Annotated in this window: 49 protein-coding genes and 1 other RNA gene (2 of these 50 running past the window's edge); 30 read left to right on the forward strand and 20 right to left on the reverse strand. The window is 55.5% G+C overall.

Translation table 11 applies throughout. The features are described 5' to 3' along the window. A protein-coding gene (locus tag E4O97_RS15140) for a hypothetical protein (RefSeq protein WP_248161606.1) crosses the window boundary here: on the reverse strand, positions 1–114 show its beginning. It extends 771 nt beyond the left edge of the window; only the first 114 of its 885 coding nucleotides appear in the window; it begins with the start codon at positions 112–114; its stop codon lies off the left edge, out of view. A gap of 742 nt (positions 115–856) precedes the next feature. On the opposite strand from E4O97_RS15140, the gene E4O97_RS15145 reads away from it, so the two are divergent. The 4 genes from E4O97_RS15145 to E4O97_RS15160 all read left to right on the forward strand — a co-directional run bounded on the left by E4O97_RS15145 (position 857) and on the right by E4O97_RS15160 (position 4,798). After that, positions 857–1,054 (forward strand): AlpA family transcriptional regulator, encoded by a 198-nt coding sequence (locus tag E4O97_RS15145; protein ID WP_102368055.1) that lies wholly within the window; start codon positions 857–859, stop codon positions 1,052–1,054. A gap of 392 nt (positions 1,055–1,446) precedes the next feature. Then, positions 1,447–2,451 (forward strand): inovirus-type Gp2 protein, encoded by a 1,005-nt coding sequence (locus E4O97_RS15150; RefSeq protein WP_248161607.1) that lies wholly within the window; start codon positions 1,447–1,449, stop codon positions 2,449–2,451. A gap of 540 nt (positions 2,452–2,991) precedes the next feature. Further along, positions 2,992–3,294, forward strand: coding sequence for a hypothetical protein (locus E4O97_RS15155; RefSeq protein ID WP_248161608.1), 303 nt, complete (start codon positions 2,992–2,994; stop codon positions 3,292–3,294). A gap of 1 nt (position 3,295) precedes the next feature. Then, on the forward strand, positions 3,296–4,798 hold the full coding sequence (locus E4O97_RS15160; protein ID WP_248161609.1) for a hypothetical protein: 1,503 nt from the start codon (positions 3,296–3,298) through the stop codon (positions 4,796–4,798). 404 nt (positions 4,799–5,202) lie between these two features. Here E4O97_RS15160 and E4O97_RS15165 read toward each other — a convergent pair whose 3' ends face one another. Beyond that, complete coding sequence (locus tag E4O97_RS15165) at positions 5,203–5,346, reverse strand: transposase (protein ID WP_248161611.1); 144 nt, start codon at positions 5,344–5,346, stop codon at positions 5,203–5,205. Positions 5,347–6,154: 808 nt separating this feature from the next. Between E4O97_RS15165 and E4O97_RS15170 the strand changes: the two genes are divergently transcribed. From E4O97_RS15170 to E4O97_RS15195, 6 genes are all read left to right on the forward strand, one after another. Continuing rightward, entirely contained in the window at positions 6,155–10,081 is a 3,927-nt protein-coding gene (locus tag E4O97_RS15170) for an N-6 DNA methylase (RefSeq protein ID WP_248161613.1), read from the forward strand. After that, positions 10,074–11,642 carry a hypothetical protein gene (locus tag E4O97_RS15175; protein WP_248161615.1) on the forward strand — a complete coding sequence of 523 codons (1,569 nt, stop codon included), beginning with the start codon at positions 10,074–10,076 and terminating at the stop codon, positions 11,640–11,642. Before E4O97_RS15170 ends, E4O97_RS15175 begins: the two co-directional genes overlap by 8 nt. Positions 11,643–11,857: 215 nt before the next feature. Further along, complete coding sequence (locus E4O97_RS15180) at positions 11,858–13,354, forward strand: class I SAM-dependent DNA methyltransferase (protein WP_248161616.1); 1,497 nt, start codon at positions 11,858–11,860, stop codon at positions 13,352–13,354. Next, positions 13,351–14,877, forward strand: coding sequence for a class I SAM-dependent DNA methyltransferase (locus E4O97_RS15185; protein ID WP_248161617.1), 1,527 nt, complete (start codon positions 13,351–13,353; stop codon positions 14,875–14,877). Before E4O97_RS15180 ends, E4O97_RS15185 begins: the two co-directional genes overlap by 4 nt. Further along, positions 14,870–16,030, forward strand: coding sequence for a restriction endonuclease subunit S (locus E4O97_RS15190; protein WP_248161618.1), 1,161 nt, complete (start codon positions 14,870–14,872; stop codon positions 16,028–16,030). Before E4O97_RS15185 ends, E4O97_RS15190 begins: the two co-directional genes overlap by 8 nt. After that, the gene (locus tag E4O97_RS15195) at positions 15,996–19,016 is read left to right on the forward strand and encodes an HsdR family type I site-specific deoxyribonuclease (RefSeq protein WP_248161619.1); all 3,021 of its coding nucleotides are present in this window, start codon (positions 15,996–15,998) and stop codon (positions 19,014–19,016) included. Before E4O97_RS15190 ends, E4O97_RS15195 begins: the two co-directional genes overlap by 35 nt. Before the next feature lie 116 nt (positions 19,017–19,132). Here E4O97_RS15195 and E4O97_RS15200 read toward each other — a convergent pair whose 3' ends face one another. The 3 genes from E4O97_RS15200 to E4O97_RS15210 all read right to left on the reverse strand — a co-directional run bounded on the left by E4O97_RS15200 (position 19,133) and on the right by E4O97_RS15210 (position 21,102). Then, complete coding sequence (locus tag E4O97_RS15200; RefSeq protein WP_248161620.1) at positions 19,133–19,828, reverse strand: hypothetical protein; 696 nt, start codon at positions 19,826–19,828, stop codon at positions 19,133–19,135. A 196-nt stretch (positions 19,829–20,024) separates the two neighbouring features. Further along, positions 20,025–20,654 (reverse strand): histidine phosphatase family protein, encoded by a 630-nt coding sequence (locus E4O97_RS15205; RefSeq protein WP_248161621.1) that lies wholly within the window; start codon positions 20,652–20,654, stop codon positions 20,025–20,027. Positions 20,655–20,748: 94 nt separating this feature from the next. Further along, entirely contained in the window at positions 20,749–21,102 is a 354-nt protein-coding gene (locus tag E4O97_RS15210; protein WP_248161622.1) for a hypothetical protein, read from the reverse strand. A gap of 138 nt (positions 21,103–21,240) precedes the next feature. On the opposite strand from E4O97_RS15210, the gene E4O97_RS15215 reads away from it, so the two are divergent. Then, the gene (locus E4O97_RS15215) at positions 21,241–21,588 is read left to right on the forward strand and encodes a helix-turn-helix transcriptional regulator (protein ID WP_032803722.1); all 348 of its coding nucleotides are present in this window, start codon (positions 21,241–21,243) and stop codon (positions 21,586–21,588) included. 9 nt (positions 21,589–21,597) lie between these two features. On the opposite strand, the gene E4O97_RS15220 is transcribed toward E4O97_RS15215, so the two are convergent. The 6 genes from E4O97_RS15220 to E4O97_RS15245 form a co-directional block, all read right to left on the reverse strand. Continuing rightward, positions 21,598–21,921: a hypothetical protein gene (locus E4O97_RS15220; protein WP_248161623.1), complete on the reverse strand. Its 324-nt coding sequence runs from the start codon at positions 21,919–21,921 to the stop codon at positions 21,598–21,600. 59 nt (positions 21,922–21,980) lie between these two features. Then, positions 21,981–22,169 carry a hypothetical protein gene (locus E4O97_RS15225; RefSeq protein WP_248161624.1) on the reverse strand — a complete coding sequence of 63 codons (189 nt, stop codon included), beginning with the start codon at positions 22,167–22,169 and terminating at the stop codon, positions 21,981–21,983. 56 nt (positions 22,170–22,225) lie between these two features. Further along, positions 22,226–23,119 carry a hydrolase or metal-binding protein gene (locus tag E4O97_RS15230; RefSeq protein WP_248161625.1) on the reverse strand — a complete coding sequence of 298 codons (894 nt, stop codon included), beginning with the start codon at positions 23,117–23,119 and terminating at the stop codon, positions 22,226–22,228. Between the two features lie 72 nt (positions 23,120–23,191). Beyond that, positions 23,192–24,196, reverse strand: a complete 1,005-nt coding sequence (locus tag E4O97_RS15235; protein ID WP_248161627.1) for a lambda-exonuclease family protein — start codon at positions 24,194–24,196, stop codon at positions 23,192–23,194. Between the two features lie 79 nt (positions 24,197–24,275). Continuing rightward, positions 24,276–25,244 carry a DUF932 domain-containing protein gene (locus E4O97_RS15240; RefSeq protein ID WP_248161629.1) on the reverse strand — a complete coding sequence of 323 codons (969 nt, stop codon included), beginning with the start codon at positions 25,242–25,244 and terminating at the stop codon, positions 24,276–24,278. Between the two features lie 92 nt (positions 25,245–25,336). Continuing rightward, positions 25,337–25,666 (reverse strand): hypothetical protein, encoded by a 330-nt coding sequence (locus E4O97_RS15245; RefSeq protein ID WP_248161630.1) that lies wholly within the window; start codon positions 25,664–25,666, stop codon positions 25,337–25,339. Between the two features lie 246 nt (positions 25,667–25,912). On the opposite strand from E4O97_RS15245, the gene E4O97_RS15250 reads away from it, so the two are divergent. The 4 genes from E4O97_RS15250 to E4O97_RS15265 are packed head-to-tail and all read left to right on the forward strand — an operon-like array spanning position 25,913 to position 31,286. Continuing rightward, entirely contained in the window at positions 25,913–26,941 is a 1,029-nt protein-coding gene (locus tag E4O97_RS15250) for a hypothetical protein (RefSeq protein ID WP_248161631.1), read from the forward strand. A gap of 10 nt (positions 26,942–26,951) precedes the next feature. After that, on the forward strand, positions 26,952–27,497 hold the full coding sequence (locus E4O97_RS15255; protein WP_102368074.1) for a hypothetical protein: 546 nt from the start codon (positions 26,952–26,954) through the stop codon (positions 27,495–27,497). Beyond that, on the forward strand, positions 27,481–29,982 hold the full coding sequence (locus E4O97_RS15260) for an AAA family ATPase (RefSeq protein ID WP_248161632.1): 2,502 nt from the start codon (positions 27,481–27,483) through the stop codon (positions 29,980–29,982). The genes E4O97_RS15255 and E4O97_RS15260 overlap by 17 nt, the downstream gene beginning before the upstream one ends. Beyond that, on the forward strand, positions 29,979–31,286 hold the full coding sequence (locus E4O97_RS15265; RefSeq protein WP_248161633.1) for an McrC family protein: 1,308 nt from the start codon (positions 29,979–29,981) through the stop codon (positions 31,284–31,286). The genes E4O97_RS15260 and E4O97_RS15265 overlap by 4 nt, the downstream gene beginning before the upstream one ends. A 156-nt stretch (positions 31,287–31,442) precedes the next feature. Here E4O97_RS15265 and E4O97_RS15270 read toward each other — a convergent pair whose 3' ends face one another. The 5 genes from E4O97_RS15270 to E4O97_RS15290 form a co-directional block, all read right to left on the reverse strand. Further along, positions 31,443–32,699, reverse strand: a complete 1,257-nt coding sequence (locus E4O97_RS15270; protein ID WP_248161634.1) for an integrase domain-containing protein — start codon at positions 32,697–32,699, stop codon at positions 31,443–31,445. Between the two features lie 185 nt (positions 32,700–32,884). Further along, positions 32,885–33,281: a transfer-messenger RNA gene (gene ssrA / locus E4O97_RS15275) on the reverse strand. A 94-nt stretch (positions 33,282–33,375) separates the two neighbouring features. Continuing rightward, positions 33,376–33,654 (reverse strand): hypothetical protein, encoded by a 279-nt coding sequence (locus E4O97_RS15280; protein ID WP_020301768.1) that lies wholly within the window; start codon positions 33,652–33,654, stop codon positions 33,376–33,378. 136 nt (positions 33,655–33,790) lie between these two features. Beyond that, positions 33,791–36,601, reverse strand: a complete 2,811-nt coding sequence (locus E4O97_RS15285; protein ID WP_248161635.1) for an FAD-binding and (Fe-S)-binding domain-containing protein — start codon at positions 36,599–36,601, stop codon at positions 33,791–33,793. A gap of 70 nt (positions 36,602–36,671) precedes the next feature. Next, the gene (locus tag E4O97_RS15290) at positions 36,672–38,366 is read right to left on the reverse strand and encodes a lactate permease LctP family transporter (RefSeq protein WP_032879436.1); all 1,695 of its coding nucleotides are present in this window, start codon (positions 38,364–38,366) and stop codon (positions 36,672–36,674) included. A 250-nt stretch (positions 38,367–38,616) separates the two neighbouring features. Here E4O97_RS15290 and E4O97_RS15295 point away from each other — a divergent pair, with 250 nt between their 5' ends. Further along, positions 38,617–39,384: a GntR family transcriptional regulator gene (locus tag E4O97_RS15295; protein ID WP_005791515.1), complete on the forward strand. Its 768-nt coding sequence runs from the start codon at positions 38,617–38,619 to the stop codon at positions 39,382–39,384. A gap of 37 nt (positions 39,385–39,421) precedes the next feature. Here the strand turns inward: E4O97_RS15295 and smpB are convergent, their stop codons facing one another. Then, positions 39,422–39,904, reverse strand: a complete 483-nt coding sequence (gene smpB, locus E4O97_RS15300; RefSeq protein WP_005791513.1) for an SsrA-binding protein SmpB — start codon at positions 39,902–39,904, stop codon at positions 39,422–39,424. Between the two features lie 167 nt (positions 39,905–40,071). On the opposite strand from smpB, the gene E4O97_RS15305 reads away from it, so the two are divergent. Together E4O97_RS15305 and E4O97_RS15310 are read left to right on the forward strand one after the other, a co-directional pair. Continuing rightward, the gene (locus E4O97_RS15305; protein WP_005791512.1) at positions 40,072–40,506 is read left to right on the forward strand and encodes a type II toxin-antitoxin system RatA family toxin; all 435 of its coding nucleotides are present in this window, start codon (positions 40,072–40,074) and stop codon (positions 40,504–40,506) included. After that, positions 40,499–40,801: an RnfH family protein gene (locus E4O97_RS15310; RefSeq protein ID WP_248161637.1), complete on the forward strand. Its 303-nt coding sequence runs from the start codon at positions 40,499–40,501 to the stop codon at positions 40,799–40,801. The genes E4O97_RS15305 and E4O97_RS15310 overlap by 8 nt, the downstream gene beginning before the upstream one ends. 63 nt (positions 40,802–40,864) lie before the next feature. Here E4O97_RS15310 and E4O97_RS15315 read toward each other — a convergent pair whose 3' ends face one another. Next, complete coding sequence (locus E4O97_RS15315) at positions 40,865–41,392, reverse strand: outer membrane protein assembly factor BamE (RefSeq protein WP_005791510.1); 528 nt, start codon at positions 41,390–41,392, stop codon at positions 40,865–40,867. A gap of 98 nt (positions 41,393–41,490) precedes the next feature. On the opposite strand from E4O97_RS15315, the gene fur reads away from it, so the two are divergent. After that, positions 41,491–41,895 carry a ferric iron uptake transcriptional regulator gene (gene fur / locus E4O97_RS15320; protein ID WP_003194220.1) on the forward strand — a complete coding sequence of 135 codons (405 nt, stop codon included), beginning with the start codon at positions 41,491–41,493 and terminating at the stop codon, positions 41,893–41,895. Between the two features lie 86 nt (positions 41,896–41,981). On the opposite strand, the gene recN is transcribed toward fur, so the two are convergent. Continuing rightward, positions 41,982–43,655, reverse strand: coding sequence for a DNA repair protein RecN (gene recN, locus E4O97_RS15325; RefSeq protein ID WP_032879439.1), 1,674 nt, complete (start codon positions 43,653–43,655; stop codon positions 41,982–41,984). Positions 43,656–43,909: 254 nt separating this feature from the next. Between recN and grpE the strand changes: the two genes are divergently transcribed. From grpE to E4O97_RS15365, 8 genes are all read left to right on the forward strand, one after another. Further along, entirely contained in the window at positions 43,910–44,470 is a 561-nt protein-coding gene (grpE, locus tag E4O97_RS15330; RefSeq protein ID WP_005791505.1) for a nucleotide exchange factor GrpE, read from the forward strand. 102 nt (positions 44,471–44,572) lie between these two features. Continuing rightward, on the forward strand, positions 44,573–46,495 hold the full coding sequence (dnaK, locus tag E4O97_RS15335; protein WP_005791503.1) for a molecular chaperone DnaK: 1,923 nt from the start codon (positions 44,573–44,575) through the stop codon (positions 46,493–46,495). 317 nt (positions 46,496–46,812) lie between these two features. Then, the gene (gene dnaJ, locus E4O97_RS15340; protein WP_005791501.1) at positions 46,813–47,937 is read left to right on the forward strand and encodes a molecular chaperone DnaJ; all 1,125 of its coding nucleotides are present in this window, start codon (positions 46,813–46,815) and stop codon (positions 47,935–47,937) included. Positions 47,938–47,947: 10 nt separating this feature from the next. Next, positions 47,948–48,754 carry a 4-hydroxy-tetrahydrodipicolinate reductase gene (gene dapB, locus E4O97_RS15345; protein WP_005791500.1) on the forward strand — a complete coding sequence of 269 codons (807 nt, stop codon included), beginning with the start codon at positions 47,948–47,950 and terminating at the stop codon, positions 48,752–48,754. A 259-nt stretch (positions 48,755–49,013) separates the two neighbouring features. Further along, on the forward strand, positions 49,014–50,150 hold the full coding sequence (carA, locus tag E4O97_RS15350; protein ID WP_005791498.1) for a glutamine-hydrolyzing carbamoyl-phosphate synthase small subunit: 1,137 nt from the start codon (positions 49,014–49,016) through the stop codon (positions 50,148–50,150). Between the two features lie 105 nt (positions 50,151–50,255). Further along, entirely contained in the window at positions 50,256–53,477 is a 3,222-nt protein-coding gene (carB, locus tag E4O97_RS15355; RefSeq protein ID WP_005791497.1) for a carbamoyl-phosphate synthase large subunit, read from the forward strand. Next, a complete protein-coding gene (gene greA, locus E4O97_RS15360) occupies positions 53,474–53,950 on the forward strand; it encodes a transcription elongation factor GreA (protein ID WP_005791494.1) in 477 nt (158 codons plus the stop codon). The genes carB and greA overlap by 4 nt, the downstream gene beginning before the upstream one ends. Before the next feature lie 28 nt (positions 53,951–53,978). Then, positions 53,979–54,383 (forward strand): hypothetical protein, encoded by a 405-nt coding sequence (locus E4O97_RS15365; protein WP_032879441.1) that lies wholly within the window; start codon positions 53,979–53,981, stop codon positions 54,381–54,383. A gap of 9 nt (positions 54,384–54,392) precedes the next feature. On the opposite strand, the gene E4O97_RS15370 is transcribed toward E4O97_RS15365, so the two are convergent. Beyond that, on the reverse strand, positions 54,393–54,701 hold the full coding sequence (locus tag E4O97_RS15370) for a YhbY family RNA-binding protein (protein WP_003176146.1): 309 nt from the start codon (positions 54,699–54,701) through the stop codon (positions 54,393–54,395). Positions 54,702–54,807: 106 nt separating this feature from the next. Between E4O97_RS15370 and rlmE the strand changes: the two genes are divergently transcribed. The 3 genes from rlmE to folP form a co-directional block, all read left to right on the forward strand. After that, entirely contained in the window at positions 54,808–55,458 is a 651-nt protein-coding gene (gene rlmE / locus E4O97_RS15375; protein ID WP_003194199.1) for a 23S rRNA (uridine(2552)-2'-O)-methyltransferase RlmE, read from the forward strand. 200 nt (positions 55,459–55,658) lie between these two features. Continuing rightward, on the forward strand, positions 55,659–57,569 hold the full coding sequence (gene ftsH / locus E4O97_RS15380; protein ID WP_032803717.1) for an ATP-dependent zinc metalloprotease FtsH: 1,911 nt from the start codon (positions 55,659–55,661) through the stop codon (positions 57,567–57,569). A gap of 8 nt (positions 57,570–57,577) precedes the next feature. After that, positions 57,578–57,671: the 5' end (the start) of a dihydropteroate synthase gene (gene folP / locus E4O97_RS15385; protein ID WP_032879443.1), read on the forward strand. Its footprint extends 758 nt past the window's final position; only the first 94 of its 852 coding nucleotides appear in the window; it begins with the start codon at positions 57,578–57,580; its stop codon lies beyond the right edge, outside the window.

Consider the following 57,671-nt stretch of genomic DNA (forward strand, 5'->3'; position numbering starts at 1 on the left):
AAGGTACAGCCATAACCAGATGTCGCGACGGGGGCTCTGTTTCGACTCGTTGAGTAGCTGAGCCAGCTCATCTCGCCCAGCATCCTTTACAGCAACGCCATCTCTTACGGCCATAGTTACATCCTATCAAGTACAACAAATATTAAGTTTATAGCTATGTTTATAGATCTCTATTCTAGGTAATTCTATGTCAGCTCTATGATTGCTCTATGAATATTCAATGAGAATTGTATATCTATTCTAGGTTAATTCTATGTTTTAAATAATCGTAAAAGGCTTCGTATTTATTGGAGTCTAGAAGGGTTTTAAAGGATTATTCGGTAAGCGGATGATGCATTTACCGTATGATTTTATCAATTTTAATAAGGATCTTTTTTTGGTGCTGCCACAAGGGCGCTGGCGGATGGTTGAAACAGAGGTTGTATCGAGTACCGATGAGGTCAGTCGGAGCCTGCGGAGGCGTTGATGGTGGTGCTCTCATTGCCAATGAGTTAGTGACGTCGACAGCACCTATGAGCGGTCACGGGAGAGGAGATAGGGTTTGCCTCTATTAGCCCGTCGCGGATTATCCAGGCAAAGGACATGGTCGAGGGAAGGGCTGATCGCGGCGGGGGCCATTCGTCGTCATGGCGATTGAGCGGCTAAGGTCTTTGCGGAGCGACTGACATCGGAATGGATAGATAGCCAATGAAATCCTCACGCCAATCGACTCGCCCTTGCAGGTAGGTTTTGCCTTGGCGGATTCAAGCCAGTTGAAGCATCAGGAAATGCTAGGGCGATTTACGCTGCGAGGGAAGTAACCAGTTTTTTCATACCGGCCCCGCCAATTCTCTGAACCAATCAGAGGGCTGCGACCATGAAGAAATTGCTCCGTAAGAAAGACGTGCTGGCGGCTACAGGCTTTAAGAACTCGACGCTGTACAAATACATCTCCGAGGGCAGATTCCCGAAACCTGTGTCATTAGGGGAGCGTGCGGTCGCGTGGGTAGAAAGTGAGGTCGAGGCTTGGATCGAAGCGCGGATCAGTGCGCGTGATTTGGCTGAAGAGATGTAGGCCGGCGACCACGGTGACGGGTCTGAGTCACGATTCCTCATGATACGCCATGACCGGCTCGCTGCCGGTCATGGCGTTTATGCGGCCTGGGGTGGATGTACTCTCGGCTAACTCCCTCAGAAGGCGGTTGGGTAAATTTCTCGGCAGGCTTGGGAACTTTGATCCTTATTGCCCTGCCTGGTCGGGAGCGTTCACTTGAGTCGGAGCTGCATCTATTTATATAGCTCCTAGTTAGACATTCACTACCAATCTACTAGCCATGAAACACTCATCAACGACCTATGAATAATTTCCCTATGGTCAGTCATCGCTGGCCATCAAGGGGGTAGGTCACCGGTTATAAATTGCACAGTCGGTATCTGGTATGTGAACAACGAACCAGGTACTCAACCATGAGCCATAGCACCCCCTACACCAGTCTCCCCCAGTCCGATATCGCCATCCAGATTGAGAGACTCGTCAAGTCCATCGAGCGGCACGACACTCCAGCGTTCCGGCTGCCAGGCGCACGCTCAAGGAGCCAGCAGATTCAATCGACCTGGCTTTCCAGGTACCTCAAGCACATCCGGCAAATGATGGACTTGTTCGATGATCGCTGCGCATACCAATACAGTGAGCACCTGCAAGCGTTCTGGGACGCCTGTCAGGACATTGGGCTGGAGCGGAGTCCTGCCGGGCCTGTGTGCTTGAACGAGAGCGCTACAGCTTACCTGGATCATCACCGCAGCATGAACGTACTCGTCGAGCGCATCCGTCAGCTAACAGGTGAGCTATGGTATCGCCGAGAGAAGGGCTATCGTCGCGATTTGGCTAGGCAGCAGGCGGGCCGTGTCTGTGATTACTCCGACGCGATGCTGGATCGTTACTCGCGAACCCTGATCATTCGGGTCAATCTGTATTACCACCAACAGGTCCAGGTTAGGCAGCGGGTCGAGCACGTATTCGACGATCTCGACCGGTTGATTGCTGAGCGTGAGCGTAACCCGATATTTGACCACCTCATTGGCTATATCAGCGCAGTGGAGCAGGGGGAGGATTGTGGCTACCACCTCCATGCCGCTTTCTTCTTCAATGGCAATCAGGTACGCAGGGATGTCTACAAGGCCCAGCAGATTGGTGAGTTGTGGGAGCGCATTACTCGAGGGCAGGGCTACTACCACAGCTGCAACCACGACAAGGAAAAGTACAAGGACGAAGACAACGGAAAGGACAAAGACAAGGATAAGGATAAGGATAAGGACGAGAAAAAGCGTGGTCTGGGTATTGGCATGATCTTTAAGAACGACCAGGCGATTCGTTCCCATGCCCACTATGCGATGGTTTACTTAGTCAAGGATGCTCAGCATCTGCGGCTGAAGCCATTTGGTGCTCGATGCCTGCGGATGGGTTGCAAATAGGCTTTCGGTTCGTGGGCGGTAACGGCGTTTGGTGAGCCGTCTTGCGTTCATCGCGTTGGGCAGTCGGTGAATGATGCTGCGCGGCCTGCTTTATGTATCCGTCCGGCCAACACACCTTCCTGACATAACCGCCGAAGGCCATGGTAAGGCTGCGAGACGACGACACATGCGAAATCCCCGCGCCGCTGGGGCTTGAAGATATTTTGACTTGATTATCCGGCCAGCCGGGAGATTTGCCTCGGAGGAAACTACTATCTATCAAGACCGCTTCAAACCCAAAGGCTCACTGAAGATTTCCCCAATGCTCAAGTTTGCAATCTCGTAGCTACATCCCAGCTCTATCGTCAAGGCGACTTAACCGGACACTTACGGCGCAGCGCCTTGGAAGGCCCCTTCACAGGGGCGACTGTCTGGAAGCATCTCGGGCCACCTGGTCACCTCATCTACGCATCTGACCGGCTTCGTAAGATTAGATCCTGTGTCCTGGATGTTGTTGCCGGTACTGTTCTCCTCACGACAAAACCAATCGGAGTTTTTCTCATGAGTCAGAACGTAGTGCTAACCCCCGGCCGCCAGATGTACCACTTCGCGCAGTTGCGCGAGGAGGTCGGAGATCTAGGCTTGATCGGCTTGATGGCGGAGAGGCTGATGAACACGGCGCAACTCTCGGCACCTATGGCTGTGCGGGCTGCAGCAGATCAATTTGAAATTCTGGGGCAGATACAAAATGGTGACCCAGTCTTTTCTGACATGCGAACGGCCAAAGGGCTGGGTCGCATGGCAGACAAGAATGTCGTCTTGACGATCGACGCTTCGAAAAAAATCGATCATGAGGGGCAATGATATGAATCGTCCAGAAAAACCTACTGACACTCGCTATGAGCCGGGTGTGCCCATCAGTGCTCTTGACGAAAAGGCGCGTTTTGACGGTGACGACTTCTACAAGCAGCTCACCGCAGAATTCAACGTGACAGAAAAGGCTTACCAGCCTTTGAAGGAATGGCTGGCGGCGTATGGGATGGGTTCTCAGGACATTTTGGGCTCTGACTACCCGGAAGAACCGGGATCGCCACCGCGGGACGACCTTATGCGGTTTGAACAGGCCAAGCTCACCGTTCTCGCTAGGCGGATGTCGGTACGAAACAAGAAATGGCGGGCGTATGTGTTGTTCTCGGCACCATCGATGAGTACTGTCCTTGGCTCCAAAGCGCCCAGCAGCAAGCTCCATAAAAAGAATCGGGACGAGATGCTCCGGTATTACCTCACAGAGCTTAAGGACGGAATCCCAAGATTTGCCCTCGATTCAGCCAAGCCGTTGTTTGAGAAGTCCATCAACAGCGAGCTACCGGGTGGACGCTTCGAGCAGCGCTCAATGTGGATGACAAAGCTTGTGGCAGATTTCCTAGCCGGCCGTCAGCGCGAGCGTTTGGTTGAAAATAACCGGAAAAACGGTTGGGCAGATCCAGTAATAGGATTTGCGTTCTGGCCTGCGCACGTCCTACCCGACTATGGCTCTGCTGAAGCAGTAGACATCACAAAAAGGGGTTTCGTCGGCATGCTTAAGGTTGTCCCGCCTGAAGCATCCAAGGACATGGCAAGAGTCCGCTTGTTGAAGGATCATTTTCTAGATGCGGAAACGTCTCATTGGCGAGAGGCATGTGAGCTCAACAAGCGCCTCATGGAGGATTTTCCGGTTGAAGCCTGCAAGCTCGATCTGAATGCGCCTGCCGATGAGATTTTGGAAAACGTCGCCCAGGCTTTCGATGTTGAAGCCTGCGACCTACCCGATGATCTTATCAGCCGGGCGCAATGCCTTGTCCGCATCTACGGGCACAAACATTGTCCTTATACCGACCTCACGAGCCCTGATAGAGAGGCATATTTTGAAGGCCTCCACGTCGCCCATCAAACTGCGATGGCCGCGGCGCTGCTGTTTAGCCTGCAACTAACTTCTCGTCAGATAACGCTGACACTTCCAGGTGAAACACATTCAAATGTCTCTGTCTACAAAGCCTTTGTCTCGGCCCTTGCAGATTGCGAAGTGAATCTGAAAGAAAGCCTGGCTGCAAATGATCAAAAGCTGGTTTCTGTGGTGGATACCATGGACACCAAGGTGCTGACCTATCTCACCTCGCTCTTCTCGATTGCATCCATGGGAGATGACGGCCATAGCAGCCAGCTTAGGATGGAATACCTAGCGGCACAGCTGAAGGTCAAGATCGACCGTACGGCGCTCCTCGCGGAGCTTCCGCAGTTGCTCAAGCCGTACAGTTGTCGTTCGGCCAATCAGCTCATGATTGACTTCATGTCCGTCTTGAATGAAGTCACTCACAACCCGTTGGCGTAAGCCCTCTATAGCCTGCGGTACTGCATCTGGTCATTACCGCTAGCCGACCAATCTTCGCGAAGGTGATCCCATAATAAGCAATGGGATGGACGCCCCGCCTATACGCAATGCGGCTTCGCCGCACCGAACACCGCGAGCACCCAGGCTAATGCGGTTTCGGTACCGGCGCGCATGTCCATGGGCTCGGTGGCGAGCCAGATGGCATCGATGCGGATCATCGCAACAGGTCTCGAAGAAAGGTCGCGCAGACAGCCGCACTTTCAGTTGGCCAGTTTAATTTAACGGTGCTGCGTGGGTGCTGGATCTCAACGCAGATATTCGATGACGTTGCGAGCGAACTTGCTCCGGCCAACGGCATGGGTAGTGGAATAAATGCAGGTTGCAGCACGGCTGCTTCTCTACGCCTACACCCGAATCCATTTGTGGACGAGATTTGCGTTGAGGCTATGGCTGAGCGCGATGCTGGCAATCGAAGCGCCGGGCTGGGCACACTCTTGAACGACCTGGGCCTTGAAGGACTTGGAATAGGAACGGCGCGTTGGCTGCATGAAATACCCGCTTAAAAGGCTAGAACTGGTGCCCACTTAAATTTAAGTGCACACCATGTCTTGGCTTTGCGGGGCTGGGTAGATGACTTGGCCGGACGGTTACTGCTTTATGCCTCTGCAGGTTGGTTCGACCCTTAGGTGATTCGTGTTCTTTATCGGCTGCTGAGCGGCTAGAATCGGCTACTGATGTGAGCGATTTTATTTGGTGCGCAAGTCCTCTTCTGAGCGGCTAGCTTTTCTGCTCAGTACGAGCATTCCGGCCATGCTGGCGATTTGGTCATTGTTAGCAGAGACGCGCGACTTAGCGCGCCTGATCGAGTCATCTCGGGGAGTTGGGTGCAACAAGGCAAACATTCCTCTTGAGCACGTTACAGAGTTTTCACCCATCGCTAGCAGGGCAGCAGGAGAGGTGCTCATTCGGCTTTTGCATGGCTTGCTGCCGAAGTACGCTGCATTTACTGCGATTATTCATTACCGTGCAGCGCACCGTTGCCAAGGCGAATCGTTGGTACTGAGTTTGTGCAAGTGCTTATCCAGGGTGCGTTGGGTACTAACGGTACGCTGTTTGCCAGCGGGATTGATAAGTACCGCACCTGAAGCGTCCTTTACGTGTCAATGGTTGCCTGATGCCTTAGGCCAACAGAACAACAGGAACAGACATGATCCAGAACAACGTCAACCACCGCCGCGCAGAGGTGCAGAAGCACGTTAAGCGTGCTTACGATGAGCTCAACACCGAAGGCATGGAGCTGTGAGGTTCGTACAAGAGCAAGTACTGCGCGATGCTACGTCGCAATGGATTGCGGGAATGGATGCGTTGAGAAGCGAGATGCCTGTTAGCGAATCCAAGTCGTTCACTCGAGAGGTTTTCGCGACTCTACTGGTGCTTCGGTGGGTCGATATGCAAGAGGCTGAACTAGAGGCGATAGCGGTTTTCGAAAATCGTGTTTACCAGCCTCTTCTCCCGCAGTCGCTTCAGTGGCGCCACTGGTTTCGCCTGGACCATTCTGGAGTCATCGTTGACCGGCTGCAGGAGCTGGCCCACTACATAGAACACCTGCATGTCGACGCGGAGCATCCGGTTGTCAGCTACTTACATGCCTTGGTCGATCCATTACGTCGAGTGCTAAAGGTGAACTTTGTTTACCTGATTGACTTTGTGCGCTGGGTGGGGGAATTGCCCTTTGAGACGCCAAGTGAGCGTTCCTCTTTGCTCGATATGTTCGATCAAGTGTTGACCGAAACGAGCGATGTCTACCACGGCCAATTCTCCACGCCGGCCAATATCGCCTATCTCGTCGCCGCTTTGGCCAATCCGCAACCAGGTGAGAGCGTGTATGACCCGTGCTTTGGCTCCGGTAATTTTCTGGTGGCGGCTTGGCAGCAGGCCGATCGCAGCGTTGTCGAGCAGCGCCGTCCGGGTGCATTGCTCAAAGTTGCAGGTATCGAGATCAACCCGAGCACTTTCCTGATCGGGCTTACGCGTATGCTGCTAGCGGGCATTGATAGCCCGCGTCTGGAATGGAACAACAGCCTGGAACGCGAGTTGCTAAGCAGCTCCAATAGACAGGGATTCGATTTAGTTCTTGCTAATCCGCCCATCGGCGTCAGGACCAGTCGCGAGCTTTGGCGCTATCAGCATTTCGCCATTCCCACCAATGACAGCACGGGGTTGTTTGTGCAGCACGCGCTGTCGCAGCTGAAACCGCAGGGCCGCGCAGTGATTGCGGTACCCGAGGGTTTCTTATTTCGCGGTGGGGCTGAGCGTGAGTTGCGCCGCTACCTGCTGGAACAGGGTCAGGTGGAAGCTGTAATCGGCCTGCCACCGGGCGCGTTTGCTCCCTACACAAATGTTAAAGGCAGCTTGTTGGTGCTGACTAAGCAGGGAGGCGCTAACCGTGTACGGATGGTCGATGCCAGTGCCTTGTTTGAGCCGAGGTCAGGTCGCAAAGCTCCGTTGATACTCGCGGCACAGGCTGAGCAACTTGCTAGTGAGGTGCGAGGAGCAGAACTACGCAAACGCAGTGATTTACCCCCCGGTATTTCCGAAGGCGTGCCGGGCTCCGGTGTTCTAGCGCGTTCGGTATGGGAGGTGAGCATCGAGGAGCTTGCAGCCGCTGAGTGGGATTTGTCGCCCCGTCGTCGCGAAAAGGGGGGGTTAGATGAGTTGTTGGGCAGTATTCAGGAAGCCTTGGGGAAGTCGGATGCAGTGGTTACTCTGTCTGACGTGGCTAAGGTGTTTTCCGGGAGGTCCATCAAATCAGCCGATTTGATGGATAGCCCCCCCTTCGAACGAGCAGTGGGCTATTTGCGCATTAGGGATTTGAGCTCGGGCAAGGTGGGTCGCGCTTCCAGTTGGTTGCGGCCGGAGCTGGTCAGCGTCGAGCAGCGTTGGGCGTTATTGCCCGGTGATGTGCTGGTATCCAAGTCCGGTACCATCGGTAAGTCCGCCTTGGTGCGGAATGTTGCTGTCGGGTCAATTGCTGCGAACGGACTCTATGTGCTGCGCGTCAACCAAGAACGGCTGGACCCGAGCTTCCTGCTGGCCTATCTCTCAAGCTCTGCCTGTCAAAACTGGCTGGCCGCTCAATCACGCGGTGCGGTGATTCAGCACCTCAATCGGGCCGTGCTTGATGGGTTGCCGGTACCGCTGCCGCCGCTGCAGATGCAAGCCCGTGCCTCTGCGCAATTTCGCGAGTTCGGCACCGATGCACTTATGTTTCTGTCGCAAGCCACGGGAAGCCGGGAGTCTGGCCGCCTTACTGCCTGGCTCGCCGAGTTAGACGAAAAGGTGCCCAGGTTTGTAGGCGGCCTAGACGAGACTCCTGCACTTAGTCACTTTGAGCCCGTTGCAGCCTTGATTAATAAGGGCCGGAATTGGGTGGCGCATGGGCAGGTCGGCAGCCAGGCGAGTTGGTTAATGCCGCTCAATCAAGCACTACTACCTCTGGCAGGAGTAGCGCAGATTCCGAAAGGGCCTGGGCTTTTGAGTGTGTTGCAGGATGCAGAGCGTGGTGTGCAGGCTGTACTAGTACAGACGACCGGTCATCTGCCCGCCGAATCGCAAGCCCGAGCCATCGCCGAGCGTCTGCGCGATTGGCTGCGTGCTGCAATTACGGACCTAATCGATGCCGTTGGTCTGCAGGTACACGCCTCGCCCGCATCACTGGTCGCAGGTTGCTTCGCCGAGTTTTCTGTTGAGCTGGAGAACCATGGTGCCTTGCCTCTGCGCAATATGCGTATAGAGACGCAGCCTAACTGGGGCATCGCTGAAATACCTTATCTCGCGGAGCGAAGTACTTTCGTGATTAATCTGCGTGGGGATGTGCCAAAGCAAGGTAGTGATCTTACGTTTTGCCTGCAATGGCATGCGCGTGCCTTGTCTGGTCGGGTGGTCGAAGGCGCGATCGAGCTGGCTATCCGCGTGGCCGAGCCTGAGCAAATGGCGAACACATTATCTGCCGAACTCGGCGGGAGCCCTTATGTGACTGGAAGCCCGTTGGAACCACGGTATGGTCACGGCGTTTTTTATGGGCGCGAAGAACTTATCGGTAAGATCAGTCGCCAGATCGCGACTCACGGCAATGTGGTACTGCTCGAAGGCAACCGTCGGGCTGGCAAGACCTCCATCCTCAAACACTTGGAGGGGGGCGCCGCCATCCCGCGTTGGTTGGCGATCTACTCCAGCCTGCAAGGAGCCGAGGGTGCCTCGCAAGTTGTGGGTGTTCCTACTGCTGAGGTATTCCGTGAGATTGCACGCTGTATCGCTACCGCGGTAACAAAGCTGGGTATAGGTGTGCCGCTGCCTAATGGCCTGGTGATCGCCGTTGGTAAGCCGGCATTAGGGGTCGCCCGCGCCTGCCGTGAAGGCATCAGCGCCGAGTCGCCTTTTGCGGACTTCCGTGAGTATCTAGAATTGGTACTGACTGCTCTCGAACCCCTGGAGCTTGGCTTGGTGTTAATGCTCGACGAGTTTGACAAACTACAAGAGGGCATCGACAACGGTGTGACCTCACCTCAGGTGCCAGAGAACATCCGCTCTCTGATCCAAGCTTATCCGAAATTCTCGGCCATCCTGACCGGATCACGTCGTCTGAAGCGACTGCGTGAGGAATATTGGTCTGCACTGTATGGTCTCGGAATGAGCATTCCAGTGACGGTGCTGGATACGGAAAGCGCGCGCAAGGTGGTCATTGAGCCCGTACGTGATCAATTGGCTTTTTCGAAGGAGGCCGTTGAGCGTGTAATTGAGGTCACGGCACGGCATCCCTACTTGATGCAGTGCTTGTGTAATCGAGTGTTCGATTACGCCGTGCGGACCAAGAATCGGTCAATTACCGTCAGCGTGGTGAATGATGCAGCAACTGGGTTAGTCAGGGACAACGAGCATTTTGCCAGCTTGTGGGACTACGCAGGCCATGGCCCCGACAGTGGGCGTCACCGGCGGCATTTGATCCTTATGCTTTGCGCGATGAGCTTCAAGCATGGAACGCACATTGGCTTCGGCACCTTGAACGAGCAATTAGCGCAGGTCGGCGTGGATGTCGACGGCGAAGCACTAGACGCCGATCTGGCTTATTTGCGTGAGCTGGAATTAATCGAGTTCTCTGGTGCGATAGGTGATGGTCAATACCATCTGGCCATTCCATTAATGGCGGATTGGATCGAACAACAACAGGATTCCGATGTAGTGACCAGTCGCGCACGCACGGAGGCAGAGGAAGACAATGCCTGATATACGATTTCCCATTTTAGGTACCTCGGTGCCACCCATGATCGGGCGGGCGGACACTCTGCGGAAGATGATGGGGGCGCTGACAAAGACTGTTCCGGATCATTTGCAAGTGGTAGGTCCGAGATTTGCGGGTAAGACAGTAATTTTGCATGAGCTTAAGGCACGATTGCAGAAGGCCGGGTCACCCTATTCGGCAGTGGTGCTTTGGGATCTCGGCCATCAGACGCCTAGGACGGATGAGCTATTCATGCAAGGCCTGGCGCGGGAGCTTTCTTGTGCGCTGAAAAATAGCCATCACGACTACGCTGAGCATCTCAGAATTCCGCAGGGAGATCCGTATAAGGACATTGCTGAAGTTCTCGACCTTCTGACGGATGAGGGTGCAAAAGTACTGGCGATTATGGATGGCTTTGACAAACCGCTGGCCAACGGTCAGTTGACGCGCAATTTGTGGGACCAATTGTTGGACTTAGCCCGTAAGCCGAGCTTTCGACTTGTAACCGCAAGTCGCCGAAGTCTGTACCAGTTGCTAAGAAATCCTGAGTCTCAAACCAGTGATTTTTGGGGGGTTTTCGACACGAAGGTACACGTCGGATGTTTCGATGAATGCGATATGTCTTCCTTGTTGGCGTCTTTCCCTGCTCTGGATTTCGCTGCGGGAGCTCACACAGAACTCTGGAACGCGAGTAACGGATTTCCAATATTGACGCTAAGCGTACTCAATGCCGTTTGCGAAGTGAGCACTGCGGGAACAGTCAGCCCCGAAGCGATACGGGCTGCATGTGACAGTGCATTCCCCTCTCTACGCGATAAGCTAGACGCACTTTGGATTGATTGTCCGCCTTCTTGCCAAGACCTGCTGCGGCGTGTTCTGAATGAGGGGGCTGTCTCTCGCGCTGGCATTGCAACTGCAGATGCGGATGCGCTTGTTGATCGTGGGTTCGTTCAGTCAGCAGCAAACAGGATGCAGAGACCGAGCAGGCTGCTCGCGAGATATTTGGAGGAGCACTCAAGCGAGGGTAATTCCATTGTGCATTTATTCCGTGACCAAGGAGACTATCTACTCAATATGAGGTACGTCCTGGAGCGAAGAATTGCACAAATTGATGGCATAGATAAGGAGCTTCAGCGCTATTTGACTCTGGGTGTGAGGGAGTTACCTGACTTTCCAAAGGTGTTTTTTTCAAACATTCGTGGAATTGTTGACCGAGCTCTAGAAATGATCTGGAGCGCCGAACTCGATAAAAAGCGAATCCCATCAGAATGGACTTCAGTATGGCGATTTAATGGAGAGAATAAGGCCGAAGAGTGGCTGACACGTTTTCCTCAAGGCGGCCAGCGTCTACGACTGCTTGATCTCATGACAGGCACACAACGGTGCGATCCGTGTGCGCAGTATGTTACTAAGAGCACATATGTGCTCGCGAATGCAGTCCAAGGGTTTGGTGATTTCGGGCAGCACCAAGAGGGAGCACTAATTGATCCGTGTACTGCGTATTCTGCGCTGCATCTCTGCATTGAGCTGGCCTCTGCGCTTGCTCGCGATTTGCCAAATCAGTAACCAAACCCTCTGGTGCTTTGGTTCTTGCCCCTACTTGGTGTCAAAAAAGTGAAAGCTGGCAACGAGAGGCTAAGACCTTCCTTACCGATTGATCGAGAAGCAGAGGTGCGGGTGGGTTACATTGGCTAAACAGCCCTGTTTTTCAGCTTATCAACGAAAAATTACCACGCATACGGGCCGCTTTGCGGCGATTTTATGAAAAAAGGGTTACGCGTTTGAGCGACCAACAAATCACACTTAGTCAGCTCGAAAGCCATCTCTGGGAGTCCGCCAACATTTTGCGCGGCCCGGTAGATGCGGCTGATTTCAAGACTTACATTTTCCCGCTGCTGTTCTTCAAGCGCATTTGCGACGTATGGGATGATGAGAGTCGCGAAGTCGTTGAAGATGGCGGCAACTCCGAGCTGGCACTTTTCCCCGAATCGCATCGATTCCAAATTCCTGATTACTGTCACTGGGCGGACGTTCGCGAGAAGTCGATCAACGTAGGCGCAGCGCTTCAATGGGCGATGCGCCAGATCGAAAAAGCAAACCCAGAAAGTCTCTATGGGGTGTTCGGCGATGCGCAGTGGTCAAACAAGGATCGTCTGTCAGACCCATTACTCAAAGATTTGATCGAGCACTTCTCGAAGCTTCCACTAGGCAATAAAAATGTAAGCTCAGATCTTCTGGGCGATGCCTACGAATACCTGATCAAGAAATTTGCCGACGCCACCAACAAGAAAGCCGGTGAGTTCTATACCCCGCGTAGCGTAGTGCGGTTGATGATCGACATGCTTGATCCGAAAGAGGCCGACACCATCTATGACCCAGCCTGTGGGACGGGAGGTATGTTGCTCGCAGCCGTCCAGCACGTTAAGGAAAAGCATGGCGACGTAAAACGTCTTTGGGGCAAGCTCTTTGGCCAGGAAAAAAACCTTACGACCTCTGCCATCGCTCGCATGAACTTGTTCCTGCACGGTATTGAAGACTTTCAGGTAGTGCGTGGCGACACGCTGCGTAACCCTGCGTTCTTTGAAGGCGATCGTCTGGCGAATTTCGACTGCGTGATCGCGAACCCCCCTTTCTCGCTTGAAAAATGGGGGGAGGAACAGTGGATCAATGATCCTTTCGGCCGCAATTTCGCTGGTCTACCACCATCCAGTTCTGGCGACTTCGCCTGGGTGCAACACATGGTCAAATCCATGGCTGATGCAACGGGGCGAATGGCTGTGGTGCTACCCCAGGGGACCCTATTTCGCAAAGGCGCAGAAGGTAGCATCCGCCAGAAGCTGTTAGAGATGGACTTGGTTGAAGCTGTTATCGGTCTTGCCCCCAATCTGTTCTACGGCACAGGTCTTGCCGCGAGCATCCTAGTCCTACGCAAACGCAAGCCAGTTGAACACCAAAATAAAGTGTTAATCGTCGACGCATCGCGCCTATTCAAGCGGGGACGTGCGCAAAACTTCCTTGAGCCGGAACATGCTAGCGAAATCTTGGCTTGGTACCAAAACTTTACCAATGTGCAGAATGCAGCAAGGGTCGTCACCGTTGATGAAATAAAAGCGGAAGACTGGACGCTGAACATTTCGCGCTATGTCCTGCCGCCCCTGCAAGATGACATCCCGCCATTGCCTGACGCCATCGCGGCATTCAAGGACACGCTCACCCGCTGTCGCGAGGCCGAAGAGCGGCTCACGAAGCTTATGACAGAAGGGGACTGGCTGAAATGAGTCACACAAGCAAACGCATCACCCAACAAGAACTTGAAAGCTATCTGTGGGGCGCAGCTGTGCTACTGCGTGGCCTTATCGACGCGGGCGATTACAAGCAGTTCATCTTCCCACTGCTTTTTTACAAACGTGTAGCCGATGTATGGGAGGAGGAGTACCAGGCGGCGCTAGCCAACTCCGCCGGCGACCTCTCTTACGCCCAGTTTGCTGAAAACCACAGGTTTCAGATTCCTGATGGAGCCCATTGGAAGGATGTAAGACAGACTGCGACGAATGTGGGGGCTGCGATTCAAAGGGCCATGCGCACTATTGAATCAGCCAACCCGAATCTGCTCGATGCCATCTTCGGCGATGCGTCGTGGACTAACCGCGAGCGGTTACCCGACGAAACGCTTAAAAACCTCATCGAGCACTTTTCGAGCCAGACGCTTTCGGTCGCCAACGTGCCCGAGGACGAGCTCGGTAATGCCTACGAGTATCTGATCAAGAAGTTCGCCGATGACTCGGGCCATACGGCCGCCGAGTTCTATACCAACCGCACTGTCGTCCACCTGATGACGCAACTCATGGAACCGCTGGCGGGCGAGTCGATCTATGACCCCACCTGCGGCACTGGCGGCATGTTGATTTCGGCGCTGGACGAGGTGAAACGCTCAGGCGGCGAATACCGCACGCTCAAGCTCTATGGGCAGGAGCGTAACCTCATTACGTCAAGCATCGCCCGCATGAATTTGTTCCTGCATGGCGTGGAAGACTTCGAAATCATCCGGGGTGACACCCTGTCCGATCCTAAGCACATCGAGGGTGACCGCCTTCGCCAGTTCGACGTGATCCTGGCCAACCCACCGTACTCCATCAAACAGTGGAGCCGCGAGGCGTGGAGCAGTGACAAGTGGGGTCGCAATTCCCTCGGCACTCCGCCGCAGGGTCGCGCCGACTATGCCTTCCAGCAGCATATCCTGACCAGCCTCTCGGCCAGGGGGCGTAGTGCGGTGCTCTGGCCGCATGGAGTTTTGTTCCGCAACGAAGAACAGGCTATGCGCGCCAAGATGATCGAGCAGGACTGGGTTGAGGCCATAATTGGCTTGGGCCCCAACCTGTTCTACAACTCCCCGATGGAGTCATGCATCGTTATCTGCAACCGCAAGAAAGCTGCACCGCGAAAAGGCAAGGTGATCTTCATCGATGCGGTGAGCGAGGTCACCCGGGAACGCGCGCAGAGCTTCCTGAAACCCGAACACCAGCTGCGTATCTTGACGGCTTACAAGACCTTTGCAGATGTGCCAGGTTTCGCCAAGGTCGCCACCTTGGCGGAGATCGGGGCCAATGCGGGCAACCTATCGATCCCGCTTTACGTGAAGCGTATTGCCGCAACAGTCGCAACAGACAGCAATGGCGATGCGGTAACGCTGCGCTCTGCTTGGGATCAATGGCAAAACGACGGCCGCGCCTTCCTTCAACAGATGGACGCACTGGTGGAAACGCTGGACGAACTAATCGCGGAGGATATCGAGCATGTCTAACAATAAAAATCTCAAGCGCGGTTGGGCAGTCTGGCGCTTCGATCAGATGGTGACGAACGTTAATGTCCGCATCGACAACCCGTCCGAATCCGGTATGGAGCACTACGTAGGCCTTGAGCACCTCGATACCGACTCGCTGAAGATCCGCCGCTGGGGCAAGCCAGCTGACGTGGAAGCCACAAAACTAATGTTCAAAAAGGGCGACATCATTTTCGGTCGCCGCCGGGCTTACCAGCGCAAGCTTGGTGTTGCTGAGTTCGATGGGATTTGCTCGGCACATGCGATGGTGCTACGGGCCAAGCCGGACGTGGTGTTGCCCGAGTTCCTGCCGTTTTTCATGCAAAGTGATCTGTTTATGAACCGAGCCGTGGAAATTTCCGTTGGCTCTCTGTCTCCAACGATTAATTGGAAGACAATGGCTGTTCAGGAGTTTGCGTTGCCGCCTCCGGAAGAGCAGATTTCTGCGATAAAGGTTCTGTCCGCGGCAACCGATTCGTGCAACGCCTTTGAAGATGCAGAATTGGCAGCCAGCGTATTGCTACAAGCAATAGTTGATGAGGCGGTCAATGATGACGCTGCAATAGAAACTAGCCTGCTCGATCTATGTGATCTTCCAATTACATATGGGATTGTCCAGGCAGGACCGAATATAACTGGCGGTGTCCCGTATATCCGAGTGAGTGATATGACCGCTGGCGAGCAGCTCTGTTCTGATGGAATGCTTCGCACTTCTACAGAAATAGCAGAGAAATACAAGAGATCAGCAGTGTCCACAGGAGATATCGTTTTTGCTCTACGGGGCGATGTCGGGCTTTGTCGGATCGTCCCAGCAGAACTTCATGGCGCCAATCTCACGCAAGGCACTGCACGTATTTCAATCGCCGACGAAACCACCCGTACGTTCGTTTATTGGGCCCTTCGATCTACCCTTGTTCGTAGGCAGATTGAACGTGCGTCTAAGGGGTCAACCTTCAAGGAAGTCACCCTGGCTTCACTGAGAAACATTAGGTTGCGAATACCATCGGCTGAAGTGCAGTTGGCCTATAATCAGCGCGCAACCGAGGTGGCGAACGCAGTAGTTTTGCTTAGAGAGCGAACAAAGAACTCAAGGCGTTTGTTTGCTGATATTCGAGCTTCGAGTTTTGGGGGCTGAGATGGCGTTTACTGAGTCCAACACTGTTGAAGCCTACGTCCGCGACCTGCTCGCTGGACCGAGCAAGTCCAGCCAGACCAATATCGTCCAGGAGGCAATCGCCAGCTATGGGCCCAGCGTCAACGGTCTCGGCTGGTGTTACGCTGCACCTGCTGAAGTACCACGCCAGATCCAGGAAGTGCTGGTCGAGCCCTGGCTGCGGTATGCGCTGATCCGCCTGAACCCTGAGATTGCTGCGCAGCCCGACCGCGCCGACGAAGTGCTCTACAAGCTGCGCGCTATCGTGCTATCGGTGCGATCAGATGGTCTAATTCGCGCCAACGAGGAAATGACTGCCTGGATGCGCGGAGAGCGCTCCATGCCTTTCGGCCAGAACAACGAGCATGTGCCGGTGCGGTTGATCGACCTGGATGACTTTGCGCAGAACCGGTACGTCGTCACGCAGCAGTACACCTATCGTGCCGGCCCCACTGAGCGGCGTGCCGATCTGGTGCTGCTGGTCAATGGTTTGCCGCTGGTGCTGATCGAGGCCAAGACGCCGGTCAAGAAATGCATAAGCTGGGTCGATGGCGCAGTGCAGGTGCATGATGACTACGAGAAGTTCGTGCCTGAGCTATTCGTCTGCAACGTGTTTTCGGTAGCCACCGAGGGCAAGGCCTACCACTTCGGATCGATTGGCCTGCCGGTAAAGGATTGGGGACCGTGGCATCTCGACGGGGGCGATGCGCAGCACCACCCGCTGAAGTCCCTCAAGCTGTCGGCAGAGAGCATGCTGCAGCCCCATGTAGTGTTGGATATCCTCGGAAGTTTCACCCTGTTCGCCACAGACAGGAAGAAGCGACGCATGAAGGTCATCTGCCGCTATCAGCAGTACGAGGCAGCTAACAAGATTGTCGAGCGCGTGCTGGCAGGCTACCCCAAGAAAGGTTTGATCTGGCATTTCCAGGGGTCGGGCAAGTCGCTACTGATGGTGTTTGCCGCGCAAAAGCTGCGGATGCACGCCGGGTTGAAGAACCCCACAGTGTTGATCGTGGTGGACCGAATCGACCTCGACAGCCAGATCACCGGCACCTTCACCGGGGCGGACATTCCCAATCTGGAAAAGGCCGACACGCGCGAGAAGCTGCAGCAACTGCTGGCGCAGGATGTGCGCAAGATCATTATCACCACGATCTTCAAGTTCGGCGAGGCCACAGGCAGCCTGAACAATCGCAGCAACATCATTGCGCTGGTTGACGAAGCCCACCGTACGCAAGAAGGCGAGCTGGGTCGCAAGATGCGGGAGGCCCTACCCAATGCGTTTTTGTTCGGCCTGACCGGCACACCGATCAACCGCGCTGACCGCAACACCTTCTATGCCTTTGGTGCCGACGAAGACGAGAAGGGATACATGAGCCGCTACGGTTTCGAAGAATCGATCCGCGACGGCGCTACACTGAAACTGCACTTCGAGCCGCGCCTGATCGACCTGCATATCGACAAGGCCGCTCTAGACGTCGCCTACAAAGATTTGACCGGCGGTTTGTCGGACTTGGACAAGGATAACCTCGCCAAGACCGCCGCTAAGATGGCGGTGCTGGTGAAGACCCCCGAGCGTATCCGTAAGGTATGTGAGGACATTGTTCAGCACTATCAGGGCAAGGTAGAGCCCAATGGCTTCAAGGGCCAGATCGTCACCTTCGATCGGGAGTCGTGCCTGCTGTTCAAGGCGGAGTTGGATAAGCTGCTGCCACCGGAGGCCACCGACATCGTTATGTCGGTGCAGGCCGCCGACAAGAAGGCGCACCCGGAGTACGCTGCTTACGACCGCTCGCGCGATGAAGAGGAACGGCTGCTTGACCGTTTCCGCGACCCGGCCGACCCGCTGAAGCTGATCATCGTCACCGCCAAGCTACTGACCGGTTTCGATGCGCCGATCTTGCAGGTGATGTATCTGGACAAGCCGTTGCGTGACCACACATTGTTGCAAGCGATCTGCAGGGTGAACCGGACTTACTCCGAGCAGAAGACTCATGGCCTGATTGTTGATTACCTGGGTATCTTCGACGATGTGGCCTCTGCGCTGGAGTTCGATGATCAGAGCGTCAAACAGGTTGTTAGCAACATCCAAGAGCTGAAGGACAAACTGCCCGAAGCCTTTCAGAAATGCCTGGCCTTCTTCCCCGGTATCGATCGTGACCAGCAAGGCTATGAAGGCCTGATGGCTGCGCAGGAGTGTTTGCCGAACAACGAGGTGAGGGACAACTTTGCCGCCGAATACAGCGTACTCAACAAGATTTGGGAGGCGCTGTCGCCCGATACGGTTCTGGGCTCTTTCGAAAAAGACTACAAGTGGCTTTCACAGGTGTATCAGTCCGTGCAGCCTTCCAGCGGTCACGGCAAGCTGATCTGGCACTCACTAGGAGCCAAGACTATCGAGCTGATTCACCAGAACGTACATGTGGATGCGGTGCGCGATGACCTCGACACCCTAGTGCTGGACGCCGATTTGCTAGAGGCAGTTCTCTCAAACCCTGACCCGAAGAAGGCGAAGGAAATTGAGATAAAACTTAAGCGCCGTCTTCGTGGGCACAGTGGGAGCCCCAAATTCAAGCAATTATCTGAGCGACTTGATGCCTTGAAAGATCGCTTCGAGACCGGGCAGATCAACAGCGTGGAGTTTTTGAAAGCCTTGCTAGAGATCGCTAAAGAAACGTGCCAAGCCGAGAAGGATATACCGCCCGAGGAAGATGAGGATCGTGGCAAGGCAGCGCTGACCGAACTGTTCAATGAGATTAAGACAGCCCAGACGCCAATTATGGTTGAACGAATAGTGGCTGACATTGACGAGATCGTGCGTCTAGTGCGCTTCCCCGGATGGCAAGGAACACAATCCGGTGAGCGCGAGGTGAAGAAGGCACTGCGAAAAGCCCTCTTCAAATACAAGCTGCACGCAGATGAGGATTTATTCGAAAAAGCCTATAGCTACATTAGGCAGTATTACTAAAAGGAGTATGGGGTGTTACTGATAAAAGCATTGCATGCAGGTGAATTTATAACGCGGTTTCTAAGTGTGTAATACTTGCAAAAAAATAAAGGCACGGGAAAATCCGTGCCTTTATTTTAGTTTATTCCGACAGGCTTATCATTTTTATCATAGCAAATTGGATACTCGCAGTATCCTCCTGCATTGAGCACTTCTAGTTCGTAGACAGCTGGCAGGTATTGCTTTAGCTCCGCCTTGGGCACTTTTTTGCCATTGATGGTGCATTCATCGTCTGCGCGCGGGTTGCACCAGGCTTCCTTTACGTCGATGGTTTTTGTTGGTTTTGTCATGAGTGTCTTTTCGGTCTGTGGTTCGTCATTCACTGACGAATCATTCGTTGCGTGCGCATCCAGTGAGTAGGCGGCAATAGCGTCTTTTGCGCTCGTTTTGCTGATGCCGTGATCAAGCAAGAAGTCCTGAAGCGTCGTACGGGCTTGAGAGTAAGTAACCCCTTTCCCCTTCTTGTTTGGCCCACCATCCATGCGATAGGCAATCGGATAACCATCCTCACTTTCATAGATGTAGTAGTAAATGGACAGACTAAAGCTGAGGTCCTGGCCGTACATTCCATAGATACCTGACCCATTGGATGCACGGCAAGTGCCTCGCACGCATTTTCCGCTGACGTGGTTGCTGAAGGTCACGTTGCGCTGCTGTTGTGCATTCCACTGCGTAATGTTCCTAGGCAGCGTGTACCAAGTGCAACGGTAGAATTTTGCCCCGTACTGGTTTTTGGCCTCCGCGCACGGAATGGCGTAAGGTAAATCGTTCATATTTTGTTCATTTGGTAGCATGGGTGGATACATGTACCCGTAGTCAACTTCGGCTTGTGCATTCAATGAAAGTGCAAGCGCCAAGCAGCCTGCTGCTTTGAGTGCAACTGATTTTATATTCACTGTCTTAAACTCAGGGTGGGAGGAAGGAAACGGTTGGATTCTTTTGTAAGTTCTTTGTGAATGGCTTTTGGTGTTAAATCGGCGATGGGTGTTTAGGGATGTCGTCAGCATTTAACGTGCCGACAATCTGTATTTCATTTTTGCTTGTTGTTTTTGCAAATAGGAGGCTTCCGTATTCGGGGCTCCATGAATGCCTGTGTCCGCTGGATCTTATTAAATCTTTCATGCAGGTGTTGTGGGTCATCACTATAAGATTTCTGCCGGAATTCTTGTGTTCGAGTAGCTTATCCACGATGTCGTTTCCGCAAATGGCCTCTCTATCGGATAGCAGGCTCGCTTTGCCTAGCATGAAGTCGGATGTTTGAACTGTTCTAGTCATTGGGCTGGTGAAAATATCAGCATCGTCAAAATCAAAGTGTGCTTTTAAATGAATGCCTGTTTCTTTTGCTCTCTGGCCTCCTAGAACTGTGATTCCTTCCTCTGGGCCTAAGCAGGGGTTGTTTGAGCGATCACAGCGCTCCTCGTGCCTTATTAATAAAATAATGTTCCCACTTTTCGAGTGTTCAGAAAGTCCAGAGTCGATTAGTTTTTTATATGAGTCTAAATTTTCTACGGTGTTTCTTGTGAAAGCCTCATAAGCAAAAAATATTACGCTTATAAAGCCAGCGCTTAGTATTGTTCTTGATAGGCTAATATTTGCCATTTGGAACGTCCAGTATTTTAATACTTATTGGTTGCAGTCTGTGTTCATAGGCTTTTTAAGCGTGAGCGCGAGCGCAGACTGACTGTGTTGGTTGTTATTTTTTGTAGATGACTTTCAGTTTTTTATTGACGTAGTCTTTTATAATTTCGTAGTCGGGGTTGTAGGTGGCTAGAGTATGGCCAGTACTGGCGACGGTAGCCGCAGCGGCTAAGACGACCCCAACAGGCAGAGATGCAGCTCCGATTACAGCGCCCAATATACCGCCTTGAGCGATAGCGCCTTTCACGTCGCTTTTGATTCGACACTTCAGTCCCTGGCTTTCAATCTTGGTTTCGACAAGTTTGATACCTGGCATGAATTTACCTCTGAGGCCATGGATCTCGAAGGACGTTTTGCTTCTCACGAGGTCTTCAATCTGCGATTCGTTCAGGCCTGTTATGACATTCATGGTTTTTCTGGGCTCCTTGCAAGAGGTGGTAGTTAAAGGATGGGTCGGATATCAACCTTTAAGGGTGAGTTTCGGCTTGTAAGGTCCTTCATGTCAACGGGTTGATGGTCAACCATCCAGGTTGGACTGGAGGGTGGCATGTCAAAAACCAAATCGAAGCAGCTGGCAGAACTCGTTGGGCAGGCGATTGCCCGCCAGCGCGTTCGTTGCAAACTGAACCAGGAGCAGGTTGCGGAAAAGCTTGGAATTGGAAGCGAGGCTGTATCCCGTATCGAGCGCGGAATCGTGATGCCTAACATCGAACGCTTGGTTGAGTTGGCGGCAGTTTTTGGTTGTGAAACCGCTGACTTGCTGACTGAAGGGAGTTCTCGCCCAGAGGACCAGGCGCGCAGGCTTTATGGTTTGCTCTCCAGACTTGGGGCGCATGACCGCGACTTTGTCCTGGATATGGTGGAGCGTCTTGTCACCAGACTTGATCGAGGCTGATTGACCCCGTCATGAGAGTTGATTTGTGGTTTCTGAGGTCTCTTGTGTCTCCATGTCGTCGAACAGTGCACCGCAGCGCAGACACAAGCAGTTGAATCCTGAGAAGTGATATATGGCAACATCATCGGCTACCTGCAGTGCCGGTGGATAGGCAGGATATATGGCGGCGAGCCCCCTGAAGATCGGATGGCTCTCTGGAGCTTGGGCATTTTCATTCGCTTTCTGTGCGCCTTGCAGTGCGCTGTCAGCCAGACTGACCAGCAGTGCGATACCCTTGGCTACTTCCTTTGTCAGGATGGCTTTGGAGTCGCAGATTAAGCAGTGTCGGAGCATGATTTATTCTCCTGGGAAAGTGGCCGTGTGCACGGCCGCTGAAGGTGATTTTGAGTATTTCAGGTAGGATTGATCGGTCCAGGCGATAGCCGTCTGAGCAAGCGGCCCAGGATCCCGCAGGCCAGGACCACCGCCAGCAACAGCGGCGGGAATAAGAGAACGAGTAAAGTGCTCAGCACCAGCACTCCGGCGGCGGCCAGCGTGCCAGCGAAGATCAACAAGCAGAGCAAGAATCGCAGGACAGGCATGGCGGATCTCCCAGAGCTTTTGCCTCGCCGATGTCCTCAGCGCAGGTGGGTTTGATTTAGTTGGCCCGTGAGGCGAGAGATTCCAACTTGTCCGCAAGGGATTTGGGCGTTGGCAACGACTTACCTTGGATTTTGGTGCTAGCGGCCTCCGTGTTTCCGAAGAACTCCTCGATTACGACGTGACTGTCCTCCTCGCTGTCTTCGAAGGCGCCATTACCGAAGCCTCGGCGAGCGGCGTCATCCAGAGCCATCTGGTCGAAACCTACTGCTATGCGCTGTGTATCAAGTTCGCTGGCTTTCTGTAGTGCTTCGGTCATGTCCATGCCACTACGTACCGTGAGGTCGACGTAGAAGATCGGCGTACCGTGGCTCTGGCGGGTGGACTTGCCGCGTAGACGCAGCTCCAGCGGTATGCAGGCCAGTCGACGGCCTGAGATTGCTTGGAAGTAATGTAGACGAGCGGACAGGGTGCGAATGCTATTGAAACCGGTGGTGCGGAACACAAAGCTACCCAGCGAATCCTCATCACCAATGACCACATTCAGTCTGCCATAAGGCTTACAGGCACCTCCTTTGGCCAGTAGGCAAGCATCCGGCGAAGGGCAGGGCAGCGAGTGCATGCCGTCCTGGGTCATGCGTTTGCAGGTTTCACCGTTACCGACACACAGCGGGCGTCCGGATTGCCGGTCGAACAGGGTGTAGTCGGCCCGGAAATTCAGCTCCGGCTCGTTGAACAATAGACGTACTGGAATGCTGCGCAGCTTGTCCTCCTTACCCTGGCGCAGTTCATCGTTAAGTGGGTGCAGTAACCAGCCATCCCTGCTTTGCACCTGTGAGGTGATGGTAAATTGATCGTCTTTCTCCGGTAGGCGCTTACCGTTTTTCTCGACGATTTTACCAATGGAAATACGTCCGAGCACGGGCGGTGTAATGACCAGGCCTTTGAGCATGGTGGTTCTCCTTGGAAGTGAAAATGGACCCCCGAAAACCGAATCGCGTAGGGACGGCCAGCGAGGAAAAGATCAGTTGATAAGGAAGCGGCGGCTGCCCTCCTTGCGCTTGCTGAAGAGGACTTGCAGATAGGGCTTCTCCTTCAGCAGGCGCTCGACATCGAGCACGGTGCTCTCTTTGGAACGCTTCCAACTGATGAAGCCATTGCTGAACTGCGCACGTGTGGCTTCGCCCATGGCTTGCAACAGGATCTGTTTCAGTTGAGATTCGCGGTTTTCTTTTGCCGCAATGGACTGCCGAACAGCTTTGAGCTCCAGGTAGGTAGCGGCCAATCCAGCATGGGCACTGAAGTCCACGGTTTGGTCGTTGTCGTGAGGGTAAAGGCAACGCAGCGCCGCTTCAGATGAGGCGCTACCATCGACGGGTGGTGGGGTGTCGGTTTGTACGTAATGCCAGAATTTGCGTTCCAGTTCGATCAGGCGAGCAATCATCTGCTCGTCCCGTTCGATGCGGTAGATTTCTAAATGCTGGCCACCCAGTAGAACTGCAACATCAGCCGCCTGCTTGCCGGTGACGGCCAACTGGTGCATGACCTGCGATTGCACATACTCAGGCACGCCTTCTTTCCAGAGGCGTGCTCCGTTTATGCCGGCAGTCTTGCATTCAAGGATTTGTACATCGTCGGCACCGTTCACTTCGCGGTCGATATTGGCGAGCATCCAGGGCAGTTCTGGATCAGGGTGTTGTAGCACGGCGTTAATTCGTCGCACCTTCTTACCGGTGCGTTTGCTGTAGTGCCAGGCCACGATGGGCTCCAGCACATTGCCCCAGTAGGCAGGGCTTTCCTCATCATGAGGGTCTATTTTCTGTAACGTGGCATCCCGTCCCGTCTTTTCAAGCCACAACTCCAACTGCGACTTATAAGGGTTCAGTCCAACCGCTGCGCCTGCGTCCGAGCTGCCGATGCCTTGTTTACGCACAGCGAGCCAGTCTTCACGGGGTAGCTCCTTGGTGCCGATTAAACGAAGGGCCGGACGGATCTTGTAAGCATTTTCATTTCTAGGAATCGCTTTCATAAGGGATACCTTGCGGACATAAAAACGCCCGTTGAGCTGGATGCTGAACGGGCGTTATGGTTGAAGGGAAAAAGGCATTTCAGGCCGCGAGTTGTAGGGCCGCCTCCAATGCCCGTTGCTTGATTTGCGCCCCCTGGCCGAACCATGCGGAGTCCATGCGGTACTCGTTACTACGCGCTCTGCGCTCGTGATCGACGTACTCGGTCACGGCATTGAGCAGGCCCCAGGCAGTGCCTTGTGACGATTCAAGCGTTGCGCCACGTCCACGTCCTTCGTACAGGCTTTGTACTTTGCGTAGGGCACGTTCGTTGGGAAGGACTTCAGGTAATTTGCTGTGGGGCGTTACGTCACACAACACGTTCATGAAGAACCCCATGGCCTCATGCCACTGGACTTTACGCTCGGCCAACACGCGCATGCGATACATGAACTCGTCCCATTGCGAGACGGCAACACCCAACTGCTTTTTGACGACCCGAGCATCGAAGCGGGTGCTGTGCGGCACCTTGATGGCGCGTGTGGTGCCATCCAGGGCGATGGTCAATGTGTTGTTGCAGACCACGCGAACGCTGGTCGGCGTGGCCGTGGTGGCGAGCGTGCCGTCGCAAGAGGTCGCCAGCAACAAATAGCCATTGACCTGATCATTGCCCTTCAATGCGGTGTTTTGTCCCGTTCGCGCTAATGCCCAGAATTTACGACCGCCTTTGAGCACTCCAGCGGTTTCCAGCTCATAGCCGGACACTTCAGTCAGGTCTCGGTAGAACTCCATGACCTCACGTGGTTGGACAATTTGATAGCGGTTGGAAACCACCGACAGCGGTGCTTTGGTGTCCGAGCGGTACAGCACCTTTTGTTCAGGGAATGAGTGAATTGATCCCAGATGGCCGATAGCGTCGGCTTTGAAGTGAACCGGACTTTCCTGAATCTGCCAGTCCATACCGGCTTCACGCTGCCAGACGTCTATCGGCTGTTTCTGTGTCAGTTGACGGCCGAGGCCGTGCCACGGGGTTGCGCCAACGTAAGCCATTTGTTCGATTTGATGAGCCATGATTAATGTTCCTTGGGGTACAGGTCGGCATAAACGCCACGCATCGCGTGGCAATGTCCGGACGTCATAGAAAGAAAGGAGTAGAAGACGGATTAAGCAGGGAGGTTGAAGCGATGCCCGCAGATCAGGCAGAGGTTGTGGGCGAGTACATGGCGGTCAAGCTTGTCGCCGAGTTGAGCGCCTAATGCACAGCCGCCAGCGCCGCCAACAAGCCCGCCGAGGATGGCGCCAGAAACGGCTCCGAGAGTGACGCCGAGCGGGCCTGCAACTGCGCCGACGGTGGCACCCGCCTGACCGCCAGCAAGTGCTGCACTGACGCCGCGTGCTGCACCGCCGACCGTACCGATGGCCGCTGCAATTTTCATGGCTTGTTGAAAGGAAGCGATTTTGGGTGAGTTACAGCGAGGGCACTGCAATGACATGGTTTGAGGCTCCATGGTGGGGATGTCATAGCAGTTATGTAGGGCTGAAATTTCTTTGAGATACAGCTAGTTAGGTAACCGGCGTTGGCTTTGATGTGGCCGAGTAAGATGACTAGGAGCGACTCCGGCTATTTTTAACGAATTCCTACGTTTACATACCCGCCCAGCTGGTAGAGACATACAGCACTATGCCACTATTCTCATTATCCATAAGGTACGACAGAAGAAATTACAGGAGTAGTAAAAATGGCCGTGGAGCAGGCAAAAATTACATTCTACAAAGTTAATCAAGCAGGGTTTTATCGCTGGGGAGAAAACGAGAATCCTGAGTTTGGCGGAGCAGCTGGAATCCTTGCGGAACTACAGGGGTGGAGTCGTGGAAAGCAATTGGCTATGACAAAAACCTACGAGCCAGCAGACGGTTCTGATTTGCTTCCCGTTTACCTAATGGACATTACCACAGATCAGAATGGATGTTTGGTCACCATGTGGAACCAAACTCCGGCTACAGAAGGTAAAGTCGCATCAGCTATGGGCAATTCTGCTGTGGGCAATACTGAGGTAGTGATGAATGATATTCCCGAGGGCGGGATACCTGGTTTCGCGACCTACTTTTGGTTTATGCCTGATGCCGGAGTGTTTGCCAGTATTCGCTTTCAGCATCTGATTACCGGGCAGAAACCTATGCAAGAGTTTATGGAGTCATATCTCGGTCAATATTCTGGAAACGTTGTCCTTACAGAGCCAGACCCTGGCGTCGATGTGGAGTTGCTAGGATATCGTCAGAGTTCTGCTCATCCCGTACGGACAGATGTATATCCGAGATTTCGTACGCAGCTTATGAGGCGTGCTGGTGAATATGATCTTCTCTTGGAACAGGCTCATAGGATTCGCAAGATACACCGTAAAACGACGCTCAGACTTAATCGACCCGAGGAACTGGCTTTTTGGCAGAAAGCTTACCAAATCGCGACCTTGCGCCGTCCGCAGAACTTACCTGATATAATCAAATTCAAATACGAGGTGAAGGCGGAAATGAACCGTGATCAGGTCCAAGAAATTATTAACTCTTGGCTTGCGGATCATGATCGAGAATGGGACGACTATGGTTTTTTGCTTAGCGGTGAGCAATCTCCTCATTGGCTCAGTCACTCTATTGCTCGAGACGAGTTTCCTTTGGATGTTGATAGAAATAATTTGGAAATTGTAAATCCAGAATCCCTTCTTCGAGCCATTACCGGCGGACTTGATCAGATACTCGCCCTAATTCGATAGGTTACCTATTGTGATAGCCAAGATTTTTGCATTCATTTGCTCAATTGCCATAGTCGGCTTGGCATTTTGGCAAGGTCGATCTGTGCCTTTTCAGGAGCAATGGCCTCTTTTTGAGGCGTTACGAGCAACTGCATCAATTATTTTCGCAGTAGTTGGGGCCTGGCTTGCCATTATCTATCCTGATCGATTAAAGATTTCATTTAGAAAGGGCGAGCCGTCTAAACCTACGAATGGGAGTGGAATGGCTAGGCTATTCACTCCAATTGTTCATTCTACGGCAATACTTTGCGTAGTCCTGCTAATAGGTATTATTGCTCCGCTCTTAAAGCGATTTGATTTTTTGATTGAACATGTTGAGGTTATGAGGTCCCTTTCTTACGGTTCATTGGCGACTCTCACTCTCTGGCAACTTTGGACTGTGGTTCTATCTCTTGTTCCTGCTGATATTATAAAAACCAAGGCTGATCATGAAGAACGACAAATAAGTACAGTGGAGCAGCTCACACAGAACACTGGATTCGTACCTCGAGGGACTGACAATGGTTCAAAGGATTGACACTTACAGTAAAGAAGTGAAACTGGCTTCAGAGAGCGTGCCTGGGGAGGACAATACGTCTGCGGCGCCGACCTATCTGCTGTCTTTAGGGGCATCACCTTTATCGATTTGGAATGACGGTTACCGTGAGGGTGATCTGAGTGATATTAGTGTTGGCGATGAGCTGACATTGTTTTGCAATGCTCCTGCGCGTGAAATTGGAGATACGGTATATTTGATTCGCTTGTTTGAAGAGCCTCGCGGTATTGTGGCTAAAGGCGTAATTACCAGAACTCTTCAAGTAAAAACAGATGCGGAGGATCGCTTAAACCCTACCAATAGAGTGAGCTGTCGCATTGATGAGCTAAGGAAAACCTGTGCCGATAGTTTGTTGCCCTTATTGTTGCTCAAAAAGGCGCTTGCCGATCAGAGTTGGGATGACCAAACATCTGGCAGAAAAATTGCTGAGTCAGTCGTGCCGACGCTAAATCAATTGTGGCAAGCGGGTAAGGGCAAGCACAGCTTGCGCCAATACATCGAGTGGAGTTCGGCTGATGGAAAAGAGTCGCGCCCTAAATGGTTAGACAGCTATAGAGCCATTACCCAATGGGCGAGTACTCTGAGCGATGGAAAGAGCGAGCTGGATCAATTGGCTCTGGAGCGTCTATGGCTAGAGCGTGATAACGGCGTTTCCAGCCTCAAGCAAGGTGTGTTATCGCGCAGCGAGCTTGATACCCAGCGGGAGAAGGTCGCCAAAATGACGCAGTTAATAATGGCGGCGCCGACGGCCGAGACCTTCAAGCAGATTCTTGATCAATGGAAAGTCGGCGTTCAGGCCGGCGACTTCAACAAGAATCGACCCGCGATGATCAGCCGGGTGTTCGCTGCCTTTGCCCCTGACCGTTACACCTCTCTATTGAAGGCAGATGCCTGCCAATCTTTGCTAGCCGGCCTAGCCTCGCATTTCCAATTGGTCAAGGATGCTACCGGGGGGCAAGACTGGTGCAGCCTAAATCAGCAGATTAAAGCTCTCATGGCGAATGCTGGAGTAGATGGTACTCCCGTATTGGAGAACAACATTGCCATGTGGCAGTTATCGGAAACGCTGCATGGGGGTGAGGTTGTTGATAGCGATGGCTCTGCGCAAGGAACGATTGTAATGAAACACTTGAATATCCCACTCAACCAGATTCTGTTTGGTCCTCCCGGTACTGGAAAAACCTACTCTACTATCGATCATGCATTACAAATTCTTGATCCTACAGTGCTGGTGGAGAGTGGTCGCAGTGATGTAGAGATGCGCAGGCGCTTGAAATCCCGTTTCGATGAGCTGGTAGCAGAAAGGCGTATTCGGTTTGTGACTTTCCATCAGAGCTTCAGCTATGAGGACTTTATCGAGGGGCTGCGCGCAAGTACCGATAATGGCCAGATTCGATATCACCCCGAGGATGGCATCTTCAAGAAAATCTGTGCGGATGCGGCTGCCATTACGGGTGTGCCAACCCTGGATGACTTACTGCAACAATTCGTCGAGCGCGCCGCGGAGGAACCAATCACACTTGAAACTTCAAGGGGGAAACGATTCCGTGTAGAGCATCGTGATGGAAATACGACGCTTAGTTGTTTTCCTCAAGCTTCTGTCTCCGCAAGCGGACTTCCGGCAAATATAGAGCATGTTCGTCAATTACTTCATGGTGTGCGGCCGAGCAATATCTATTGTGAGAGTTACGTCAAAGGAATTGCGGATTATATAAAGGCAGGTCTTCCGGAGGACGGAGCCTCTACTAAAGAAATACGTAAACCATATGTGCTTATTATAGATGAGATCAATCGTGGAAATGTATCACGCATATTTGGTGAGTTGATCACCTTGATTGAGCCTTCCAAGCGCCAAGGCGCGGATGAGTGCTTGCCTGTAGAGCTGCCTTACTCGCGAGAGTCTTTCAGCGTGCCAGACAATCTTTACATCATTGGCACTATGAACACGGCGGACCGATCGTTGGCAGGGTTGGATATTGCATTGCGCCGTCGCTTCACCTTTACAGAGATGCTTCCTCAGCCTGATCTATTGGATGAGGTGGTGGTGGAGGGTGTGAATATAGGTCAACTACTGCGAGTGCTAAACCAGCGTATCGAAGTATTGTTGGATCGCGATCATTGCTTGGGGCACGCCTACTTTATGCCGTTGCTAGAAGATCGCAACCTGGAACGGCTGGAATTGATCTTTCGCAATCAGGTGCTGCCATTGCTGCAGGAGTACTTCTTCGAAGACTGGCAGCGTATTCAGTGGGTGTTGAATGATCATCGCAAGCCTCCTGTGGATCGTTTTGTTGTGCGTTACAAGCAGGACCTCGTCTCGCTATTTGGTAGCAGTGTGCCGGCACAAGACCAGGTATGGCGTATCAATGTGTCTGCTTTCAAGCAAATCACCGCATATGTTGGCGTGATAGCGGTTAAGGCTGAGGCCAAAGTACAGAGTGAAGAGCTTGAGGCGTTTGGCGTTTGAGTACCCAAGTTACTATTCGGGAGTACGCTAAGCTTACGACAGCTGTTGTCCCGCTTGGCAATCTTGACTGTGCACAAATATCTGAAACCGCCTTCGATTGGCTTTGCGACCTAAGTGCTCGCTTCAATCGCGGAGGTGCCACCCTGTTGCAAGTGGAGGGGCGACGATCGCTTCGGTGGGACAGCTACGTAGGTGTGCTTGAAACGCCTTGTGGCACTCGTTTGGAGGTTCTACCAAAGCATTTTGAGCAAGGGGATTGCGAGCGTGAGAGTCGAGCTCTGTTGCGTAAACTGATTCAAGCTGCTTTGTCTCTCAAACCGCGCCAAGTGTCAGTGACCGGGCTGGAACTATTCAATGCCCCGCTTACAGAGTGGGTAATGGGGCAATTCCTTAATGAGCTCGATCGTTTGGTCAAGTGTGGCATACGTTTTGACTATAAGCGTTTAGAAGAAGAGCAGCGCTTTCTGCGTGGCCAGCTCAATATAGTGGGGCAGATGCGCCAGCCACTGGGGCGTCAGCATTACTTCCAGATTCGCCATGATGTATTTTTACCTGATCGGGCAGAGAATCGCTTGCTCAAGCTGGCGCTGGAGCAGGTGTTTAAGGCTACTCAGGATGCAGCTAATTGGCGCTTAGCGAATGAGTTGCGTTCGATACTCGCTGAGGTTCCGGCCAGTCGACAAATGCAGGCAGACTTCAGAGTCTGGAGCTGCGATCGACTGATGGCGCACTATCAGGCGATCAAACCTTGGTGCGAACTGATTCTAAAAAAACAGATGCCGATTGCGGTGGCCGGTGACTGGCAGGGTATGAGCCTACTGTTCCCGATGGAGAAGTTGTTTGAGCGCTATCTTGAGACTTGGTTTCGTAAGCAACTGGATGCAAGTGCTTCACTCAAGTCGCAAGTGGCCAGCGAATATTTGTGTGATCATGATCAAGAAAAGATGTTCTGCCTTAAGCCTGACTTACTGATTGTGCAGGGTAACAAGCCGATGTGGGTGCTGGATGCCAAATGGAAACGCTTGGATGGCTCTGCCCGCGAGCGCAAGTATGATCTGAGCGAGGCTGACTTCTATCAGTTGTTCGTCTACGGTCAGAAGTACCTGCACGGTAAAGGTGAGATGGCCCTGATCTATCCACGTTGGTCCAAGTTTAAAAAGGCCTTGCCACCGTTCCAACTTGGCGATCATTTGCGGTTGCATGTGCTACCTTTTGACCTGACGGACGAACGCCTTTACGGCGTGGAGCTCATGAGTCTGCCACTGAGCGACAGCTACTTGGCCAAGCAAGTTGAAGAGGGCTGAGGTTTGTCAATGATGAGTAGTAGTTGCAAGGGGCTGGATTAGAGTCAACTCACTATCAAATCACCTCCCGGTCAATTCTCCTTTTCCCGCGACGCATCCTCAATGCGGCGTCGAACCATGTCTATGACCCCATTTCTCAACCATTGATTGGCCGGGTCACCTTATCGAAACGACTTTTTTATCTCGGTTTTCTCTGATAGCTGATACAGACAGGTTGCCGGTAGCTGCTTCCTGGATATGGTTGCTCCACCAAGCCATCATCGGGCGTCGGCGCTCGATATAGTCCGCTCGGTTATAGGCGCTTCGAACCTCGTCTTTATCGACATGGGCAAGCGCTACCTCGATCAGCTCTGGGTCCCAGCCGTGTTCGTTGAGGATAGTACTGGCCATGGAGCGCATACCGTGACTCACCAACCTACCTTCAAATCCCATACGTTTCAGGGCCATGTTTGCCGTCTGGCTGTTGGTATGATCCCGTGGGTCTCTGTCGGCTGGGAACACGTACTCTCTGTGGCCGCTATAGGGCTTTATCGTCTCCAGCAGAGCGAGTGCGTGTTCGGTCAGTGGTATGACATGCGCACGTCGTTTCTTCATACGCTCCGCCGGGATCGTCCAGATTTTCTTTTCTAGATCGATGTCAGCCCAAGACGCCGTAGCGGCTTCCGCTGGACGAGTCATGGTGTGCAGTTGCCATTCGATCAGGCAGCGCGTTGTTCTTTTAATGCTCGCATTGGCGATTGCGACCATTAGCTCTGGCAATTCTTCAGGGCGGAGGGCTGCCATATTCTGTTTTTTCGGTTTCTTGAAAACGGCCCGAATGCCGGTGAGTGGATTAGCAAAGATCATTCCCGAGTTCACGCCGTAGGTCATGATCTCGTTGAGTCGTTGGGTCAGTCGCTTCACGGTTTCCAGGCTACCTTTGGTTTCCAAAGGGCGCAGCAGGTCGATAACTCTTGGGGCATTGACCTGCGAAATTGGCGTGGTGCCAAGCGATGGGAAGACATGCAGCGTAAGTGAGCGCCAGATGTCCTCGGCATAGGCCGGTGTGACCGAATCTTTTTTCAGCTCAAACCAGGCCAGCGCCACGTTCTCGAATGTGTGCTCGGTTGCCTGCCTTTTTGTCTGCTCCAACTCGCTGCGTTGTGCTTTCGGGTCGATGCCCAGGGCGAGAAGCTCTCTGGCTTCGACCGTCTTCTTCCTGGCTTGAGCGAGTGAGAGTTCTGGGTAGGTACCGAGGCCCATATTGATGCGGTTTTTGGTGATCGGCTGTCGGTAGTTAAAGTTCCATAGCGTAGAGCCATTGACCCTCACACGCAGCTGTAAGCCGTCTCCATCGCTGAGGACGTAGTCCTTGTCTTTCGGCTTTACCGCTTTGAGCTGGCGATCAGAGAGGCGGGTGGCTTGGGCGCACATGAGGAGTTCCATGACATCAATTGGTATTCCAAAAATTACCACTGAAGTGCTTGGAATACCATGTGGAATACCAGATGGCGTGGATTCTGCCGGACGTCTAGGGACGCCAGTGGCCTGTAAACCCCTGTATTTACTGGATTTCAAGCACAAAAAAAGACGTCCGTGGACGTCTTTAGATGTTGAAGTGGTGGAGCCGGGGGGATTTGAACCCCCGTCCGCCAGTACTCCGCTGTCGGTACTACATGCGTAGCCGTTTCTATTAAGTTAACCCTCAGCGACCCGAAGGGCAGGGTGCTTTGGGCGAGTTGTGTAAGTTTTAGCCGCTTCGTCCACAACGTACTGCACGGCGATTCTGTTCTATATGACAATCACTTTGGGTTTACAGACATCCCCTGGTGATTGCTGGACCCGAAGGTACCAGAAGCTCAGGGCTAAGGCTGCTTACGCAGCGAGAGCGAATTCCTGGCCGTAGTTTTCGTCATTGGCAACTATAAGAAGTTGCAACAGTGGATTTACGAGTTCTGTTACCAACTCGGCATGCACCTAAAGTTTCGCGACCGGCGTCGAATCCTAAACGGCCCCGTGCTTGTAACTCGTTGTTTCTTAGTGAGTGACAAGCCTGTGCAGTGTACGCCAAAAGCTCAGCGAAGGCCAACCCGAAGGTTGGCCCTATCGCTTACTGGCCGCCTTTCTCGCTGTTCTGCAGGTCTTGCAGGGCCTTGGAGGTGATTTCGATGCACTTCTTCTCATCACCTGCGGCGTGGGCTGCCTTGGCCTGGGAGACGGCGGTGTCTATTTCGCCACTTTTACCGCTGGTGTCGGTGGCCAGCAGGGCTTTGCCGTTGTTGATTTTGTCCAGGTTGATCTGGCACAGGTCTTTGTCACCGGCGGCGAAAGCGGGGGAGGCGAGCATCGCAGCGGTCATGAACAAGCCAGCAAGAGCGGAACGCTTCATAGGGTGTCTCCTTGCGCAAAAGGGCTCGACGCTGCTGGCGTGCAACCGCTGCCAGCGACATCACTGATGGGCCTCGTTTGTCGAGGCCTATGCAGATGACTGCGCTGGTGCGCCAGGGTTCGGTTTTTTTGCGGGGTCAGTGGGCGCGGGCGCGGGTGACGCGGTCTACCAGGTAGACCAGGCCGTGGTAGTCGATGCCGCCATGCTGGCTCAGGCCGATCTCGCAGGTGCGGCTGGTGGAGATGCCTTCGCTGCAATGTTGCACGGCATCCTTGAGTGAGCGCAGGGCGTGGGCGTTGAGTTGCGGGGTGGTGAAGCCTTTGTCGCCGGCAAAGCCACAGCAGTGAATGCCTTCGGGGATGACGACGGTTTTTGCACAGCGCCGGGCCAGTTCGATCAGGGCCTGGCTTTCGCCCAGGTGCTGGGTGCTGCACGTGACGTGTACGGCGATGGGGGCTTCCTGCGGCGTGAAGTCGAGGCGGTCCAGCAGGTGGGTGCGGATAAAGCGTACCGGGTCGTAGAGGTCCAGGCGGGTTTCGCCGAGGTCTTGTACCAGGCGCAGGGTGCAGGGGCTGGTGTCGCAATAGATCGGGTCGAGGCCGCCTCGGCTGGCGTGGAGCAGGGCGCCGATCAGTTCCTGGCGCTTGTGTTCGGCCTGCTCGGCATAGCCTTTGGAGGCGAAGGGCTGGCCGCAGCACAGGTTGTCTTGATTGTCGGGGAATACGACCTGGTAACCGGCTTTTTCCAGGAGGTTGCGGGTTTTGTCGTACAGCGACATCTGTTCTTTATCCCCGGCTGCCGGGCCCATGGCGCGTGAGACGCAGGCGGCCAGGTAGACCACCCGCGGGCGCTCATCTGTAACTGGCGGGCTGAAGCGAATGGCTTTTTCCGGTTGTGGCATGGCATTGGTCCACTGCGGGATTTGCCCTTTGGACAGTCTGGTCACGGTGGCCGACCACTTTGTCAGGCGCGGGGCACCCAATAACATGCGTGCACCATTGGCGACGTGCAGGGTGAAGCGCGCACCTTGCAATGCGGTGGCGAAATGGCTGGCGAGCCATTCGGCGGTTTTCGTACGGTCTGCTTCGCGGCTGCGCAGCTTTTTCACCAGGTCGCCGGTATTGATGCCTACAGGGCAGCGTTGGGCGCATAGCCCGGTGGCGGCGCAGGTGTCGATGCCTTGATAGTGGTAGGCCGCTTCCAGTTCGGTGGTGTCTACGCCTGCGCGGCGTTTGGCCTGGATGTCGCGCCAGATCACAATGCGCTGGCGTGGGCTCAGGGTCAGGCCTTTCGAGGGGCACACGGGTTCGCAGAAGCCACACTCGATGCACTTGTCCACAAGCTCATCGGCGGCGGGCAGGGGCTTGAGGTGTTTGAGGTGGATTTGTGGGTCTTCGCTGAGCACCACATCCGGGTTGAGGATGCCGTTGGGGTCGAGCAGGCGCTTGAGTTGCCACATCAATTGATAGGCGTCGCTGCCCCATTCCAGTTCAACGAACGGCGCCATATTGCGACCGGTGCCGTGTTCGGCCTTCAGCGAGCCACCGAACTCCACCGCCACCAGTTGTGCGACGTCGTCCATGAACGCTTGATAGCGTGTGACTTCTTCGCTGCTGTTGAAGCCTTGGGTGAATACAAAGTGCAGATTGCCTTCCAGGGCGTGTCCGAAAAGGATGGCTTCGTCGTAGTGATGTTTGTCGAACAGTTCGATCAGGCGGTTTACGCCGATCGCCAGTTGTTCGACGGGGAAGGTGACGTCTTCGATGATCACGGTGGTGCCGGTTTTGCGTACGGCGCCTACGGCGGGGAAGGTGTCTTTGCGGATCGCCCACAGGCGGGCGTTTTCCACGGGGTCTTCGGTGAAGTCGACCTGTTTTTCTACGGGAAACGCCGCCAGAGAGGCCATGATCAGGGTTAGTTGTTCGTGCAGTAATGATGGCGAGGCCGCGCGGGATTCGATCAGCAGTGCGCAGGCATTTTCCGATAAGTGTTGTACGAATGCGGGCATACCCGGTTTGTCTTGCACCGAGCGCATACTGCGTCGGTCCAGCAGTTCAACGGCTGAAACCGGCTGGGTTTTCAGCACCGTTACTGCGTTGCAGCATGTCTCGACATCCGGGAACACGATCAGCGCCGAGGCTTTGTTCGGGTGATCGATCACCGTGTCGTAGGTGACCGCACTGATAAACCCCAGGGTGCCCTCGGAGCCGACCAGCAGGTGGCTGAGGATATCCAGCGGGTCGTCGAAATCCACCAAGGCGTTGAGTGACAGGCCGGTGGTGTTTTTCAAACGGTATTTGTGGCGAATCTTCGCAGCCAGTTCAGCGTTTGCGCGTGTCTCGCGGCCCAACGTGGCCAGGCGTTCAAGCAGTGCACTGTGTGTTTGGCGGAAGGCTTGCACGCTGGCGGCATCTTCGGTGTCCAGGCGGCTGCCATCGGCCAGTACCAAACGAATGCCCGCCAGGGTGTGATAGGTGTTTTGTGCCGTACCGCAGCACATGCCGCTGGCATTGTTGGCAACGATGCCACCAATTTTGCAGGCGTTGATCGACGCCGGGTCCGGGCCGATCTTGCGCCCGAACGGCGCGAGCCAGGCGTTGGCCTGGACGCCGATGACGCCGGGTTGCAGGCGGATCTGTGTGCCTTGCCCGCGAATTTCGCGGTGGTTCCAATTGTCGCCGAGCACGATCAGCACCGAGTCGCTGATCGCCTGGCCGGACAGGCTGGTGCCCGCGGCCCGGAAGGTCACCGGCACGTGATCGCGCTGGGCCAGTTGCAGCAGTGCGACGACTTCGTCTTCTGACTCCACGCGGATCACCAGTTGTGGGATCAATCGGTAGAAGCTGGCGTCGGTGCCGAAGGCGAGGGTGGAAAGTGGATCGTCGAAGCGGCGATCTTGCGGGATCAGTTGTGCGACGTCGCTGAGAAAAGCAGCAGGCAGGCTCATCGGTCCTCCAGAAATAGCAGACGCCGGCATCGTTGTCCGGCGTCGATTCTTACCCTATTACGTGCAGGTCTCAGTGCACCAGCATACCGGTGAACCAGTACGCCTGCGCCAGGGTGATCAGCCCGACGATGGTGGCAAAGAACAGGCTGTGCTTGAGGGTAAAGCGGAACAGATCGGACTCCTTGCCCACCAGGCCCGTGGCTGCGCAGGCCACGGCGATCGATTGCGGCGAGATCATTTTGCCGGTCACGCCGCCGCTGGTGTTGGCCGCTACCAGCAGGGTGTCGTTGACGCCAATCTGGTGGGCGGTGGTGGCTTGCAGCGAGCTGAACAGGGCGTTGGATGAGGTATCGGAGCCGGTCAGGAAAACCCCCAGCCAGCCGAGGAAGGGCGAGAAGAACGGGAAGGCGGCGCCGGTGCCAGCCAGTACCAGGGCCATGGTCGAGGACATGCCGGAGTAGTTGGTGACGAAGGCGAACGCCAGCACCATGCCGATGGACAGGATCGGCCAGCGCAGCTCAAAGAAGGTCTCTTTTAAAGTGGTAAGACCAGTCTTGATATCAATTTTCAGCACCAGCATCGAGACCAGCGCGGAGAAGAAGATCGCGGTACCGGTGGCCGAAATCGGGTCCAGCTTGAAGACGGCGGGGATGGCGGTGGGGTTGGTGACGATGGGTGCGACTTTGATCACCAGTTGGTCCAGGTGGGGGATCGCGAAGTTGAACACCCAGCTGTACATCGAACCTCCGGCCGCGAACATGGCCTTGAAGGGTTTGAGGGTCCAGATGGTGACCAGTACGGTCAGGATCAGAAACGGCGACCAGGCCTTGAAAATTTGCCCCAGGCTGTAGGGTGAAACCACTGTGCTGCGCGGCAAGCCAAAGCCGCCGGCGCTGGAGGTGACCGCTACGCTGGAGGTGGCACCGGCAATCTGCGCGCCTGCGGTGCGCTTGGGTTGCCAGATTTTCAGGAACAGTGTCAGGGAGATCAGGCTAGCGAGTGCCGAGGTGATGTCCGGCAGTTCCGGGCCAATGAAGTTGGAGGTGAAGTACTGGGTGACGGCAAAGCTCAAGCCGGCCACCAATGCCGCCGGCCAGGTTTCACGCACGCCGCGCAGGCCGTCCATCATGAACACCAGCCAGAAGGGCACGAACAGCGACAGCAGCGGCAGTTGGCGGCCGGTCATGGCGCCGATCTTGAACGCATCAATGCCAGTGACCTGGCCTGCGACGATGATCGGAATGCCCAGTGCGCCGAACGCCACCGGCGCGGTATTGGCAATCAGGCACAGGCCCGCGGCGTACAGGGGGTTGAAGCCCAAGCCCACCAGCAACGCGGCGGTGATTGCCACGGGTGCGCCGAACCCGGCCGCGCCTTCCAGGAAGGCGCCAAAGCAGAAGCCGATCAGCAGCACCTGCAAGCGCTGGTCATCGGTGATCGACAAGACGGAGCTGCGGATGATCTCGAACTGCCCGCTCTTGACCGTCAGCTTGTAGAGGAACACCGCCGCCACGATGATCCAGGCGATCGGCCACAAGCCATAGGCAAAACCGTAACCGGCCGCTGCCAGGGCCATGTCGACCGGCATCTGGAAGGCGAAGATGGCGACCAGGATCGACAATGCCAGGGTGATGCTGCCGGCCACATGGCCTTTGAGGCGGAATACGGCCAGGGCCAGGAAGAAGAACACGATTGGAATAACGGCGGCCAGTGCGGACAGGCCAAGGCTGCCGAGAGGGCTGTAGAGCTGTTGCCAGGTTTGCATATGGGGTGGCCCCTGATTGTTGTTGTTTGGTCAGCTTGGATAATTGGTAATACCAATTTACAGCCGCTGTGGGCTAGATTAAGAGCCTTGGCAGGGGTGTGTCAATTTGCCGCTCGTCAAACTTTGGTCTGAGAGTGGCTGTCGAGTGTTCTGATCGGGTAAATCGAAGGTGTTCTGATAGGTGCTGCCAGCGCGGCGATAGGCCAGAATAGGGGCCCCGGCGAGTGGTCGGGATGGTGGAGAGTGAGTTATGGGGTTTGATCAGGTGCGTCAGCGCCGTTTGTCTGACGATATTGTCGAGCAGCTTGAGGGCATGATCCTTGAGGGCACGTTGAAGTCGGGCGAGCGCTTGCCGGCCGAACGCGCTTTGGCTGAACAATTTGGTGTGTCGCGCCCTTCATTGCGTGAGGCGATCCAGAAGTTGGCGGCCAAGGGGTTGCTGGTCAGTCGACAGGGCGGCGGCAACTATGTGGTGGACTCCCTGGGCTCGACCTTCAGTGATCCGCTGCTGCATCTGCTGGAAAATAATCCCGAGGCGCAGCGCGACCTTCTGGAGTTTCGCCAGACTCTGGAGGCTTCGTGTGCTTATTACGCGGCATTGCGTGCTACCGAGGTCGACCGTGAGCGACTGACGGCGGCGTTCGAAGCGCTGCAGGACTGCTATGCGCGAGCCGACGAGGTGAGCCGAGTGGAGGAGGGCGCTGCGGATGCAAGGTTTCACTTGGCGATCGCCGAGGCCAGTCATAACGCGGTGCTGCTGCACACCATTCGCGGGTTGTTCGACCTGCTCAAGCGCAACGTGGTGACCAATATTGGCGGTATGTATCAGCAGCGCACCGAGACCCGCGACATGCTGATCAGTCAGCACCGGGACTTGTACCTGGCGATTATCGAGGGGCGGGCCGAGCAGGCGCGCGACGTTTCAACACGTCACCTGTTGTACGTGCAGGAAGTGTTGGAGGAAGTGCGGCAGGAGGTTCAGCGGGTAGCGCGGGCGGAGCGACGTAAGGGCATGTAGCCACGGGGGGGGGCCCGCGGCTACATCATTACAAGGGTTAGTCTTCCTTGCCCTTGTTGCGCACGGCGCGATGCAGTTCGCGATTGGAGTCGCGCTCGCGTTCGGTGTCGCGCTTGTCGTATTCCTTCTTGCCCTTGCCCAGTGCGATTTCGCACTTGACCAGGTGCTTGCTCCAGTACCACGACAGGCAGACGCACGCGTAGCCTTTTTGCTGCACGGCCGCGGCGAGCTTTTCGAGTTCGCGGGCATTGAGCAACAGCTTGCGCGTGCGCACCGGGTCGGCAATCACGTGGGTGCTCGCGGTGGTCAGCGGGGTGATATGACTGCCGAGCAGCCACGCCTCGCCATCCTTGAGCAGCACATAGCTGTCGACCAGCTGCAGTTTGCTGGCACGCAGACTTTTTACTTCCCAGCCGGCCAGGACCAGACCAGCCTCGAACCGATGTTCGATGAAGTAATCGTGTCGCGCCTTTTTATTTTGCGCGATGGTCCCTGTGGGGTGTTTCTTTTGTTTAGCCATAGGGGCGGCATTATAGGGAGTTGCGAGCGTGTCGGCTACGGTCAACCTGCGTGCTTGAGCGTGTTGGACGAATCCCGGACAATACGGGCAGTTCTTTGGTTTTTTTCTCTCGCGGATCGGGCTGTACTTTCGCGACGTTTGCCTTAAGCAGTGGAAGTAACGCTCACATGACGACGCATATTCAACGTTCGGCCCTGCTGCCCTATCCGGCACAGGCGCTCTATGACCTGGTCAACGACGTGGCGCGTTACCCGGAATTCCTGCCTTGGTGCTCGACTGCCGAGGTTTTGGAGAGCAGTGATGAGCATATGGTCGCCAGTGTTGGTGTGGCCAAGGGGGGCCTCAGCCAGCATTTTGTTACGCGCAATGTGCTGGTGCCGGGCAAATCCATTGAAATGAATTTGCAGGAAGGGCCGTTCACCCAGCTGCACGGCGTGTGGGTGTTCAAGGCGCTGACAGATAAGGCCTGCAAGATCAGTCTGGATCTTTCATTTGATTACGCCGGCCCCATTGTGCGGGCGACGTTGGGGCCACTGTTCAATCAGGCGGCAAATACTTTGGTGGACGCTTTCTGTCAGCGAGCCAAGCAATTGCATGGTTGATATTGAAGTAGTGTATGCCGATGTGGGTCGCCAGGTTCTGCTGGAGGTGGCGATACCGGTGGGCACAAGCCTGAGGGCGGCAGTGCTGGCGTCGGGCATTGCAGAGCATTTTCCGCAGTTGGCGTTGGCGGACTGCCCGTTGGGTATCTTCGGTAAGGTGGTGCCGGACGCTGATGTGCGTGCCGTGCAGGCGGGAGATCGGATCGAGATCTACCGGCCATTGCTGGCAGACCCCAAGGAAATACGCAGGCTGCGTGCGGCCAAGGCGGCGATGCTCAAGCGACAGAACGCCTAGGCTTGCCAACCGGCAGGCAACAAAAAGCCCGGCATGCCGGGCTTTTTATCGAGCGCCGCAAAATTATTGCGGGCTGGTGTCCAGAGGCTGTGGCGTCGGGACGGGTACAGTTTCGACGCCGTCGACGTCTTTCTGGATCTGGTCCAGCAAGGAGCCTGGCTTGGCCGGCACCTCGGATTTCGGCTTTTCGGCTTCCTGCGCAGGCGCGGTCACGTTGGTGCCGCTGTCCTTGCCCAGCAAGGCTTCATCGCGGCTTACGCCGGGCATGAAGTCACCGGACAGGCTCACGAGCTGGTCATTGCCATTGAAGATGACACTGACGCGCTCCTGTTGGCGTTCACCGCCACCGGGCTGCAGGCTGTAGAGATAATCCCAGCGATCGGCATGGAATGTGTCGGTCAGCAGGGGGTTACCCATGATAAACCGTACTTGCCGTCGGGTCATTCCCGGGCGTAACTGGTCTATCATGTCCTGCGTGACGACATTGCCCTGCTGGATGTCGATTTTGTAAACCCCGGGGAATGAACAACCGGCGAGTGCGAGCAGTCCCACAAAGGTGAAACTGGTTAGCAAGAGCTTGGTGTTTTGCATCGGTGGGCGACTTCCACTATCTTGGCTGGGACAACGTAAACGCCGATCATACCCGTATTAAGAGAAGCTGCGAAGCAGCATCCGCGAGAAAGCTAACCATGGTTGAAAATAGCGAACTACGCAAAGCCGGTCTCAAAGTGACTCTGCCACGAGTCAAGATTCTACAAATGCTCGATTCTGCTGAGCAACGCCACATGAGTGCCGAGGATGTTTACAAGGCGCTGATGGAGTCTAACGAGGACGTCGGCCTGGCCACGGTTTACCGTGTACTGACCCAGTTTGAAGCCGCAGGGCTGGTGGTTCGCCATAATTTCGACGGCGGTCATGCAGTATTCGAACTGGCTGACGGTGGTCACCATGACCACATGGTTGATCTGGATACCAATGAGGTTATCGAGTTCACCAGCCCTGAAATCGAAGCGCTGCAGCATAAGATTGCTGAGGAGCACGGTTTCGATTTGGTTGACCATAATCTGGTGCTGTACATCCGTAAGAAAAAGTAAAAATCGACGCAGTTTTGCTCTGCGAAACGATTGAAGGCGACCCTAGGGTCGCCTTCGTGCTTTCTATAAAGAGGAAAAGTACCCGTTCAAGCCTTCGCGGCCACGACCATTTTTTTCGCGTGAGCCAGCGACTCCTTGGTCAGGTCGATACCGCCGAGCATCCGCGCAACTTCTTCTACCCGTTCGGACTTGTTCAGCTTGGAGACGGCCGTGTGCGTCGCGTCGCTGCCGCGCACCTTGTGCACAAATAGATGTTGATGGCCCTGAGCGGCCACTTGCGGCAAGTGAGTCACCGTGAGTACCTGGCCGCGATCTCCCAGGCGACGCAACAACTGGCCAACAATCTCTGCGGTTGGCCCGCCGATGCCAACGTCTACTTCATCGAATACCAGCGTTGGTACCCGCGAGGTCTGGGCGGTGATCACCTGGATCGCCAGGCTGATCCGCGACAGCTCGCCGCCTGAGGCCACTTTGGCCAGGGCCTTGAGTGGCTGACCCGGGTTGGCGCTGACCAGCAGTTCTACCTGCTCCAGCCCATGGGGCTGCAGTTCGTGGCTGGCGTTGGCGCGCAGTTCGATGGTGAAGCGCCCGCCCGGCATACCCAGGCGCTGGATTTCCTGCTCGACGGCGCTGGCCAGGCTGGTGGCGGCCTGTTGGCGCAGGTCGCTCAGCTCCTGGGCCTTTTCCTGATAATGGCGGGCAAACGAAGCGAGCTCCTCGCCCAGTCGCTCGATGGACTCGTCGTTGGCGTTCAGTGTGTCGATTTCATCCAGCAGCTTCTGTTGCATGGCAGCCAGTTCAGTGGGCTGGATTCGATGCTTGCGCGCCAGGGTATAGATGGTGTCCAGGCGCTCTTCTATTTCCTGCAGGCGTGCCGGATCGGCATCGAAGTGGTCCAGGAAGCGGTTGAGTTCACCGACGGCTTCTTCAACCTGGATCTGTGCGCTGGTGAGCAGGGTAGTGGCCTCATTCAACGAGCCGGAAGCATTGTTCACGCTGGACAGGCGATTGAGGCTGGCTGTCAGTGCGTTGAGCACATTGCCCGAGTCGCTCTCGCTGCATTGCTCGACGACCTGGCGGCAGATACCCAGCAAGGTCTCTGCATTGGTCAGGTTCTTGTGTTCCTGCTCAAGCTGCTCCAGTTCGGTCTCGCCCAGGCCCAGGCTTTCAAGCTCTTCGAGTTGATAGCTGAGCAGTTGGTGGCGGGCGCGTTGTTCATCGCCGGAGTTGGAGAGGCGTTCCAGTTCCTGGCGTGTCTGGCGCCAGCGTTGGGCGGCCAGTTGAACCTGGCGGGCAAGGTCGGTGGCGCCGGCGTATTCGTCGAGCAGTCGGCGGTGAGTATCGGTTTTGAGCAGGGACTGGTGTTCATGCTGGCTGTGGATATCGATCAGCAGCTCACCCAGGGCTTTCAAGTCGCCAAGTGGGCACGGCGTGCCGTTGATATAGCCGCGGGAGCGACCTTCGGCAGTGATCACCCGGCGCAGAATGCACGGGCCTTCATTGTTCAGGTCGCGCTCGACCAGCCATGCTTCGGCCTCGGGAATGTCGGCCAGGTCAAAGGTGGCCAGGATATCGGCTTTGTCGGAGCCTGGGCGTACCACGCCACTGTCGGCGCGGTCGCCGAGGGTCAGGCCGAGGGCGTCGAGCATGATCGACTTGCCGGCGCCGGTTTCGCCTGTGATTACGCTCATCCCGCGATCCAGTTCGAGATCCAGATGTTCAACGATTGCGTAGTTATGTACAGACAGGTGCACGAGCATGACGGCCGCTCCCAGGCTTGAGGTCTGGTTATTTATACAGTGTTTTGTTTGTGGCTGACAATCCTGGCGCTTAGCTCGATTTGCTTGATCAATAGCTTTTTTTAGCGCGATGAGGAATGTAGGGGCAGGAAATGATCCGAGTCATGCGAAAGACTTTTGGTAACGCCCGCGCCCTTGAACCTGGAAATTGTGGCCCCATATACCGGAACAGAAGCGCGAGTCGAGATCGCGCATGATTTTGAAAGGAGAAATCTATGGCTGACGAACAGACGCAGGATACGCAAACTCCAGACGCCAATGCGGCTGCCGGTGATGAGCTGGCCACCCGCGTGCAAGTGCTCGAAGAGCAATTGTCCGCTGCGCAGGATCAATCGTTGCGTGTTGCCGCCGATCTGCAGAACGTCCGCCGCCGTGCCGAGCAGGACGTAGAAAAGGCTCACAAATTCGCGCTGGAAAAATTCGCTGGCGATCTGCTGCCGATCATCGACAGTCTTGAACGTGGTCTTGAGTTGTCTGACCCGGCCGACGAAAACATCCGCCCAATGCGTGAAGGTATCGAGCTGACGCTGAAAATGTTCCAGGACACCCTGAAGCGTTATCAGCTGGAAGCGATCGATCCGCAAGGCGGCGAGCCGTTCAATGCTGAGCATCACCAGGCCATGGCCATGCAGGAAAGCCACGATCTGGAGCCTAACAGCGTGATGAAGGTGTTCCAGAAGGGTTACCAGCTCAATGGTCGCTTGATGCGCCCGGCAATGGTGGTGGTGAGCAAGGCTCCTGCACCCGCTGCACCTTCTATTGATGAGCAGGCTTGAAATCCGCCGCAAGGCCCCCATCTATAAGTCAAGCGTTTAAGTGCTACCGCAGTTAGCCACAACTGCTGCGGCAACCAAATTCAAAGTTCGGGAGAGTAAATCATGGGCAAAATTATCGGTATTGACCTGGGGACCACCAACTCCTGCGTCTCCGTGCTGGAAAACGGCGTTGCAAAAGTTATCGAAAACGCCGAAGGCGCACGTACCACTCCGTCGATCATCGCTTACGCCAACGACGGTGAAATCCTCGTCGGTCAGTCGGCCAAGCGTCAGGCTGTGACCAACCCGCATAACACCCTGTATGCGGTAAAGCGTTTGATCGGTCGTAAGTTCGACGAAGAAGTCGTACAGAAAGACATCAAGATGGTCCCTTACAAAATCGCCAAGGCCGACAACGGTGACGCCTGGGTTGAAGTAAACGGCCAGAAAATGTCGCCGCCGCAAATTTCGGCTGAAATCTTGAAAAAGATGAAGAAAACCGCCGAAGACTACCTCGGTGAAGCAGTGACTGAAGCGGTGATCACCGTTCCGGCCTACTTCAACGACAGCCAGCGCCAGGCAACCAAAGACGCCGGCCGCATCGCGGGTCTGGACGTAAAACGTATCATCAACGAGCCAACCGCAGCCGCTCTGGCTTACGGCATGGACAAGGCCAAGGGCGACCACACTGTGATCGTCTACGACCTGGGTGGCGGTACTTTTGACGTGTCCGTGATCGAGATCGCAGAAGTTGACGGCGAGCACCAGTTCGAAGTGTTGGCCACCAACGGCGACACCTTCCTGGGTGGTGAAGACTTTGACATCCGTCTGATCGACTACCTGGTAGACGAATTCAAGAAAGAAAGCGGCATGAACCTCAAGGGTGACCCGCTGGCCATGCAGCGCCTGAAAGAAGCCGCTGAAAAAGCCAAGATCGAGCTGTCTTCCGCTCAGTCGACCGACGTCAACCTGCCGTACATCACTGCAGACGCTACCGGTCCTAAGCACTTGAACGTGAAAATCTCGCGCTCCAAGCTCGAAGCTCTGGTTGAAGACCTGGTTCAGCGCACCATCGAGCCTTGCCGTATTGCACTGAAAGACTCCGGTATCGACGTTGGCTCGATCAACGACGTGATCCTGGTCGGCGGTCAGACCCGTATGCCGCTGGTTCAGAAGCTGGTAACCGAGTTCTTCGGCAAAGAAGCACGTAAAGACGTGAACCCGGACGAAGCTGTTGCCATGGGTGCTGCCATCCAGGGTGCGGTATTGGCCGGTGACGTAAAAGACGTATTGCTGCTGGACGTGAGCCCGCTGACCCTGGGTATCGAAACCATGGGTGGCGTGATGACTGCGCTGATCGAGAAAAACACCACGATTCCTACCAAGAAATCCCAGGTGTTCTCGACTGCCGATGACAACCAGGGCGCCGTGACCATTCACGTGCTGCAAGGTGAGCGCAAGCAAGCCGCGCAGAACAAGTCCCTGGGCAAGTTCGACCTGGCTGAGATTCCACCAGCACCACGTGGTGTGCCGCAAATCGAAGTGACCTTCGACATCGACGCCAACGGCATCCTGCACGTCGGCGCGAAAGACAAGGCAACCGGCAAAGAGCAGAAGATCACCATCAAGGCCAACTCCGGTCTGTCTGATGAAGAAATTCAACAGATGATTCGTGATGCTGAAGCCAACGCTGATGCGGATGCCAAGTTTGCTGAACTGGCTGGCGCCCGTAACCAGGGTGATGCGCTGGTTCACTCGACTCGCAAGATGATCGCTGATGCTGGCGATAAAGTGACCGAAGAAGAGAAAACCGCAATCGAAGCGGCCTTGGTTGCCCTGGAAGCCGCCATCAAAGGTGACGACAAGGCTGCCATCGAAGCCAAGATCGAGGAGCTGTCGAAAGTCTCCGCACCGGTCGCTCAGAAAATGTACGCCGAACAAGGCCAGCCGGCTGACGGTGCTGCGCAGCAGGCAGAGCCAGAAGCCAAGCACGACGATGTTGTCGATGCCGAGTTCGAAGAAGTCAAAGAAGACCAGAAGAAGTAACTTGGTCGCCCGGTTGACCGCTCACAAGCGGTGACTGGTAGGATGTCGCCGCGCGGGAGCTTGCTCCCGCGTTGGCGTGTCTGGGGTATGCGAATTTTTACAGCATGCGACAACGCTCGGATGCTGGCGGTGTGATCGGGAATGCTCCTGCTTTCCGAATGGCATTCACCGCGTTTTTGGCCGGGTCCCTGGCTAAAAGCAGTAATGACCAGGATCGTTGAATTGACGTGAGTTGGGTCCGGGCCTGTATTGGGGCTCAACGAGTTTGGCAGGGTTCAGGAGGGCCAGGCCGAACGTCCTTAAGAGTGCAAAGACTTATGGCAAAGCGTGACTATTACGAAGTATTGGGTGTGGAGCGCGGGGCCAGCGAGGCGGACCTGAAGAAGGCCTACCGTCGCTTGGCGATGAAGCACCACCCCGACCGTAATCCGGATAACAAAGAATCCGAAGAGATGTTCAAAGAGGCCAATGAGGCCTACGAATGCCTGTGTGATCCCAATAAGCGTGCGGCCTACGACCAGTACGGTCATGCCGGCGTCGACCCGAGCATGGGTGGTGGTGGCGCTGGTTTCGGCGGTCAGAACTTCTCCGATATTTTCGGCGACGTGTTCAGCGATTTCTTCGGCGGTGGCCGTGGCGGTCAACGTGGCGGCGCGCAGCGTGGCAGTGACTTGCGCTACACGCTGGAGTTGAATCTGGAAGAAGCCGTGCGCGGCACCAGCGTCAATATTCGTGTGCCGACGCTGGTCAACTGCAAGCCGTGCGACGGTTCGGGTGCCAAGAAAGGCTCCTCGCCGATCACGTGCCCGACCTGTGGTGGCATCGGTCAGGTGCGCATGCAGCAGGGCTTCTTCTCGGTGCAGCAAACCTGCCCGCGTTGCCATGGCCAGGGCAAGATCATTTCCGACCCGTGCGATTCCTGCCACGGCGAAGGTCGTGTTGAAGAGTACAAGACCCTCTCGGTGAAAGTGCCGGCGGGTGTGGATACCGGCGATCGTATTCGCCTGTCGGGCGAAGGCGAGGCGGGTACCCAGGGTGGTCCGACTGGCGACCTGTACGTGGTGATCAATGTGCGTGAGCACTCGATCTTCCAGCGCGATGGCAAACACCTGTTCTGCGAAGTGCCGATCAGCTTTGTCGATGCGGCCCTGGGCGGTGAGTTGGAGATTCCGACCCTTGATGGTCGAGTCAAACTCAAGATTCCCGAGGGGACACAGACTGGCAAGCAGTTCCGCATCCGTGGCAAAGGCGTTGCGCCAGTGCGCGGTGGCGGTGCGGGCGACCTGATGTGTCGTGTGGCGGTGGAAACCCCGGTCAACCTGGGCCGTCGTCAGCGCGAACTGCTCGAAGAGTTCCGCAGCTCGCTGGAAGGCGATGACTCCCATTCGCCGAAAACCACTGGCTTCTTCGATGGCGTGAAACGCTTCTTCGGCGACCTGTAAGGACGTGAATATGCGACGTATAGCCGTAATGGGCGCTGCCGGGCGCATGGGCAAGACGCTGGTCGAGGCGGTGCAGCAACGCTCGCCGGCCTCCGGGCTGACGGCGGCGATTGTTCGCCCGGGCAGCACGTTGATCGGTGCGGATGCCGGTGAGTTGGCGTCGTTGGGCCGCATCGGTGTCTCGTTGACGGGCAGCCTTGAGCAGGTGGCTGATGAGTTTGACGTGCTCATCGATTTCACCTTGCCTGACGTGATGCTGAAAAACCTGGCCTTCTGCCGCAAGGCAGGCAAGGCCATGGTGATCGGTACGACTGGTTTGAGTGCTGAGCAGAAGCAGTTGCTGGTGGAGGCGGGCAAGGATATTCCGATCGTCTTTGCTGCCAACTTCAGCGTTGGCGTGAACCTGTCGCTGAAATTGTTGGACCTGGCAGCGCGTGTGTTGGGTGACGAAGCCGACATCGAGATTATCGAGACTCATCACCGTCACAAGATCGATGCGCCATCGGGCACTGCGTTGCGCATGGGTGAAGCTATCGCTGATGCGCTGGGCCGCGATCTATCGAAAGTGGCGGTATACGGGCGTGAAGGTCATACCGGTGAGCGCGCGCGCGACACCATCGGCTTTGCAACCGTGCGCGGTGGTGATGTGGTTGGCGATCACACGGTGCTGTTCGCCACCGAAGGCGAGCGCCTGGAGATCACGCACAAGGCTTCAAGCCGCATGACGTTCGCCAAGGGTGCAGTGCGAGCTGCGCTCTGGTTGGAAGGCCGCGAGCCGGGCCTGTATGACATGCGCGACGTGCTGGATCTGCACTAATCAGTAGCTTAAATGGGGCCTCGGGATTATCCTGAGGCCCCGTTTTTACCCGCTAAGCGACGTCCTGTCGCATTCTCCTGCCTTTAAGGCTCATTAGCGGTGGACCCAAAAAGCCTTTTTCTGTAAGCTACAGCTTTAGTGTGTCCACTAAAAGCGCGCAGAATAATTCGATGAAGAAGCGGGGTGACGTGTCCATACGTCACTCCGCTTTTTTACAACCTGCGATCGCCCTTTCAGGCTTTATTTACGGGAGGTCTTCTTGACTAAGCCAGCCATACTCGCCCTTGCTGATGGCAGCATTTTTCGCGGCGAAGCCATTGGAGCCGACGGTCAAACCGTTGGAGAGGTGGTGTTCAACACCGCCATGACCGGCTATCAGGAAATCCTTACCGATCCTTCCTACGCCCAACAGATCGTTACCCTGACCTATCCGCACATCGGCAACACCGGTACTACACCGGAAGATGTCGAGTCTGATCGTGTCTGGTCGGCCGGTCTGGTGATTCGTGACCTGCCACTGGTTGCGAGCAACTGGCGTAACACGATGTCGCTGTCCGATTACCTGAAAGCCAACAATGTTGTGGCGATCGCCGGTATCGATACGCGCCGCCTCACGCGCATCCTGCGTGAAAAAGGCTCGCAGAATGGCTGCATCATGGTCGGTGACAATATTTCCGACGAGGCGGCGATTGCCGCAGCACAAGGCTTCCCTGGCCTGAAAGGCATGGACCTGGCGAAAGTCGTCAGCGTCAAAGAGAAGTACGAGTGGCGTTCCACTGTGTGGGATCTGAAGACCGACAGCCACGCGACTATCGAGGCTGCCGATCTGCCTTACCACGTGGTCGCCTATGACTACGGCGTCAAGTACAACATCCTGCGCATGTTGGTCGAGCGTGGCTGCCGCGTGACCGTGGTGCCCGCGCAAACACCTGCCAGCGATGTGCTCGCGATGCAGCCGGACGGCGTGTTCCTGTCCAACGGCCCGGGTGACCCCGAGCCATGCGACTACGCTATCCAGGCCATCAAGGACGTGCTGGAAACCGACATTCCGGTGTTCGGTATCTGCCTTGGTCACCAGCTGCTGGCTTTGGCCTCCGGCGCCAAGACCCTGAAAATGGGCCACGGCCACCACGGTGCCAACCACCCGGTACAAGACCTGGACACCGGCGTTGTGATGATCACCAGCCAGAACCACGGTTTTGCGGTGGATGAAGCCAGCTTGCCGAGTAATGTGCGCGCCATTCACAAGTCGCTGTTTGACGGTTCCCTGCAGGGCATCGAACGCACCGACAAGAGCGCGTTCAGCTTCCAGGGCCACCCTGAAGCCAGCCCGGGCCCGAACGACGTAGCGCCGCTGTTCGACCGTTTCATCAATGAGATGGCCAAGCGACGCTGACTGAGTGCTCTGCGGGCGGCCCCGAACCACGGTGGCCCCCGCAGGCTCTTCAAGGATTGTTCTAGACGGCTTGCCGACTGACCTGCGGATTTGAGTGACAAACCCATGCCAAAACGTACAGACATAAAAAGCATCCTGATTCTCGGCGCTGGCCCGATCGTGATCGGCCAGGCCTGCGAATTCGACTACTCCGGCGCCCAGGCCTGTAAGGCCCTGCGTGAGGAGGGCTACCGCGTCATCCTGGTGAACTCCAACCCGGCCACCATCATGACCGACCCGGCCATGGCCGACGCGACGTACATCGAGCCGATCAAATGGCAGACCGTTGCCAAGATCATCGAGAAAGAGCGTCCGGACGCGCTGCTGCCAACTATGGGCGGCCAGACTGCATTGAACTGCGCCCTGGACCTGGAGCGCGAAGGCGTCCTGGAAAAGTTCGGCGTAGAGATGATCGGCGCCAATGCCGACACCATCGACAAGGCTGAAGACCGTTCGCGTTTCGACAAGGCCATGAAGTCCATCGGCCTGGCGTGCCCGCGTTCCGGTATCGCCCACAGCATGGAAGAAGCCAATGCGGTCCTTGAGACCCTGGGCTTCCCGTGCATTATCCGTCCGTCCTTCACCATGGGTGGCACCGGTGGCGGCATTGCCTACAACCGTGAAGAGTTCGAAGAAATCTGCGCGCGTGGCCTGGACCTGTCGCCGACCAAAGAGCTGCTGATCGACGAATCGCTGATCGGTTGGAAAGAATACGAGATGGAGGTGGTCCGCGATAAAAAGGACAACTGCATCATCGTCTGCTCCATCGAAAACTTCGATCCGATGGGCGTGCACACCGGTGACTCGATCACCGTAGCTCCGGCGCAGACCCTGACCGACAAGGAATACCAGATCCTGCGTAACGCCTCCCTGGCGGTACTGCGCGAGATCGGCGTTGAAACCGGCGGTTCCAACGTTCAGTTCGGCATCTGCCCGGACACCGGCCGCATGGTCGTAATCGAGATGAACCCACGTGTATCGCGTTCTTCTGCGCTGGCCTCGAAAGCTACTGGCTTCCCGATTGCGCGTATCGCTGCCAAGCTGGCTATCGGCTACACCTTGGACGAGTTGCAAAACGAAATCACCGGCGGCGCTATGCCGGCGTCTTTCGAGCCGTCTATCGACTACGTTGTGACCAAGCTGCCACGCTTTGCCTTCGAGAAGTTCGCCAAGGCTGATGCGCGCCTGACCACCCAGATGAAGTCGGTCGGCGAGGTCATGGCGATCGGCCGTACGTTCCAGGAATCCCTGCAGAAAGCCCTGCGCGGCCTGGAAGTCGGTGTTTGCGGCCTGGACGAGAAGCTCGACCTGAGCAATCCGGAAAGCATGAGCATCCTCAAGCGCGAGCTGACCGTGCCGGGTGCCGAGCGTATCTGGTACGTGGCTGACGCCTTCCGTGCCGGCCTGAGCGTCGAAGATATCTTCGGTATGAACATGATCGATCCGTGGTTCCTGGTGCAGATCGAAGATCTGATCAAGGAAGAAGAGAAGGTCAAGACTCTGGGCCTGTCGTCTATCGACCGCGACCTGATGTTCCGCCTCAAGCGCAAAGGCTTCTCCGACCAGCGCCTGGCCAAGCTGCTGGGTGTGACCGAGAAGAACCTGCGTACTCATCGCCACAAGTTGGATATCTTTCCGGTCTACAAGCGCGTTGACACCTGCGCCGCAGAGTTCGCCACCGACACTGCCTACATGTACTCCACCTATGAGGAAGAGTGCGAAGCCGCGCCGTCGGATCGCGACAAGATCATCATCCTGGGCGGCGGTCCGAACCGTATCGGCCAGGGTATCGAGTTCGACTATTGCTGCGTACACGCCGCCCTCGCCCTGCGCGAAGACGGGTACGAGACCATCATGGTCAACTGCAACCCGGAAACCGTTTCCACTGACTACGACACTTCCGACCGTCTGTACTTCGAGCCGGTAACGCTGGAAGACGTATTGGAAATCTGCCGCGTCGAGAAGCCTAAGGGCGTGATCGTCCAATACGGCGGCCAGACCCCGCTGAAACTGGCGCGTGCCCTCGAAGCCGCTGGCGTGCCGATCATCGGTACCAGCCCGGACGCTATCGACCGTGCCGAAGACCGTGAGCGCTTCCAGCAGATGGTTGAGCGCCTGAACCTGCGTCAGCCGCCAAACGCTACTGTGCGCAGCGAAGACGAAGCCATCCGTGCAGCCAGCAAGATCGGCTACCCGCTGGTGGTGCGCCCGTCCTACGTACTGGGCGGTCGCGCGATGGAAATCGTCTACGAAGAAGACGAACTCAAGCGCTACCTGCGTGATGCGGTGAAAGTGTCCAACGACAGCCCGGTGCTGCTGGACCACTTCCTCAACTGCGCCATCGAAATGGACGTGGATGCGGTATGCGACGGTACTGACGTAGTGATCGGCGCGATCATGCAGCACATCGAGCAGGCCGGCGTTCACTCCGGTGACTCCGCGTGCTCGCTGCCGCCGTACTCGCTGCCGGCGCACATCCAGGACGAGATGCGCGAACAGGTCAAGAAAATGGCCCTGGAACTGGGGGTGGTCGGCCTGATGAACGTTCAGTTGGCGCTGCAAGGCGAAGACATTTACGTCATTGAAGTCAACCCGCGTGCCTCGCGTACCGTGCCGTTTGTATCCAAGTGCATCGGTGTGTCCCTGGCCATGATCGCTGCCCGTGTGATGGCCGGTAAGACCTTGAAGGAAATCGGCTTTACCAAGGAAATCATTCCAAACTTCTACAGCGTGAAAGAGGCGGTGTTCCCATTCGCCAAATTCCCTGGTGTGGACCCGATCCTGGGCCCAGAGATGAAGTCCACCGGTGAAGTGATGGGCGTGGGCGATACCTTCGGTGAAGCGTTCGCCAAGGCCCAGATGGGTGCCAGCGAAGTGCTGCCGACCGGCGGTACTGCGTTTATCAGCGTGCGTGATGACGACAAGCCACTGGTTGCGGGCGTGGCCCGTGATCTGATCAACTTGGGCTTTGAAGTTGTCGCGACTGCCGGGACCGCCAAGCTGATCGAAGCTGCGGGCTTGAAAGTACGTCGCGTGAACAAGGTGACGGAAGGCCGTCCGCATGTGGTCGACATGATCAAGAATGACGAAGTCACGCTGATCATCAACACCACCGAAGGTCGTCAGTCGATCGCGGATTCCTACTCCATTCGTCGTAATGCCTTGCAGCACAAGATCTACTGCACCACCACCATTGCTGCTGGCGAAGCTATCTGCGAAGCGCTCAAGTTCGGTCCGGAAAAGACCGTGCGTCGCTTGCAGGATCTACACGCAGGATTGAAGGCATGATCAAATACCCAATGACCGTCCAGGGCGCCAAGGCCCTGGAAGAGGAGCACGCCCATCTGACCAAGGTTGTACGTCCGAAGCTGAGCCAGGACATCGGTACGGCCCGCGAGCTGGGTGACTTGAAGGAAAACGCCGAATACCACGCTGCTCGCGAGCAGCAGGGTATGGTCGAGGCGCGGATTCGTGATATCGAGGGCCGCATGCAGAATGCGGTGATCATCGACGTCACGACCATCCCGCATACCGGCAAGGTGATTTTCGGCACGACCGTGGAAATCGCCAACGTCGAGACTGACGAAAGCGTGACTTACCAGATCGTGGGTGAGGATGAGGCTGATTTCAAGCAAGGCAAGATCTCTGTCGGCTCGCCGATCGCTCGCGCCTTGATTGCCAAGGAAGAGGGTGACGTCGTTGCCGTGAAAACGCCGAGCGGCGTCATTGAGTACGAGATTGTCGAAGTCCGCCACATCTGAAAGACGGCGCCCGCTACGTGCGGGCGCCATGCTTTGGCAGCTCTCTCAGATGCTTTGGGTGGGCGGCCTGTGGCTGTTGCATATGGGTGTATTACCGGTGCTGGGCCTTATTGGTCTGGCACCGTTACTGATCGATGAGATCGACAAATTGCTGAGCGCGCTGCTGGTGGGTTTTGCGGCGGCGTGTGTGTTGCTCCAGGCGTTAGTGCTGGTCAAGGCTGAGGGCTTTGAGAGTTTGTGGCGGGACATTCGCGGGCAACTGCTGTTGATGGCGCTGTATGCGTGCGCGATGTTTTGCGTGGTGTATATTTGGCTGCCGCAAGCGTTGCGCTGGCAGTTATTCAGCTATCTTGTGCTAGGGTTTTCCGGTTTGGTGCTGGTCATGCAGCCGGCGCCGGGGTGGAGTGGCAGGGCGCGCGAAGCACGCCCGTGACCCTTTTCATCATTTGAAGCGATGAACGTTCGACAGTTGCTTGTTGACGCTGAAGTTCTTGCGATACAGCAGCGCCATCTTGCCGATGACCTGAACCAGGTCCGCTTTGCCCACCTTGCACAGTTCTGCAACGGCGGCCAAACGCGCTTCGCGATCAAGGATATTGACCTTGATCTTGATCAGTTCGTGATCGTTCAGTGCGCGTTCAAATTCGGCTAAAACACCTTCAGTCAACCCGTTGTCTGCCACAATCAGAACTGGTTTCAGATGGTGGCCAATGGATTTGTACTGTTTCTTCTGCTCTTGAGTGAGCGGCATAATCTGACCCCTGCGTCTGATCTTGTAAAAAGCGGCGGCCAGTTTACCCGAGCGAGTCCGGGACCGCCCAGTTAATCACGACCCGTTTTATTTTTCGAGGTGGCCCGTGGCCCGTTCCAAAACCAGCCTTAAGTGGCTACAAGAACATTTCAATGATCCTTACGTCAAAAAGGCGCAAAAGGACGGCTACCGTTCCCGGGCCAGCTACAAGCTGCTGGAGATCCAGGACAAGGATAAACTGATCCGTCCGGGCATGAGCGTTATCGATCTCGGCGCGGCCCCCGGTGGCTGGTCCCAGGTGACCAGTCGTCTGATTGGTGGGCAAGGCCGATTGATCGCTTCCGACATCCTCGAGATGGACAGCATCCCGGACGTGACCTTTGTTCACGGCGACTTTACCGAAGACAAGGTATTGGCCGAGATCCTGGAGGCTGTGGGAAATTCGCAGGTAGACCTTGTGATTTCCGACATGGCCCCCAATATGAGTGGATTACCGGCTGTTGATATGCCGCGTGCCATGTTCCTGTGTGAGCTGGCGCTGGATTTGGCAGGTCGGGTATTGCGTCCGGGTGGCGATTTCCTGGTGAAGGTCTTCCAGGGCGAAGGTTTCGACGAGTACCACAAGAACATTCGCAAGTTGTTCGACAAGGTGCAGACCCGTAAACCGGACTCTTCCCGTGACCGGTCCAGGGAGCAGTATCTGCTGTGCCGTGGCTACCGCGGTGTTGAAGGCGCAGCGAGCGAAGAGCGTTTTTGAGAAATTCGAGGAGGGCGATAGGTTTTTTTATATCGCTTTCGTCACGAAGCTTTACGAATATTGTGTAGTCAAAGTTTCACAAAGGGTTACAGACGGCGCCTGCCAGAGTTGTAGGTAATGTAGTAAGTTAGGCCGGTGAATATCATGCGAAGCGCGCGCCAGTAGCGGAGCTTGCTTCAGAGGGTAGTTAATTGAACGATATGGCAAAGAATCTGATCCTGTGGTTGATCATCGCGGCTGTCCTGGTGACGGTGATGAACAACTTCTCCAGCCCTAACGAGCCGCAGACCCTCAACTATTCCGACTTCATCCAGCAAGTTAAGGATGGCAAGGTCGAGCGCGTAGCGGTTGATGGCTACGTGATTACCGGTAAGCGCAACGACGGCGACAGCTTCAAGACCATTCGTCCGGCAATCCAGGACAACGGTCTGATCGGTGACCTGGTGGATAACCACGTGGTTGTCGAAGGCAAGCAGCCTGAACAGCAAAGCATCTGGACTCAGCTCCTGGTGGCAAGCTTCCCGATCCTGGTGATTATCGCCGTGTTCATGTTCTTCATGCGCCAGATGCAAGGTGGTGCGGGAGGCAAGGGCGGGCCGATGAGCTTTGGCAAGAGCAAGGCACGTCTGCTCTCCGAGGACCAGGTCAAGACTACCCTGGCTGACGTTGCAGGTTGCGACGAAGCCAAGGAAGAAGTGGGTGAGTTGGTCGAGTTTCTGCGTGATCCGGGCAAGTTCCAGCGCCTGGGTGGTCGTATTCCTCGCGGCGTGTTGATGGTAGGTCCACCAGGTACCGGTAAAACCTTGCTGGCCAAGGCGATTGCCGGCGAAGCCAAGGTGCCTTTCTTCACTATTTCCGGTTCTGACTTCGTCGAGATGTTCGTCGGTGTGGGCGCCAGCCGTGTTCGCGATATGTTCGAACAGGCCAAGAAGCATGCGCCGTGCATCATCTTCATCGATGAGATCGATGCCGTTGGTCGCCATCGTGGCGCTGGCATGGGTGGTGGTCATGATGAACGTGAGCAGACCCTCAACCAGTTGCTGGTAGAGATGGATGGTTTCGAGATGAATGACGGCATTATCGTCATCGCCGCGACCAACCGTCCGGACGTACTGGACCCGGCGTTGCTGCGCCCGGGCCGTTTCGACCGTCAGGTCGTGGTTGGCCTGCCGGATATCCGCGGTCGTGAACAGATTTTGAAAGTACACATGCGCAAGGTGCCAATGGGTGACGACGTGGCTCCGGCTGTGATTGCCCGTGGTACGCCTGGCTTCTCCGGTGCCGACCTGGCCAACTTGGTCAACGAGGCTTCGTTGTTTGCTGCCCGTACCGGCAAGCGCATTGTTGAAATGAAAGAGTTCGAATTGGCAAAAGACAAGATCATGATGGGCGCTGAGCGCAAATCCATGGTCATGTCCGAGAAAGAGAAGCAGAACACGGCTTATCACGAAGCCGGTCACGCCATTGTTGGTCGCGTTGTGCCTGAGCATGACCCGGTCTACAAGGTGTCGATCATTCCTCGTGGCCGTGCGCTGGGTGTGACCATGTTCCTGCCGGAAGAGGATCGTTACAGCCTCTCCAAGCGTGCATTGATCAGCCAGATCTGTTCGCTTTATGGCGGGCGGATTGCCGAGGAGATGACCCTGGGCTTCGATGGCGTCACCACAGGTGCTTCCAATGACATCATGCGTGCCAGCCAGATTGCACGAAATATGGTGACCAAGTGGGGCTTGTCGGAAAAACTCGGTCCTTTGATGTATGCAGAGGAAGAGGGTGAGGTGTTCCTCGGTCGTGGTGGTGGCGGTCAAAGTGCCAGCTTCTCCGGTGAGACTGCCAAGCTGATCGACTCCGAAGTTCGCAGCATCATTGACCAGTGTTATGGCACGGCCAAGCAGATCCTCACCGATAACCGCGACAAGCTTGATGCCATGGCTGATGCGCTGATGAAGTACGAGACCATTGATGCCGATCAGATCGACGACATCATGGCCGGTCGCACACCGCGTGAGCCTCGCGATTGGGAAGGTGGTTCAGGTACTTCGGGTACCCCACCCGTCGTTCAGAACGAACGCCCTGAGACCCCGATCGGCGGCCCGGCAGCTGACCACTAAGGTTTGAAATGACTTCTGCTTTGTCCTCTACCCGGTTGCCTTGCGGCAACCGGGTTCTTGATTTGGCCCATACGCATGTCATGGGTATTCTCAATGTAACTC

The sequence above is a fragment of the Pseudomonas sp. W15Feb34 genome (genome assembly GCF_023127765.1).
Lineage (GTDB): Bacteria > Pseudomonadota > Gammaproteobacteria > Pseudomonadales > Pseudomonadaceae > Aquipseudomonas > Aquipseudomonas synxantha_A.

Bases quoted from the DNA above. Each gene is read 5' to 3' on its own strand.
- E4O97_RS15145 (WP_102368055.1), top strand. From the start codon at position 857: ATGAAGAAATTGCTCCGTAAGAAAGACGTGCTGGCGGCTACAGGCTTT.
- E4O97_RS15150 (WP_248161607.1), top strand. From the start codon at position 1,447: ATGAGCCATAGCACCCCCTACACCAGTCTCCCCCAGTCCGATATCGCC.
- E4O97_RS15155 (WP_248161608.1), top strand. From the start codon at position 2,992: ATGAGTCAGAACGTAGTGCTAACCCCCGGCCGCCAGATGTACCACTTC.
- E4O97_RS15160 (WP_248161609.1), top strand. From the start codon at position 3,296: ATGAATCGTCCAGAAAAACCTACTGACACTCGCTATGAGCCGGGTGTG.
- E4O97_RS15165 (WP_248161611.1), bottom strand. From the start codon at position 5,346: ATGCAGCCAACGCGCCGTTCCTATTCCAAGTCCTTCAAGGCCCAGGTC.
- E4O97_RS15170 (WP_248161613.1), top strand. From the start codon at position 6,155: ATGGATGCGTTGAGAAGCGAGATGCCTGTTAGCGAATCCAAGTCGTTC.
- E4O97_RS15175 (WP_248161615.1), top strand. From the start codon at position 10,074: ATGCCTGATATACGATTTCCCATTTTAGGTACCTCGGTGCCACCCATG.
- E4O97_RS15185 (WP_248161617.1), top strand. From the start codon at position 13,351: ATGAGTCACACAAGCAAACGCATCACCCAACAAGAACTTGAAAGCTAT.
- E4O97_RS15190 (WP_248161618.1), top strand. From the start codon at position 14,870: ATGTCTAACAATAAAAATCTCAAGCGCGGTTGGGCAGTCTGGCGCTTC.
- E4O97_RS15200 (WP_248161620.1), bottom strand. From the start codon at position 19,828: ATGAACGATTTACCTTACGCCATTCCGTGCGCGGAGGCCAAAAACCAG.
- E4O97_RS15205 (WP_248161621.1), bottom strand. From the start codon at position 20,654: ATGGCAAATATTAGCCTATCAAGAACAATACTAAGCGCTGGCTTTATA.
- E4O97_RS15210 (WP_248161622.1), bottom strand. From the start codon at position 21,102: ATGAATGTCATAACAGGCCTGAACGAATCGCAGATTGAAGACCTCGTG.
- E4O97_RS15215 (WP_032803722.1), top strand. From the start codon at position 21,241: ATGTCAAAAACCAAATCGAAGCAGCTGGCAGAACTCGTTGGGCAGGCG.
- E4O97_RS15220 (WP_248161623.1), bottom strand. From the start codon at position 21,921: ATGCTCCGACACTGCTTAATCTGCGACTCCAAAGCCATCCTGACAAAG.
- E4O97_RS15225 (WP_248161624.1), bottom strand. From the start codon at position 22,169: ATGCCTGTCCTGCGATTCTTGCTCTGCTTGTTGATCTTCGCTGGCACG.
- E4O97_RS15230 (WP_248161625.1), bottom strand. From the start codon at position 23,119: ATGCTCAAAGGCCTGGTCATTACACCGCCCGTGCTCGGACGTATTTCC.
- E4O97_RS15235 (WP_248161627.1), bottom strand. From the start codon at position 24,196: ATGAAAGCGATTCCTAGAAATGAAAATGCTTACAAGATCCGTCCGGCC.
- E4O97_RS15240 (WP_248161629.1), bottom strand. From the start codon at position 25,244: ATGGCTCATCAAATCGAACAAATGGCTTACGTTGGCGCAACCCCGTGG.
- E4O97_RS15245 (WP_248161630.1), bottom strand. From the start codon at position 25,666: ATGTCATTGCAGTGCCCTCGCTGTAACTCACCCAAAATCGCTTCCTTT.
- E4O97_RS15250 (WP_248161631.1), top strand. From the start codon at position 25,913: ATGGCCGTGGAGCAGGCAAAAATTACATTCTACAAAGTTAATCAAGCA.
- E4O97_RS15260 (WP_248161632.1), top strand. From the start codon at position 27,481: ATGGTTCAAAGGATTGACACTTACAGTAAAGAAGTGAAACTGGCTTCA.
- E4O97_RS15270 (WP_248161634.1), bottom strand. From the start codon at position 32,699: ATGTGCGCCCAAGCCACCCGCCTCTCTGATCGCCAGCTCAAAGCGGTA.
- E4O97_RS15280 (WP_020301768.1), bottom strand. From the start codon at position 33,654: ATGAAGCGTTCCGCTCTTGCTGGCTTGTTCATGACCGCTGCGATGCTC.
- E4O97_RS15285 (WP_248161635.1), bottom strand. From the start codon at position 36,601: ATGAGCCTGCCTGCTGCTTTTCTCAGCGACGTCGCACAACTGATCCCG.
- E4O97_RS15290 (WP_032879436.1), bottom strand. From the start codon at position 38,366: ATGCAAACCTGGCAACAGCTCTACAGCCCTCTCGGCAGCCTTGGCCTG.
- E4O97_RS15295 (WP_005791515.1), top strand. From the start codon at position 38,617: ATGGGGTTTGATCAGGTGCGTCAGCGCCGTTTGTCTGACGATATTGTC.
- smpB (WP_005791513.1), bottom strand. From the start codon at position 39,904: ATGGCTAAACAAAAGAAACACCCCACAGGGACCATCGCGCAAAATAAA.
- E4O97_RS15305 (WP_005791512.1), top strand. From the start codon at position 40,072: ATGACGACGCATATTCAACGTTCGGCCCTGCTGCCCTATCCGGCACAG.
- E4O97_RS15310 (WP_248161637.1), top strand. From the start codon at position 40,499: ATGGTTGATATTGAAGTAGTGTATGCCGATGTGGGTCGCCAGGTTCTG.
- E4O97_RS15315 (WP_005791510.1), bottom strand. From the start codon at position 41,392: ATGCAAAACACCAAGCTCTTGCTAACCAGTTTCACCTTTGTGGGACTG.
- fur (WP_003194220.1), top strand. From the start codon at position 41,491: ATGGTTGAAAATAGCGAACTACGCAAAGCCGGTCTCAAAGTGACTCTG.
- recN (WP_032879439.1), bottom strand. From the start codon at position 43,655: ATGCTCGTGCACCTGTCTGTACATAACTACGCAATCGTTGAACATCTG.
- grpE (WP_005791505.1), top strand. From the start codon at position 43,910: ATGGCTGACGAACAGACGCAGGATACGCAAACTCCAGACGCCAATGCG.
- dnaK (WP_005791503.1), top strand. From the start codon at position 44,573: ATGGGCAAAATTATCGGTATTGACCTGGGGACCACCAACTCCTGCGTC.
- dnaJ (WP_005791501.1), top strand. From the start codon at position 46,813: ATGGCAAAGCGTGACTATTACGAAGTATTGGGTGTGGAGCGCGGGGCC.
- dapB (WP_005791500.1), top strand. From the start codon at position 47,948: ATGCGACGTATAGCCGTAATGGGCGCTGCCGGGCGCATGGGCAAGACG.
- carB (WP_005791497.1), top strand. From the start codon at position 50,256: ATGCCAAAACGTACAGACATAAAAAGCATCCTGATTCTCGGCGCTGGC.
- greA (WP_005791494.1), top strand. From the start codon at position 53,474: ATGATCAAATACCCAATGACCGTCCAGGGCGCCAAGGCCCTGGAAGAG.
- E4O97_RS15365 (WP_032879441.1), top strand. From the start codon at position 53,979: ATGCTTTGGCAGCTCTCTCAGATGCTTTGGGTGGGCGGCCTGTGGCTG.
- E4O97_RS15370 (WP_003176146.1), bottom strand. From the start codon at position 54,701: ATGCCGCTCACTCAAGAGCAGAAGAAACAGTACAAATCCATTGGCCAC.
- ftsH (WP_032803717.1), top strand. From the start codon at position 55,659: ATGGCAAAGAATCTGATCCTGTGGTTGATCATCGCGGCTGTCCTGGTG.